Raw genomic sequence first — 57,671 nt, forward strand, 5'->3', positions numbered from 1 at the left:
TTGACGCGGGTGGATCGCCGCGCGTCCCCGGAACCCGAGGCTGCGTCCCCGCGCGCAGGACTCCGCCAGCCCGAGGGGGTCGTCGACGTGCGGATAGACCGACATGATCGGCGGCACCAAGCCGGCGGCCCGTGCCGCGACGACGATCCGGGAGCGGATCCAGACGAGCCCGTCGTCGTCGGCGCCGAGCTCCGAGCGGAGGTCGGCCTCCCCCAGCCCGAGGCTCGCCACCTGGGGGTGCGCCCGGGCGAGGTCGAACGCGCGCTCCACCCCGAGCGCCGACTCGACGAGGAGGTGCAGCGCGCGGCCGGGAACGGCCGCGGCGAGCTCGTGGACCGCGCTCGGGTCCTCCACCTTGGGCACGCGCACCCCGACCGCCGCCGGGAGCTCGCGGACCGCCGCCAGGTCGCTGGCCGCCCACGCGCTCGCGAGGTCGTTGATGCGCACCTGCGCCCGCCGCTCGACGCCCGCGAGCACGCTCACGAGCGCGGCGCGGGCCTCGTCCTTGCGCTCCGGCGCGACCGCGTCCTCGAGGTCGCACAGCACGACGTCGGCGTCGGACCCGAGGGCCTTGCGCACCCGGTCCGGGCGGTCCCCGGGGACGTAGAGGTAGGTCAGGGCGAGGCGGGCGGTCATATCGCTCCTTGCTCCCGCAGCACCGCGATCGCTGCGGCGTCGAAGCCCAGCTCCCCCAGCACGTCGTCGGTGTCGGCGCCGTGCGGGCGTCCCGTGTGCTGGATGACGCCGTCGTGGCCGGACAGGCGGAACAGCGGCCCCTGCATCTGCACGGGGCCGAGCTCGGGGTCCTCGATCTCGTGGATCGTCCCGATCGCCTGGAACTGCGGGTCGGCGACGATGTCGGCCGCCGTGTAGATCGGGGCGACGGCCGCCTGGGCGCGCTCGAACTCCGCGACGACCTCGTCGCGGTCGCGGGCCGCGATCCACGAGCCCACCGCGTCGTCGAGCACGTCGGCGTGCGCGGCGCGGCCCCGGCCGGAGGCGAACCACGGCTCGGCGATCAGGTCGGGGCGCCCGACCAGCACCATGACGCGCTCGGCGATCGACTGGGCCGACGTCGACACCGCGACCCAGCTCCCGTCGCGCGTCAGGTAGGTGTTGCGTGGGGCGTTGTTCGACGACCGGTTGCCGGTGCGTTCCTGCACGGTGCGGGTCTGGTCCCATCGGGTGATCTGCGGGCCGAGCATCGCGAGGATCGGCTCGATGATCGCGACGTCGATCTCCTCGCCGTGGCCGCGCTCGCGCCGGGCGTGCAGCGCGACCATCACGGCGTACGCGGTCGCCAGCGACGCGACGCCGTCGGCGAGCCCGAACGGCGGGAGCGTCGGCGGGCCGTCCGGCTCCCCGGTCATGGCGGCGAACCCGCTCATGGCCTCGGCGAGGGTGCCGAAGCCGGGGCGTGTTCGGTAGGGCCCGGACTGCCCGAAGCCGCTCACCCGGGCGAGCACCAGGCCGGGGTTCTCGGCCGACAGCACGTCGTAGCCGAGGTCCCACCGCTCAAGGGTCCCGGGGCGGAAGTTCTCGATCACGACGTCGGCCGTGGCCGCGAGCGCGAGGAAGGCGCGGCGCCCGCCGGGGCTGGAGAGGTTCATCGTGACCGTGCGCTTGTTGCGGCCGAGGGTCTTCCACCACAGGTTCACCCCGTCCTTGGCCGCCCCGTGCCCGCGGGAAGGGTCCGGACGGTCGGGGTGCTCGACCTTGACGACGTCGGCGCCCATGTCGCCCAGGTGCATGGCGGCCATCGGCCCGGCGAAGAGGGTCGAGACGTCGAGGACGCGCAGGCCGGAGAGCGCCCCGGTGCGCGGGTCGCGGGAGACGGTCATGCGCCGGCCTCCGTCAGTGTCCAGCAGCAGCGGAAGCCGACGGCGGCGCTGCGCGCGGTGCCGAGCCCGGGGAGCAGGAGCTTGGCGGTGACGTCGGGTGGCTGGATGCCGTGGTCGAAGTACCAGTCCGACCCGGTCGCACCCCGGCGGGAGCCGCCCTTGAGCATGACGAAGCGGGTGCGGCCGTCGCTGTGCTCGCTCTCGGTCCAGCTCCATACCCCGTCGGTCTCGTAGCGGCGGGCCGCGGCGAGCTGCCACTCGTCCTCGGTGGGCAGCCGCCCGCCCGCCCAGGCGCAGTAGGCCCGCGCGTCGTCGAGGTCGACGTGCGTGACGGGCTCGTCCGCCGTGCCGGGAGCGGGCGCTCCGTCCTCCCAGTGCGCGACGTGGCGGTGCCCCATGGCGGGCGTGTAGCCGGTCTCGGACAGGAAAACGGCGTACTCCGCGTTGGTGACGGCGCGGGCCGCGACGGCGACGGCGGCGTCGAGGCGGACGTGCCGCTCGAGGGTGCGGGCGTCGTGCAGGCGCGGGGGCAGCGGCTTCCACTCGTCGACGTACGGGGCGCCGTCGTACATGCCGGTCTCCCGGGCGCGGTAGCGGACGGTGAGGACGTGCTCGCCGGCGGGGACGACGACGGCGTCCCGCGGCGCGCGCGGGACCGGCCCGACGCTCGGGGCCGGCACCCGCCGGGCCACGCGGTGAGCGAAGGAGGAGTCGGGGTCGTGCGCGAGGTCGCCTACGGCGTCGCGCACGTGCGCCACCCACGTCGGCACCGCCGCTCCGTCCGCGAGCCGCAGCACCGCAGCCACGCCCCGGGCCGGCACGAGCACCTGCCGGGCGCCGGGCTCCTCGACCTCTGCGTCAGGGGCCAGCAGGTCGAGGCACCGACCCGCCAGGTCCAGCGTCAGGTCGCGCTCGCCGGGGTTCGCGATCGTCAGGAGCGTGACGCCGTCGGCGCTGAAGCTCGAGGCGACCGCGCCGCTCGTGGGCGCGACCGCGTCGTCGAGCGGGGTCCACTCCCCCGTGGTGAGCAGGCCGTGGGCGGCGCGCTGCACGGCGAGCATGCGCCGCAGGGTCGCGGCGTCCCGCTGGTTCCAGCCGACCCAGACGCCGAACACGACCTCCCACACCATCATCCCGGCGCCGTTGAGCCAGGCGGACAGCAGCTCGCCGCTGTGGTCGCGGTGCCAGCGGCGCACGTGGTGCTGCATGTGGCGGCGCTCGTACCAGTGCGCGCGCAGGACCCCGGGCACCTCGGAATCCGCGAACCACTGCGCCCACGAGGAGGCGTGGTCGGCGATCCGCTCGGTCGCGAGCTTGGACTCGCCCTCGAGCACGATGCCGGGCCGGGCGCGCTCGAGCGTCTCGACGAGGTGGGGGTCGGCCTTGCGCAGCGTGTCGAGGAAGACCCCGTCGGCGTCGAGCTCGGTGATCACCGCGGCGAGCTCCGTGACGTCGTCGTCGCCCCGGCGCGTGCCGGTGTCCCACGGGTTGTAGTCCAGGAAGACGCGCAGACCGGCAGCGTGCAGCGCGTCGACCAGCGCACGCAGGCCCGGGACGTCGCGGTAGAAGTCCCACTGGTTGCGGTCGTCGATGCCGATCACGGGATAGGCGTGCCAGAGCACGACGGCGTCGAGGCCGGCGAACCGCTGCTCGGCGTCGGCGAGGAAGCGCTCGGGGGTGAACCGCTGCTCGTCGAACGAGTACAGCAGCTCGTCCCACAGCCACACCTGGGCCACCGTCCGGCAGCCTGCCGCCCAGGTGCGCTCGGGGGTGACGTAGAGGTCGTCGACGTAACCGAGCCGCTCACGCGCCTGCGTGCGCCACCGGGTCAGCTGCTCGCGCCACCGGGGCCACTGCGCGGGGTCGGGCGGGACGGCGAAGATCTTGGCGTCGTCGAGCACCGAGAGGTCGGCGCCGGCGTCGAGCGGGACGGTGGTCGGGAGGTCGATCTCCCGCGGCACCAGGGGGTCGAAGGCGTAGGTCATGGCACCGGCTCCGCGGGCCTCGGCGCGCTCGTCCAGAGCGCGGAGACCTCGTCGTGGGTGGGCACGGCGCTCTGGGCGCCAGGACGGGTGACGGCGAGGGCGCCGGCCGCGCTCGCACGGCCGGCGGCCGCCACGAGGTCGTCGCCGGTCGCGAGCGCGGCGGCGAGGACCCCGCAGAAGGTGTCCCCGGCGCCGGTCGTGTCGACGGGACGGACGGCGTGGGCGGGCACGAGCACCGGCTGCGCCCCGCGCGCGGCGACGATCGCGCCCTCGCCGCCCAGGGTGACGACGACGGCGGGCACGTGGGTGAGCAGCGCGGCCGCGAGCGCACCGGGGTCCTGGGCTCCCGCACCGTAGGTGCCGACCGTGCCACCGTCCGCGCCATCCACCAGGTCGCGCGCCTCGTGCTCGTTGACGACGAGGACGTCGACCTCCTCCAGCAGCCCAGGGACGAGGGTCGCCGACGGCGCGGCGTTCAGCACGAACCGGGCGCCGGGCCGCCGGGCCCGTGCGGCGGCGAGCACGACCTCCTGCGGCACCTCGAGCTGGGCGAGCAGCACGTGGCACGCGGCGATCCGCTCGGCGACCTCGCCGTCGACCCGGACCTCGCCGTTGGCTCCCGGCGCGACGACGATCGCGTTCTCGCCGTCGGGGCTCACCGAGATCATCGCGATGCCGGTGGGCACGTCGACCCGGCGTAGGAGGTCGGTCCGGACCCCGGCGTCGGCGAGGGACGAGGCGAGGAGCACAGCGCCGTCGTCGTCGCCAACCGACCCGACGAACGTGGTCGACGCACCGCCGGCCCGGGCGCTCGCGACCGCCTGGTTCGCGCCCTTGCCGCCCGCGTTGCGCGCGAGCAGGCCGCCGAGGATGGTCTCGCCTGCGCCGGCGTGCCGCGGCACGGGCACCACGAGGTCGAGGTTCGCGCTTCCGACGACGACGACGGCCGGCTCCGGCGGATCCCCGACGCTCAGCAGCCCGCTCACGACGCGATCCGGCTCGCGAGGGCCAGCGTGCGCGCGGCGAGGTCGGACAGCCGGTGCTCGCTCGGTCCGGGCAGCGAGGTGGCGACAACCCCGCGCAGCGGCGCGCTCCAGCGGTCCTCGATCACCGCAGGTCCGCCGACGGCGCCCACGACTCCCCCGACGGTCGCGCCCGCGGAGTCGGTGTCCCAGCCGGCCATGACGGCCAGACCGATGCTCGCGGTCAGGTCGCCCCGGCCGCGCTCGAGGGCGCAGGCCACGACGGCGGCGTTGTTGAGCACGTGCACCCAGTGCAGGTGGCCGTAGGCCTCGTGCAGGAGGTCGAGGGCGGCGGCGTCGTCGGGCGCCTCGCGGCCCGCGCGCCGCCCGAGCGCGATTGCCTCGGCCAGGCGGGAGCCCGGGGGCACGACGGCGCTCGCGGCGTCGAGCGCCTCGGTCACGGATCCGGCCACCAGCGCCGCGGACCCGAGGGCAGCGGCCCACATCGCGCCGTACACGCCGTTGCGCGTGTGGCTCAGGCGCGCGTCCACCCACGCCAGGCGCGCGGCGCCGCGCAGGTCGCCGGGGCGGGTCCAGCCGTACACGTCGGTGCGGATGAGCGCGCCGATCCACTCCCGGAACGGATTCTGGTGAATCGCGGTGCGCGGGGCGTCATGGCCGGCGAGGAGGTTGCGGTACGCCACGCGCTCCGCGGTGAAGACGCGGCCGGCGGGGAGGTTGTCGAGCCAGGCCTTCGCGACGTCGTCCGTCGTGAGTCCCTCGCCGTGCTGCTCGAGGAGGGTCAGGGCGAGCAGGGGGTAGTTGAGGTCGTCGTCCTCGGGCATCCCGTCGATGTTCTCGGCGAGCGAGGTGGGCGCGCTGCGCCGGTTCCACGGCCAGCGGGCTGCCACGTCGTCGGGCAGGCCGCGGGCGGTGAAGTAGCCGGTGACCGGCCAGGTCCCGGTGGCCCGGGCGATCTCCTCGATGCCGGCACGCGGGATCTTCTCGACCGGCTTGCCGAGCAGGCAGCCGACCGCCCGGCCCGTCCAAGCAGCCTCGATCCGGGCCGCCAGGTCCTCGCCGGGGGCCGCGAGCGCGGGGGCGTCGGGGAGCAGGGCGAGGATCTCGTCCCAGCCGTCCGGCTCGTCCGGGTGGGGCGGGGCCTCGAGCGCGTCGAGCTCGTCCATCAGGGCGCGGGCGACCGCGCGGGTCGCGTCGTCGGCGGGCACGCCGCTCGCGCCGCTCACCGCCGGCTCCAGGGACCCGCCGGCCTCCTGCCACCGCCGCGCCTGGGCGCGCACGTCGGTGCCCTCGGCCGCGGCCTGGACGAGCTCGTGGGCGAGCAGGTCCTCGGGCTGCACCCAGGTGAGCCTCATCGGCCGGCGCCCAGCGTCGCGAGCTGGTCGAGGCGCGCCTGGGCGCGGTCGCGGTCGCGCGTCAGGATGTCGCGCGCCGCCGCGGCCATGAGCTCGCCCGTGGCCGTCACGTCCGTGCGGGAGGCGCGCTCGATCTCCTCGATCCACTCGCGCGGCACGACGGCGGTGCCGCCCAGGCCCCCGGCGATCGCCCCGGCCATCACCGCGATCGAGTCCGCGTCGCGGCCGTAGTTCACGGCCCCGAGGACCGCGCCACGGAAGTCGCCGTCGTGCGCGAGCAGGAACCCCACCGCGGCGGGCAGCTCCTCGATCGCCTTGGTGCGCGAGGGGCGGCGGGCGTCGCGGGACATCTGGCGGTACTCGGGGCCGACCGAGTCGAACGGCGCGACGGCGTCGCGGATCTGCCGGGCCAGCTCACGCTCCGCTTCGTCGCCCTCGGGCGGTCCGCTCCGGGTCGCCATGGCCTCGATGACCGCCGCCAGGGCGTCCGCGGTGCCGTCGTGCGCGACGGCGACCATGGCGTCCACCGCGTCCTGCACGGTGGCCCCGGGCGTCACGGCGGCGGCGACGCCGGCGGCGAACACGCCGGCGGCCTCGCGCCCGTAGCTGGACTGGTGGGCGCCGGCCACGTCGATCGCCTCCGCGTAGGCGGCCCGGGGGTCGCCCGCGTTGGCCAGGCCCACGGGTGCCATGTACATCGCGGCGCCACAGTTCACGATGTTCCCGACGCCGGCCTCGCGCGGGTCGACGTGCCCGTAGTGCAGCCGCGCGACGATCCACTTCTCCGCGAGGAACACCCGCTGCAGGATCAGCGCGCTCGTCTCCAGCTCGGGGATCCAGCGTGGCTCGCCGATCATGAGCGGCACGAGGTCCTCGGCGACCGCGTACGCGTCGAGGTGGTCGCGCCGCTTGGCGTAGACCTCCACGAGCGCCTGCGTCATGAGGGTGTCGTCCGTGATGTGCCCGTCGCCCTTGTGGTACGGCGCGATGGGGCGGGCGTCGCGCCAGTTCTCGTAGTACGGCCCGACGATCCCGGTGACGCGGCCTGCGTGGCGCTCCTCGATCTGCTCCGGGGTCCAGCCCTCGGTCGCACCTCCCAGGGCGTCGCCGACCGCTGCCCCCGTGATCACCGCGACCGATCGGTCCTTGAGCCAGTCCACCTTGTCCTCCGTTCATCGGGTCACGCCGTCGGGCGTGCTGTGGCCGGCGTGTGCCGGCGGTGCTGCGGGGCGCCGCGCGCCCGTCGGTCCGGGCGCCCGCCGCAGCGGGCGCCCGGCTGCGGTCAGCCGGTGATCTCGTCCCAGCCGGCGGTGAGCTCGTCGCCCAGCGCCGCGCTGTCGGTCTCGCCGGCGAGGAAGCGCTGGAACGCCGGCGTCGCGACGGTGTCCTTCCACTGCGCGTACGCGTCCACGAACAGGTACGGCGCCGAGGTGAAGTGCTGACCGGACGACAGCACCGTCTCCCAGCCCGGCTCACCGGCGAGGTTCTCGGCCATGAGCTCCTGGGCCGACGTCGTCGCGGGGATGAGCGCGTCGGCCTCGTTCAGCGCCGCCAGGTTCTCCGCCTTCGTGAAGAACTCGAGGAACTCGGCCGACTCCTCGACGTGCTCGGAGTCGACGTTCACGCTGAGCGTCTGCGGGTTGGCCGCCTGCCCGGCGCCGTCGGGCCCCTCGAGGGGCGGCAGGACCGTCCACTCGAATCCCTCGGGCGCGTCGTTGGCGATGTTGGCCGCCTGGAACGAGCCCTGGATGGTCATCGCGATGTCGCCCGCGTAGAACGAGGCGAGCACCTCCGAGCCGGACTGCGTGAGGCTCACGGGGAGGATGGTGCCCTCCTCCTTCATCTCGCCCACCAGCGTGGGGATGGCCAGCTCGCCCTCGCCGACCGTCAGGGTCGCGTCGGCCCCGCTGCCCTCGAAGTAGGTGCCGCCGAAGTTCGGCCCCATGGTCATGAACGCGGCGGTCGGGCTCTTGAGGCCCCAACCCAGGCCGTGCACGCCGTCGCCGGTGGCCTTGGTCGCGATCTCCTGCAGCTGGTCCCACGTCATCGTCTCGCCCGTGGGGATCTCGACACCCGCCTCCTCGAGGAGCGTCGTGTTGGCGAACACCATGTAGGACTGCAGCTCGGTCGGGTAGGCGATCACCTTCTCGTCCACGGTCACCGTGTCGAGGATGCCCTCGGGGATGTCGGCGATGCGCTCGTCGGACATGAGCTCGGTGAGGTCGGCGAGGTAGCCGTCCACCGCGAAGGGCACGATGCTCGCGGCCTCGTAGTGGATGATGTCCGGCGCCGCGCCCCCGTTGAACTGGGTGATGAGCTTGTCGTAGATGCCGTCCCACCCGGCGGGGACGATCTCGACCTGGACGTCGGCGTTGGCCTTGTTCCAGTCCGCGACGATGGCCTCGGTCGCGGCGATCGCGGCAGGCTGGTCGGACAGCGACTGGAAGCTGAGGGTGACGGGACCGTCGCCCTCCGCCGGGTCGTCGGAGCCGCCGCAGGCGGACAGCAGGAGGACGCCGGCGGTGAGGCTTGCGACAGTGAAAGCTCCACGCTTGTGCATGTCTCGTTCCTTTCGAGGTGGGACTGGTTAACCTTTGACGGCTCCGGCGAGGAGCCCGCCGGTGAGCCTCTTCTGCATGATCGAGAAGAAGACGATGCTGGGGATCGCCGCGAGCACAGAGCCCGCCGCGAGCGGCCCCAGGGCGACCTTGCCTTCGCCGCCGATGAACATCTTCAGCGTGATGGGCAACGTGTAGTTGTCCGGTGACTGGAGCAGCACGAGGGCGAAGAAGAACTCGTTCCAGGACGAGACGAACGAGAACATCGCGGTCGCGACGATCCCGGGGCGCAGCAGCGGGAAGACGATCTGGCGCAGCACCGTGCCGCGGCTCGCGCCGTCCATCGAGCCGGCCTCCTCGAGGTCGACCGGGATGGAGGAGACGTACCCCTGCAGCATCCACAGGGCGAACGGCAGCGTGTACGTCGTGTGCACGAGCGTGAGGCCGACGAGCGAGTCGTTCAGCCCGATGGTCCGCAGGATGAGGAACAGCGGGAGGATCACCAGGATGACCGGGAACACCTGGCTCACGAGGATCCAGCCCGTTCCGACGGTGCGCGCCCAGCCCTTGAACCGGGCCAGCACGTAGGCGCCCGGCAGGGCGATCACGATCACCAGCACGGTCGAGACGAGCGCGACGACGAGCGAGTTGCCCGCCGAGCGCACGAGGCCCTGGCGGTCGAGGGCCTGGGAGAAGTTGCCCCACTCGAGCTGCTGCGGGATCAGGCTGACGGTGAGCGAGTTGAGCTCGCCCGACGACTTGAGCGACGCGGAGATCAGCCACAGCAGGGGGAAGCCGAGGAAGATGATGTAGAAGAGGAGGCCCAGGTACTGCGCGGGGCGGACGAGGGATCGCACGGTCAGGACTCCTTCTCGTCGCGGAACTGGGACCACAGGTAGACGGACAGCAGCAGCACGACGACGACGACGAGCACGACGCCCATCGCGGCGGCGTAGCCGATGTTGCGGTTCTTGAACGCCTCGAGGTACGTGAACAGCATCGGGAGCATGGTCTTGCCGCCGGGGCCACCCTCGGTGAGGACGTAGACGAGGCTGAACGAGTTGAAGTTCCAGATGAAGTTCAGCGAGGTGATCGACGTGACGATCGGGCGCAGGCTCGGCCACGTCACGGCGGTGAAGCGGCGCCACGCGGACGCACCGTCGACGCTCGCGGCCTCGTGCAGCTCGCCGGGGATCTGCTGCAGGCCGGCCAGCAGGGTCACGGTGGTCTGCGGCATGCCGACCCAGACGCCGACGACGATCACCGCGGGCAGGGCGGTGGTGAAGTTCGCGAGCCAGTTCGTGTCGTCGGGCAGCCCGAGCTTGCCGAGGAACGCGTTGAGCGGCCCGGCGTTGGGCGAGTAGATCATCCGCCACATGATCGACACGACGACCGGCGGCATGGCCCACGGTATGAGTGCGAGCACGCGCGTCAGGCCCTGGAACCGCAGGTTCGAGTTGAGCAGCAGGGCGAGGCCGAGGCCGGCGAGCAGCTGCAGCAGCGTCACGGAGACGGCCCAGATCATGCCGATCCGGAACGAGTCCCAGAAGAACCCGTTGTCGAGGAGGCGCTCGAAGTTCTCGAGCCCGATGACCTGGTACTCGGGGTTGCGCACGAGCCGCGCGTCCGTGAACGCGAGCGCGATGCCCATGACCAGCGGCGCGACCGAGAGCACGAGTACCGGCAGCAGAGACGGCAGGACGAGCCCGATCGCCTCGCGACGCCGCGCCTTGGCGAGCCCGCCGGTGGGCTGGCGCGCGACGTCGTCGGGCTTGCGCCGGGTGGCCGTGTCGGTCATCGGGCGACCTCCTCGTCGGTGAGGGTGGATGAGGACTCGCGGCTGATCAGCGTGGGAGCGACGGTCACGGTGGTGGCGGCGCGGCCGGGGTCGGCGAGCCGCTCGAGCAGCAGGGTCGCGGCGGCGCGGCCACGCTCGCTCGAGCGCAGGGACACGCTGGTGAGGCTGGGCTGGAAGACGCCCGCGAGCTCGGTGTCGTCCATGCCGGTCACGGCGAGGTCGCCGGGGACGGACAGACCGCGCTCGACGGCCGCCTTGATGGCACCCACGGCGAGCAGGTCGTTGGCGGCGACGAGGGCGTCGATCCGCCCGGGGTGCTCGTCGAGCAGCGCGCGCGCCGCCTCGAGCCCCGCGGCGACGGTGAAGTCGGCCGCGACGCGGCACTCGACGGCCTGGGCGCCCACGGCTGCCATCGCCGGGGCTGCCGCGTCGAAGCCGCGTTGACGCGCCTCGCCCGGCGTCGTGTCCAGCGGGCCGTTGAGGAAGGCGATGCGGCGGTGGCCCAGCGCCAGCAGGTGGTCGACCGCCTGGCCGATGCCCCCGGCCGAGTCGGTCGTGACGGTGTCGAGGGTCGACTCCCCCGTGCGTCCGATCACGACCACGGGCATGCCCGACGACGTCAGCTGCTGCCCGAGCTCGGGGCTCGTCCGCAGGGGGCTGAGGATGAGGCCGTCGACGAGACCTGCCGCGAGGCCCGCCACGAGCTCGGCCGTCGACTGCGGCGAGCCGCCCGTGCTGGCGACGACGAGGCGGTAGCCGCGCTCGGCGACGACGGACTGGATGGCGGTCATCATCTCGACGTAGACCGGATTGCCGATGTCCGCGACGGCGAAGGCGATCTGGAAGGTCTTGCGCATGCGCAGCGAGCGTCCGGTGGCGTCGGGCTGGTATCCGAGCTCGGCGGCAGCGGCGCGGACGCGCTCGACCATCGCGGGGCTGGCGCCGGTGCCGTGTAGGGCGCGGGAGGCGGAGCCGAGGGACACGCCGGCGCGGGCGGCGACGTCGGGCAGGGTCACGCGGGTGCCGGCCATGGCGGGCCTCCTCTCGTCGTCGAGCGGGATGGACGTCAGTGTCACGGGCCATCTGGAATGTTGTTGGAAACGTTTCCAGTGGGCTGCGTCACACACTTCCACGCGGACGTCGGAGGTGTCAAGCGCTCGCGTTGGCCTGCGGCTGTCCCCGGCTCCTGCCAGACTCAGGACCATGAACTTCGCCTCTGCCTACGACCACGGGTTCGTCCGCATCGCCGCGGCCACCGTCCCGGTCACGATCGCCGATCCCGCCGCGAACGCCCGCGCCGTCGTCGCCGAGGCTCGCGCGTGCCACGAGGACGGGGTCGGCGTCGTCGTCTTCCCGGAGCTCTGCCTGTCCGGCTACTCGATCGACGACCTCTTCCTCCAGGACGTGCTGCTCGACGCCGTCGAGCACGGGCTGGCCGAGGTCGTCGCGGCGTCCACCGAGCTGCTCCCCGTGCTCGTCGTCGGCGCGCCGCTGCGGATGCGCAACCGCCTGTTCAACTGCGCGGTGGTCGTGCACCGGGGCCAGATCCTCGGGGTGGTGCCCAAGTCCATGATCCCGACCTATCGGGAGTTCTACGAGCGCCGCCACTTCGCCGCGGGCGACGACATGCGCGGCCAGGAGATCCGGGTCGCCGGCCGCACCGTGCCCTTCGGCCCGGACCTGCTGTTCGACGCGACCGACGTCCCCGGCCTGGTGCTGCACGTCGAGGTCTGCGAGGACATGTGGGTGCCGGTCCCCCCGAGCGCGGAGGCCGCCCTCGCGGGCGCGACCGTGCTCGCCAACCTGTCCGGCAGCCCCATCACGGTGGGCCGCGCCGAGGACCGGCATCTGCTGTGCCGCTCGGCGTCGTCGCGCTGCCTCGCCGCGTACGTGTACGCCGCCGCGGGCGCGGGCGAGTCCTCGAACGACCTGTCCTGGGACGGCCAGACCATGCTCTACGAGAACGGCGTGCTGCTGGCCGAGACCGAACGTTTCCCCGAGGGCTCGCGCCGTTCGGTGGCCGACGTGCACGTCGAGCGGCTCGTGACCGAACGCCTGCGGCAGGGCACGTTCGACGACAACCGCCGCACCCACGCGGCCCGCACCGAGGCGTTCCGCACCGTGGCGTTCGAGCTCGAGCCGCCGCGCACGGACATCGGCCTGCGCCGCCGGATCGACCGCTTCCCCTTCGTGCCCGACGACGCCGCGCGCCTCGAGCAGGACTGCTACGAGGCGTTCAACATCCAGGTCTCGGCCCTGCAGCAGCGGATGCGCTCGATCGGCGAGCCGAAGCTCGTCATCGGCGTCTCCGGCGGACTCGACTCGACCCACGCGCTGCTCGTCGCCGCCCAGGCGATGGACCGCCTCGGCCGCCCGCGCACCGACATCCTCGGCTACACACTGCCGGGCTTCGCCACGAGCGACCACACCAAGAACAACGCGCACGCGCTCGGCAAGGCGCTCGGGATCTCCTTCGAGGAGATCGACATCCGTCCCGCCGCGCAGGAGATGCTCACGCAGATCGGCCACCCGTTCGGCCGCGGCGAGAAGGTCTACGACGTCACCTTCGAGAACGTCCAGGCCGGGCTGCGCACCGACTACCTGTTCCGGCTCGCCAACGACCGCGGCGGCATCGTCGTCGGGACCGGGGACCTGTCGGAGATGGCGCTCGGCTGGTGCACCTACGGCGTCGGCGACCAGATGTCCCACTACGCCGTGAACACGGGCGTGCCGAAGACGCTCATCCAGCACCTCGTGCGCTGGGTGATCTCCTCGGGCCAGTTCGCCGACGACGTCTCGAGCGTCCTGCAGTCGGTCCTGGACACCAAGATCACGCCCGAGCTCGTGCCGGCCGGCGAGGACGAGGAGGTGCAGAGCACCGAGGGGACCATCGGCCCGTACTCGCTGCACGACTTCACGCTCTTCTACGTGCTTCGCTACGGCCTGCGGCCCTCGACCATCGCGTTCCTCGCGCACCACGCCTGGAAGGACGCTGAGGCCGGGCAGTGGCCCCCCGGCTTCCCCGAGGACGCGCACTACGCGTACACCCTCGCCGACGTCCGGCAGTGGCTCGAGGTCTTCCTCAAGCGCTTCTTCGGGTTCAGCCAGTTCAAGCGGTCAGCGCTCCCGAACGGCCCCAAGGTCATGGCCGGCGGCGCCCTCTCTCCGCGGGGCGAGTGGCGGGCGCCGTCGGACGGCAACGCGAACGCGTGGCTCGCCGAGCTGGAGAACGTGCCGACGTCCTGAGCGGACCGTCAGTCGCGCGGGGCGGTGATCCGGCGTGCGAGGGCGACCAGCGCCACGAGCGCGACGAGGCCCGCGACCGCGGCGGCGGCCGTCGCCGTCGTCGTCGACTCCGGCTGTCCCTGGAGCCTGGCCACGGCGATCCATGCGACGCCCCACGTGATGGCCGCGGCGGCCGCTGTCGCCACGAGGCTCCCGCGGCCCACGACGGCGAGCGCGACGCCGACCAGGCCCGCGACGGCCAGCACCACGACGGACCACGGCACCGGGTTCCCGCCGGCGTCGACGCCCGAGCTCGCGAGCGCCGCCGCGACGTTCGCGACGGTCGCGACGCACACCCAGCCCAGGTAGACGCCGAGCGTGCCGTCGGCCACGGCCGCGCCGATCGGGTTCCGGGTCGGCGTCGCGCGCAGCCGCAGGAACAGGGCGACAAGGACGCCGAGCAGGACCACGATCACGACGACGCTCAGCCACACCTGGCCGGCCTGGACCACGAGGATCCACGCGGCGTTGAGCAGCTGGCTGGCGACCACGAGCCACGCGATGCGCCGGCGGTCGTCGAAGTCCCACCACTGCCACAGCGTGTACGCACCGAGGCCCACGTAGATCAGCGTCCAGATGGAGAACGCGCCCGACGCCGGCGCGAGGTGCGTCGAGTCGCTCGCGAGCACACCTCCGGCGGCCTCGGCGATGGGCGTCCCGCCAAACACGCCGACGCCGATCATCGAGCCGACGAGACACGTACGCGACGGTGACGGAGATCTGCCGCGCGAGCGGCCGGTCAGCGCTGGTGCGGGAGGTCGTTACCATGCTCGACGGTAGCCGTATCCCGACATTCGGCGCATCCGCACGCAACCAAGGCGGGGAGCATCACGAGCAGACGCGGGCTCGACAGGATCCGGAAGTGCCCCGTGGACGGCAGCTCGACGTTGTGCGCGCCGTCGAGCCGCGAGCCGTCAGGGATGTGCGGGTCGAACTGGCCGTAGACCGAGGTGATGCGCGCGTTCACGGCGAGGTTCGCGGCTAGCGTGCGCAGGCCGGCGTGGGACGGCGAGAACATGCGCAGGTTGGGGATCGGTACGAGCCGGGCGTACGGGGACCCGGAGAACGGCGTCGAGATCGCGACCATGCAGCGCACCCGAGCATCCTCGCCGCGGGCGGCGTCCTCCACCATGAGGTGCTTGCCGATCAGGCCGCCCTTGGAGTGCGCGACGACGACGACGTCGCGCAGGTCGTGGTCGTCGAGGTACTGGGAGGCGAGCTGGGCCGACTCCGGGATCGGCGCGGTGTTGCGGCGCAGGTCGGACAACACGTGCACCTCGTGACCGTGGTCGCGCAGCAGGCGGGCGACGGGCCGCAGGAACTGCCAGGTCTCGTAGACGCCGGGGATGAGCAGGACCTGGCGGGCGGTCTCCGACGCCGTGGGGACGCCCCGGTACGCGTCGGGCGCGGTCCGGTCGACCGCCGCGCGGGCCTGCCAGGCGGCGGCGTAGGCGTAGTCCGCGGCCCACGCCGGCCCGAACCGCACGGCGCGGGCCAGGTGGCGCCCCCAGCGCGCCGCTCCCCTCACGGCGTGGGCGTGCCTCGGCGGCACAGCTCGGCGACGGTGACGGGGTGGGTGATCTGCGTCAGGTGCGGGGCGCCCGGGACCTCGGCCCAGGAGCCGCGCGGCAGCGTGTGCGCCATGCGCTGCACCCAGTCGTCGCGCGCGATCATGTCCTTCGCGCCGCGCACGACGAGCGTGGGGACGCGCACCCGGGACAGCTTGTGCTCGATCTTGTCCGCGAACATGAACGCGGCCGTCACGAGGTAGCGTCGGACGCCGGCGCGGGCGTACTCGCGCAGGACGACCTTGTTGGCGCGCCAGGGCTCGCGCGTGCCGTCGACCCCGAGCCGGGCGGCGTGGCCCAGGAGGCTGCGGCGGCGCGGGTCCGTCGTCGGGCCGATCAGCACGGCGCGGTCCGCGGCGTGCGGGTACCGGGCAAGGGCGTCGACGACGATCTGGCAGCCCATCGACTGCCCGACGAGGACCGTCTCCCGCGCGTCGCTCTCGGGTGCGCGTCGCGGGATCCCGCGCAGCGCGTCGACGAGCGCGTCGGCGTGCTCGGGGATGTCTAGGTCGCCCTGCTCGTGGCTGCGGGTGCCGAAGCCGTGCAGATCGACCCGCAGCACGCGGCTGTCGCGGCCGAGCTCGTCCGCGAGGTCGGTGAAGTAGCGCATCGACATGCCCAGGCCGTGGACCAGCACGTACGTCGTCGGCGCCGTCAGCACGCCGGTCTCCAGGATCCCCACCCGAGCGTCCCCGACAGCGATCAGGTGCCGGGCCTTCCGCAGCGGGGCGGCGGCGAGGTCCGCGGCGGAGCGAGCGGAGGGGGCGGGGGTCAGCATCCCCCCAGTCTGCGGGCCAGCACCTGTTCGCGCCCGCCGTCCCCTCACCCAACATTCCCGCCCACCCAACATCCCCGCCCACCCAACATCCCCGCGAGATCGTCACTTTGCCCCCGACTTCGCGACATAGAACTCACGAAGTCGGGGGCAAAGTCACGAAGTCGGCGCGCTGGGAACGCCGAGCGCGCGCGGGGAACCGCCGAGCGGGCACGCCGGGCACACCGCGGGCGCGCGCAGCAGCCATGCACAGGGCGGCGACGACCAGCCCGAGAGCCGCGTATTTCCGCGGGATAGGGCCGCCTTTCCTTGCTTGCGGGCCACCGGACACCCGCCTAGCGTCGAGGTATGAGCATCGTGTCGAACGCCGTCAGCGCGGTCACCGGGGACCCCGGCGGCATCATCGCGCGAGGTGGCGGCATGGAGCGTCGGCTCAACGCCCTGCGTGCCGGTGTGCTCGGCGCGAACGACGGGATCGTGTCGATCGCCGCGGTCGTCGTCGGCGTCGCGGGTGCGACCACGGACACCGCGCCGATCCTGCTCGCGGGCCTGGCGGCGTCGATCGGTGGCGCGGTGTCCATGGCGCTGGGCGAGTACGTCTCGGTGAGCAGCCAGCGCGACACCGAGGAGGAGATCATCGACCACACGCGCCAGGCGCTGGCGACCGATCCCGCCGCGGAGCTCGCCGCCCTGGCCCGGCTCTACGAGGAGCGCGGCGTCAGCGCGCCCACGGCTGCGGCCCTCGCCCGCGAGCTGTCCGACGTCGACGCCTTGGACGCCCACCTGCACGAGCGGCACAACCTGGACCGGCACGACGTCGCGAGCCCGTGGCACGCGGCGGGCGCGAGCTTCGTGGCGTTCGCGCTCGGCGCGGTGCTGCCGATGCTCGCGATCCTCCTGCCGCCCGCGAGCGCACGCGTCCCGGTGGCCTTCGCGGCGACGCTGCTGGCGCTCGCGCTGACCGGCATGGTCGCGGCGGGCATCGGCGGCAGCTCGAAGGTCCGCGCGGCTGCGCGAGTCGTCGTCGGCGGCACGCTCGCCCTGGGCGCCACGTACCTCACCGGGGTGCTCCTGGGCACCGCGGGCGTCGTCTAGCCCGGGATCGGCCGGTCTAGTCGAGGACCTTGAGCCCGACGACGCAGCCGACGATCCCGAGCAGCAGCAGGATCTTCACGAGCGACACGGCTTCTGCGCCGGTCGCCATCGCGTAGCCGACGGTCAGGCTCGCGCCGATCGCGACCCACACGGCGTACGCGGTCCCGGTGGGCAGCTCGCGCATCGCGTAGGCGAGCCCGGCCATGCTGCCGAGCAGCGCGACGCCGAACACGACCGCGGGGCCGAGCTTGGTGAGGCCGTCCGAGCGGCCGAGCGCGGTGGCCCAGACGGCTTCGAGGCCACCGGACAGGATGAGGACGATCCACGACATGGCAGTTCTCCCTGGGCCGTCTTGTCGCTCGCCGGGTACGGCACCCCTCGTCCGGGAGCCCGCCAGGGCTCTGCCCTCAGGTTCTCACACGCCCCGCGCGGGGTCACTGCCTCGCACGGTGCCCTTACTCACCACCGGACTGCTGCTCGGCGACGGCGCGGTCGGTGTCCTCGCGCACGAGGTCCGCGTTGATCGCGACAGCCGCGCGCAGGCCCATCGCTGCCGAGGTGACGACCTGCGCCTCGACCTGGGCCACGTTGCCGGCGACCCAGATCCCGGGCACGTCGGTGGCCCCGTCGCCCGCGCCGATGAGCCGCCACGCGAGGGGTTCGTCGTCGTGCGCCTCGGTCCGGGCCTCGGGGCTCAGGACGTCGAGGAACTCCGCGCGCGCCACGATGATCGGTGTCACCACGAGCGCCTCGCACGGCTCGACGTGCTCGGTGTCCCCCGCGAGGCGCACTCCGCTCAGCCTTCCGTCCGCGCCGGTGACGACGCCGGTCACCTCGCCCTCGACGATGCGCACCCCGCGGGCCTGGAGGCGGGCGCGCTGGGCGTCGTCGGGCAGCGGGGTGTCATGGGTGTAGAGGGTGACGTCGTCGCTCCACTGGCGCAGGAGCAGCGCCTCGTCGACCGACGTCGGCGCGGTGACGAGCACGCCGATCTTCTTGTCGCGCGCCTCCCAGCCGTGGCAGTACGGGCAGTGCAGGACGTCGCGTCCCCACAGCTCGGCGAGGCCGGGGATGTCGGGGAGCCCGTCGCGGGTGCCGGTCGCCACGAGCAGCCGCCGCGCCTCGACGCTGCGCCCGTCGGCCAGCCGCACGGTGAACGGCCCGGCGTCGCTCGCCTCGGCAGGGCCGACGACGTCGGTCACCTCCCCGGCGAGGACCTCCCCGCCGTAGCGAGTCACCTCGTCCCGGCCGCGCGCGAGCAGCTCCGACGGCGCGATGCCCTCGAGCCCCAGGTAGCCGTGCACGTGCTCGGCGGCGGTGTTGCGCGGCGCGCCCGAGTCGATCACGAGGACGGAGCGCCGCGCGCGCGCCAGCGCCACGGCTCCGCTCAGACCCGCGGGTCCTCCGCCGATGACGACCACGTCGTAGGTCTGGTTCACCCGACCCATCCTGACCGTGCGTGGCGACGGCGGCGACTCGAACAGCCCCGTCCGGACCGTGACCTGTGTCAGCCCGGCCGCGGCGCGACGAGGACCTCCCGCAGCGGTGCGCCGACGAACCGCGCGTACCGCGATGCCTCCCGAGCAAGTCCCCGCTCGACGCCGCGTGGTACGTCCCCGAACGTGTCCGCGACGACGCGCACGCCCGCGGCCGCCTCCACAGCGCGCCACGTGCCGATCACGCGACCGCGGTGCACGAGGGTGCGGCGGAAGACGCCGTTCCCACCGGGCACGATCAACCCCGCGTGCTCCCGGGCGAGGGTCGCGGTCCGATCTGCGTAGCCGAGCAGGAGCTCGTCGAACCCGGGCAGCGCGAGGACCGGCCGAGCCGATTCCGTGCGGGAGCCGACCCGCACATTCCCGGAGGCGCTGCGCCTGCCAGCCGCGCCCACGTCGAGCAGCGGCGCCCACGCCAGGTGCTCGACTCCTCCGACCTGCACGGCTTCGACCTCGTCGCCGAGCTCCGCGACTGCCCCGCGCAGAGCCCGCACGGGCAACCCTGACCACCAAGAGATGTCGGCCGCCGTCGCAACCCCGCGTCCGCGCAGGTACCGGCGGACGATCGCGCGCATCCCCTCCTCGTCGTCGAGGCGGCGCGGGTTCGGCACGTGGTCGGCGACGAGCACGAGCTGCTGCTCGGCGCCGTCGAAGGGCCCGAACGCGATCAGTCCTTCGATCGCCAGGTGGCTGATCAGGTGGTAGCCGCGCTGGCCAGCGGTGGGGACGCCGGCCTCGTCGAGCGCCTCCTTGAACCGCGTCCGCGACACGCGCGCGCCGCCGGCCAGCTCACGGGCGGCGACCTCGCGGGCGACCTCCAGCACACCCTCGTCGATCTCGAGCTCCCTGCGCCGGCGCGCGGCCGCCGCGATCATCCGCGGGCCGGTCAGCGCGAGCACCCACCCAACGTCGGTCGCGGCGAGGACGTGCAGCGTCCCGCGGAACGGCCACGTGCGCACGAGGACGCCCGCGTCGAACGCCGCACGCACCGCCTCGCGGTCCGCACCGTCCGTCCGGAGCCCCAGGGACCAGAGCACACCGGGCAGGTCCTGCCCCTGGAGGGCGAACAGCTCGTCGACAACACCGACGACGCCCTCGGCACCGCCCGCGCCGGGCTCGCCGCTCAGGCCCTGCGCGCGGAGCCGAAGCCCACGGACCTCGGACGGCGTCAGTCTCACGGTCATACCGCCATCATGACCCCGCGCACCGACGTGCCTCGCCCCACGCCCCTCCACGCGCCACCGGGCGCCTACCCCCGCACTCTCCTACCGTGGACGGATGAACCGCCTCGCCACGAGCAGCAGCCCGTACCTGCGCCAGCACGCCGACAACCCTGTCGACTGGCACGAGTGGACCGACGACGCCTTCGTCGAAGCCCGCGAGCGCGACGTCCCCGTCCTGCTGTCGGTGGGCTACGCGGCGTGCCACTGGTGCCACGTGATGGCGCACGAGTCGTTCGAGGACGAGGCCACGGCCGCGCAGCTGAACCGCGAGTTCGTGAGCATCAAGGTGGACCGCGAGGAGCGCCCCGACGTCGACGCCGTGCACATGCAGGCGCTCCTGGCCCTCACCGGTCAGGGCGGCTGGCCCATGACCGTGTTCCTCACGCCCGACGGCGCTCCCTTCCACGCGGGCACCTACTACCCGCCGACTCCCGTAAGCGGCATGCCGTCGTTCCGCCAAGTGCTCGACGCCGTCACCGCCGCGTGGCGGGAGCGTCGCGGCGCGCTCGAGGACCAGTCGCAGGCGATCGTCGCGCACCTGCGCACGACCACCGAGGCCACCGACGACGACGCCCGCAGCCTCACCCCCGCGGACCTGGCGGCGGCCGTCGAGGTGCTGGGCCGCGAGCGCGATCCCCGCTACGGCGGGTTCGGCGGCGCCCCGAAGTTCCCGCCGTCGATGACGCTCGAGCACCTGCTGCGCCACCACGCCCGCACGGGGAACGCGGCGGCGCTGACGATGGCGCGCGACACCGCGCACGCGATGGCGTCGGGCGGCATGTACGACCAGCTGGCCGGCGGCTTCGCCCGCTACTCGGTCGACGCGACGTGGACGGTGCCGCACTTCGAGAAGATGCTCTACGACAACGCCCAGCTCGTCGGCGGGTACGCCCGGCTGTGGCGCGCGACCGGCGATGCCTGGGCCCGCCGGGTCGCTCTCGAGACCGCCGCGTTCCTCGAACGCGACCTGCTCGACGGCGGCTTCACCTCCTCGCTCGACGCCGACACCGAGGGCGTCGAGGGCCGCTTCTACGTGTGGACCCCGGCGCAGCTGGAGGAGGCACTCGGGGCCGACGACGCCGCCTGGGCCGCGCAGGTCTGCTTCGTCACCGAGGAGGGCTCGTTCGAGCACGGGTCATCGGTGCTGCGCTTGGATTCGTCGGTCGTCGCGGTCGCCCCCGCGCCGGGCGAGGCCGCTGCGGACGACGACGGCGCTCGCTGGGCGCGCGTGCGGACACGCCTCTTGGAGGCTCGGGCCGAGCGCACCGCGCCCGCGCGGGACGACAAGGTCGTGACCGCGTGGAACGGCCTCGCCATCGGCAGTCTCGCCGAGGCAGGACGCATCCTCGGTGAGCCCCACCTCGTGGATCTCGCGGCACAGGTGGCGCGCTACGTCGTCGGGCTGCACCTGGTCGACGGTCGGCTGCGGCGCGCGTCGCTGGGCGGGACGCTCGCCGCGGCCGAGGGCGTGCTCGAGGACTACGCGCTGCTCGCGGACGGGTTGCTGTCCCTGTTCTCCGCGACCGGCGACGTCACCTGGTTCGACACGGCCCGCACGCTCGTCGACACGGCGCTGGAAGTGTTCGTCGACGGCGACCGGGTGTTCGACGCCCCGGCTGACACGGCGGGCCCCGCCCTGTTCCTGCGCCCTGCGGACCCGGGCGACAACGCGAGCCCGTCCGGTCGCTCGGCGCTCTCCGGCGCGCTCGTCCGGCTGGGGGCGCTCACCGGGGAGCTGCGCTACCGCACGGCGGCGGACACCGCCCTCGCGAGCTACCGGACCTACGCCCACCGTGCACCGCGGTTCGCCGGCTGGGCGCTTGCCGTCGCCGAGGCCCAGGCGGACGGCCCGGTCGAGATCGTCATCGTGGGCCCCGCGGACGCCGACGTCGCCGCCCTCGCCACGGGCGACCTCGCGCGCGCGGCGTGGGCAGCCACGACCCCGGGCGCGGTAATCGCGGTGGGTGTCGAGGGCAGCGCGATCCCCGCGCTGACGGATCGCCCCGCGCACGACGGCGTGCCCACGGCCTACGTCTGCCGCGGCACCACCTGCTCACTGCCGATCTGCGACCCCGCCGCCCTGACCCTGAGCCTCACCTCCTGAGCAGCCCCCTCGGTGGCGTCACAGTCCGCTCAGCAGCGCGGCCTTGGCGCTCGAGAACTCCTCATCCGACAGGATCCCTTCCCGGTGGAGGGTGGCGAGTTCGCGCAGACGGTCCGCCAGGCTTGGAGCGGCGGGCTGAGCCGCGCTCGCTGCCTCGTGATGCACCCCAGGCTGAGGCGCACCCACTACCGCCTCCGCGCTCGAGACGTCCCCATTGCCGAGAACTGCGTTGCCCGCGGCCACGAGTGCGAGCCCAACTTCAACGTGGCCCTTCTTGGCAGTCTTGAGACCGACACTATTCGGGACCTGGTTGGAGAGCGTATAGACCTGACGATCGGTAGCGATCGTCAGGTATGAGGTGCGAGAACCCTGGCTTGCGACGTGGGCGATTCCGGCAGCCGCCAAGCCGGGGGCCGAGGCCTTTACCAGGTGCTTCGTGCCCTTCAGCAAGTTCGCGACGGCGGGCCCGATAGCACTCTCGAGGCCGGAACCGCCCTGCGAGGCCCTGTCCGAATCGGAGTGCGTGAACGTGATCGACCGCAACTTCTCGTACGGCGTCTTCGGGTGAACCCCGCCACCACTCGGACTCGCTGTCATCTGCGACCGCACACTCGCGGCGCTCGGGCGCTCGGGCTGCTCCCCCGACGCGACCCGGACGTAGCCACCCTCGTAGACCTCGACGGTCGCGAGACCGAAGGTTCCTTTGGTAACGAGCGCCCCAGCTGCAGCTACGTCCTCGGCCCACTTTCTCTCCTGGGCTTCCTTCGCTTCTCGCTTCTCGGCTGTCCAATCACCAGCGGCCTTCTTGAGCCGAGCGAACTTTCCGTCCCTTTTGTCGGCTGCTGGTGCGGCACTACTCTCATCCTGGTCGCGTGTCCGCTCCGTCCATGTCGCGCCATCCCAATAACGAACGGTCCCCTGATTGTCCGGGTACCACCCGGCGGGAGTCTCTTGGCTCATAACGACATATTGGCATAGGGATCTGACAGCACCGCGCACTAGAGTTCACGCGCTGGGAGCGCACGGTCGCGGAGGCGCAAGCGGGCTAGCCGCTCGGGATTGTCGCGCGCTCAGCCGAGCCGCGCCTCGACCGCCCCGCCGTCGGGCGCCAGCGCGACCGACGCAGCGCCCGCGGCACCCGTCACGGCGTAGTCCCCCAGGAAGCCCTCAAGCGTGAAGCGACCCTCGGCGTCGGTGCGCACGACCGTCTCCGGCGTCCACCACTCCTCCTTGACCAGGCGGCGCAGCGCGTCGTAGGCGGGCTTGGGCGTGCCGTCCGCCCGGACGAGCCCGCCCGGGGCGCCGAGCCACGCGCCGTCGTCGGTCAGTCCCCAGTACGTGCTCGCCTGGACGGCCGGGTGGCCGAACAGCGTGCGGTAGTGGCGTTCGACCTCGTCGGCCTGGCGCGCCTCGCCCTCGGGCGTCGAGGGCCATTCGGGGATCTGGTAGTCGTTGAGGTCGACGATCTCGGGCGGCATGAGGTGCCCGGAGAGCAGCGTGGTCTCCGTCAGGTGCAGCGGGAGGCCGAACCGCGAGAACCGCTCGAGGGCGTCGAGGGTCTTCTCCTCGCCCCAGTAGCCCTGGTGCATGTGGCTCTGCAGGCCAAGCGCATCGATCTGTACCCCGGCCTCGAGGCACTCCTCGATCAGGCGCTCGTACGCGGGCGACATGTTGAAGTCGTTGAGCAGCAGGGTCGCGTTCGGGTTGGCCTCGCGCGCGGTCTCGAACGCGAGCTTCACCATGGCGATCTGTCCCTCGCGCGCGGCGAGCCGCGTCACCGCGTTGGGCTCGGCCTCGAACACCGGCATGATCACGACCTCGTTGATCGCGTCCCAGGTGTCGATGACGCCCGCGAAGTCGGTGACCTCGCGCACGATCCGGCTGCGGATGACGCTGGCGAGCTTGTCGAGGGGGACGTCGTCGAGCCACGACGGCGTCAAGGTGTGCCACACGAGCGGGTGGCCCTTGACGGTGACGCCGCGCTCGGCGAGCCACCGCGCGGTCTGCAGCAGGCGCGCGGTGTCCGGAGCGCCTCGCTCGGGTTCGAAGGTGCGCCAGTAGAACGGCAGCGTCCCGATGTTGAAGACGTCGAGCCAGAGGTCCGCGAGACGCTCGAGGTGGGCGCTGGCCCCGCCGAACCCGACGTCGCGCACCTCGCCCTCGCCGTTGGCCAGCGGGATGAGGTCGAACGCGATGTTGCCGAACTCGAAGGCGTGGCGGCTCTGGGCGACCGCGACCTCGGCGTCGGGCACCGGGCGGCCGCCGGCGTCGGTGACGGTCACGACCGTCCGAGCCACGCGATGCGCGGGAGCGGCAGACAGGTGGGGGGCGGCGACAGCGTGCACAGGGCGCTCCTTTGCGCGGGGTGGGACGGGAACGTCAGAGACGGTTTACACGCGGCGCGTGGTGCCTCGGACGACGAGCGAGGTGGGCAGGCGCACGTGGCTGGACTCGACGGCGCGTCCTTCGATCAGCCGGACGAGCATCTCGATGCCCGCGGCGCCCATCCGCTTGATCGGCTGGTGAACGGTCGTCAGCGGCGGCGTGGTCGCGGAGGCCTCGGGGATGTCGTCGAAGCCGACGATCGACACGTCCGCGGGGACGTCGAGGCCCATCTCCCGCGCGGTCTCCATGGCGGCGATCGCGGAGATGTCGTTCGCGGCGAAAATCGCGGTCGGCCGGTCGGCCAGGGACAGCAGCTCGTGGGCCGACCCGCGTGAGGAGTCGAGCTCGTAGTCACCGGTGCTCATGAGCGCGGGGTCGACCTCGATGCCGGCGTCGGCGAGCGCCTGGCGGTAGCCGGCCTCACGCAGCGCCGACGACGCGAGGTCCGCGCGTCCGCCGATGAACCCGATGCGCCGGTGGCCGAGCTCGACCAGGTGGCGCGTGGCCAGGAGGCCGCCGGTGAGGTTGTCGGAGTCGACGGTCGGTGGCCCGAGCGGACCCTCGTGCGGGTCGATCGCGACCACGGGCACGCCCGCGTTGGCGTCGACGACCGTGGGCGTGACGATCAGCGCGCCGTCGATCAACGTGCCGCTGAGCCGGGAGAGGTAGCGCCGCTCCCAGCCCGCTCCCCCGCTGTGCCGCGCGCCGGTGTAGGCCAGGAGCTCGTAGTCGGTGTCCGCGAGCGCGGTCGCCGCGCCCTTGAGGATCTCGGTGCTGAACGGCTCGAACTCCGCGACGAGGATCCCGATGACGTGGGTCTTGTGCGAGCGCATGCTGCGCGCCACGAGGCTCGACTCGTAGCCGAGCTGGTCGATCACCGCCTGCACCCGCTGAGAGGTGGACTTCGCGACGCCGTAGCGGGCGTTGATCACCTTGGAGACGGTGGCCACGGACACGCCCGCAGCATCGGCGACGTCGTGGATCGTGACCCGGGGGCTCATGGGTCACATCGTAACCGTATGTAAACCGTTATCGATAACGATTGACATGACCCAGATCACGTCGGCATAGTTCTCGACGTACCGATCTCGACGACGAGGAGGAGCCCTCAAGGATGAGTGCCGACGCGCGACGCCGCGTCACCCATGTACCGACACCGATGTCGGGCCGTGGCTGGTCAGCCCCCCGGGGCTGCCTCCCCATCTGTTTCGCTCAAGAAAGAGGACAGATCTGATGAAGGCCAAGAAGTTCCTGGCGGTCTCGACCGTCATGGTCATGAGCACCCTGGGTCTCGCCGCCTGCGGCGGCGACGACAACCCCGGAGGCGGCGGGTCGACCAACGCCAACGGCGACGTCGAGATGACGTTCTGGCACAACTCGACCACCGGCCCGGGCAAGGAGTACTGGGACAAGATGGTCGCCGACTTCGAGGCGGCCAACGAGGGCGTCACCATCAAGGTCCAGTCCATCCAGAACGAGGACATGGACGGCAAGCTGCAGACCGCCCTCAACTCCGGCGACGCGCCGGACATCTTCATGGCGCGCGGCGGCGGCAAGCTCGCCGACATCGTCGAGGCCGGCCAGGTGCTCGACCTCACGGAGCACGTGACCGCCGAGGCCAAGGAGGCCGTGGGCGGCACCGTCGGCGCCTTCAGCATCGACGGCAAGATCTACGGCGTGCCGACCTCGGTCCTCCCGGGTGGCATCTACTACAGCAAGGACCTGTTCGAGCAGGCCGGCATCGAGGGCACGCCGACGACGTTCGCCGAGCTCAACGACGCGGTGGACAAGCTCAAGGCGATCGACGTCGCGCCGTTCGCGCTCGGCGGCAAGGCAGCATGGCCGGCGGCGCACTGGTACTACTTCTTCGCGCTGCGGACCTGCTCGCAGGAGGTCATGGACACGCTCCCCCAGACCAAGGACTTCAGCGACCCGTGCTGGCAGCAGGCCGCCACGGAGCTGAACAACTTCGCGCAGACGGAGCCGTTCAACGAGGGCTTCCTCACCACCGAGGCCCAGGGCAGCGCCGGCTCGTCGGCCGGCATGCTGGCCAACCACCTCGCCGGCATGGAGCTCATGGGCGCCTGGAACCCGGGCGTCATCGCGGACCTGACCCCGGACAAGAAGCCGCTCGAGGACCTGGGCTGGTTCCCGTTCCCGGCGGTCGAGGGTGGTGCCGGTGACCCCACCGCCATGATGGGCGGCGTCGACGGCTACAGCTGCTCCGCCAACGCTCCGGCCGAGGCCTGTGGCGCGTTCCTGAGCTTCGTGCTCTCGAAGGAGAACCAGGAGGCGTACGCCGAGGCGTTCGTCACCCTCCCGGCGAACCAGGAGTCGCAGGGCGTCATCACCGACCCTGCTCTGCAGGACGTGCTCGCCGCGTACAACGACGCCGCCTACGTGACGGTGTGGCTGGACACGCTGCTCGGTCAGAACGTCGGCAACGCGCTCAACGGCGGCGTGGTCGAGATGCTCGCGGGCAGCGGTACCCCCGAGGGCGTCATCACCTCCGTGAACGACGCGCTGGCCAAGGAGTAATCAACAACCATGAGTGACACCTTGGGCGACAAGACGCTCACCACAACACCGCCCGAGGGTCGCTCGGCGGGCGGGGACGGTGCCTCCGTGGCACCGTCCCCGGTCCCCCGCAAGCGGCGGGCCGGAGGTGCGGACTGGACCAAGCGGCTCGAGATCGCACTGCTGGCCGGACCCGCCATCGTGATGTTCCTAGCGTTCGTCATCTTCCCCGTGGTGATGGCGGCCTACTACGGGTTCTTCAAGTGGAAGGGCTTCGGCCCGCCGACGGAGTTCGTCGGCCTCGACAACTACCTCATCATCTTCAAGGACAGCGCCTTCCAGGATGCGCTGATGCACAACGGGTTCATCGTCGTGATGTCCCTCGTGCTCCAGGGACCTGCGGCCATCGCGCTCGCGCTCCTGCTCAACCAGCGCATGCGCGGCCGCTCCCTGGTCCGCGTCCTGATCTTCGTGCCGTACGTGATCTCCGAGGTCATCGTCGGCACCGGCTGGGCGCTGATGCTTCAGACGACGGGCGCCGTCAACGACTTCCTGGAGAAGGTCGGGCTGCCCGACTGGACGGTCGACTGGTTGTCCGACCCGGACGTCGCGATCTGGTCGCTGATGATCATCATCTCGTGGAAGTACATCGGCTTCGCCGTGATCCTCTTCCTCGCCGGCCTGCAGTCCATCCCCGAGGAGCTGTACGAGGCCGCGGCCATCGACGGCGCCAGCTACTGGCAGATGCAGCGCAGCATCACGCTGCCGCTGCTCGGCCCGACGATCCGCATCTGGGCGTTCCTGTCGATCATCGGATCGCTGCAGCTGTTCGACCTCGTCTACATCATCTGGGGCCAGTACGTGGCCACCACCGCAGGCACGTCCACCATGGCGACCTACATGGTCGGTGAGGGCCGCAACGCCGGGAACTACGGCTACGGAAACGCCGTCGCCGTCGTCCTGTTCGTCATCTCGCTCGTGATCGCCCTGATCTACCAGCGCTTCGTGCTCCGCCGTGACACTGCGGGTGCGCTCACGGAAGGGAAGAAGTGATGTCCGCCAGCGCCGTCTCCGCGCCTCCGCTCCCCGCGACGCGGCCCACCCGCACCAAGAAGGCCAAGGCCATGCGCCTGCACCGCAGCGGGCCGATGACCTACGTGGTCGCGTTCTTCTTCGTCGGGCTCTGCATCGCCCCGGTCCTCTACATCATCATCGGCGGGTTCCGGTCGAACTCCGAGATCACGACCGACCCGTCCGGGTTCCCCTCGGAGTGGCGCCTGGAGAACTACGTCAGCGTCCTCCAGAACGAGATCTTCTGGCGGCAGATGGGCAACTCGGCCATCTCCGCGATCTCGACCACGATTGGCGTCGTCATCCTGGGCGTCATGGCGAGCTACGTGATCGCCCGCTACACCTTCAAGGGCAGCAACGGGATGTACTCGCTGTTCGCGGCGGGCCTGATGTTCCCCATGACGGTGGCCATCACGCCGCTCTACATCCTGGTGCGCCAGCTCGGCCTGATGGACAGCCTCGCCGGCATCATCCTGCCGCAGATCGCGTTCGCCCTACCGACGACGATCATCATCCTCGTGCCGTTCCTGCGGGCCATCCCCAAGGAGCTCGAGGAAGCCGCGGCGATCGACGGCGCGGGCCGGCTCGGGTTCTTCTTCCGGATGGTCGTCCCGCTGTCCCTGCCCGGTGTCATCACGGTCGGGATCCTCGCGTTCATCGCGGCCTGGAACAGCTACATGCTGCCCCTGTTCATCCTCAGCAACGAGAACTCCTACACGCTCCCGCTCGGGGTGCAGTCGTTCGCGTCGCAGTACTCGGTCGACACCGCGATGGTGCTCGCGTTCACCTCCCTGTCGATGATCCCCGCGCTGATCTTCTTCTCCCTGTTCGAGCGCCGGATCGTCGGCGGCCTCACCGGAGCGGTCAAGGGCTGACGCCCGCACCGCTCCCTGCGCGGGTGGTCCCGTCGCGCGCTCGTCCGCGCGACGGGACCACCACCCCCACACATCAAGCCCCAACGAAGGAGATGGGTCACGTGCCCAACCCCGGCTCCGCGGTCCCCGCCATGCCCCAGGTGTCCGAGCGCGTCCGCGCGCTGCACGCCCAGATGACGCTCGAGGAGAAGCTCGCGCAGATCGTGGGCTACTGGCTCGACCAGAACGGCACGGTCGCGCCGATGCAGTCCGAGATGGCCTCGGGCCAGAAGGACGCCGGCCTGCTCACCGAGATCACCCAGCACGGGATCGGCCACTACACCCGCGTGTACGGCACCCGTCCGGTGGACCCGGCCGAGCGCGCCGCGTGGCTGTGGGCGGAGCAGCGTCGCCTCAAGCGCGAGACCCGCCTGGGCATCCCGGCGCTGGTGCACGAGGAGGTGCTCACGGGCCTGGCCGCATGGCAGGCCGCCACGTATCCGACGCCGCTCGCCTGGGGTGCCGCGTTCGACCCGGCGCTCGTCGAGGAGGCCGGCCACGCGATCGGCGAGTCGATGCGCGAGCTCGGCATCCACCAGGGCCTCGCGCCCGTGCTCGACGTGATCCGCGACCCCCGCTGGGGCCGGGTCGACGAGTGCATCGGCGAGGACCCGTATCTCGTCGGGACCGTCGGCACCGCGTACGTGCGCGGCATGCAGAGCGCCGGGGCGCACGCCACCCTCAAGCACTTCGTCGGGTACTCCGGCTCGATCGCCGGCCGCAACCACGCCCCGGTGAGCGCCGGCCCACGCGAGATCGCCGACGTCTACCTCCCGCCGTTCGAGATGGCCGTCCTCGACGGCAACGTCCGCTCGGTGATGAACTCCTACGCGGACATCGACGGCATCCCCGTCGTGTCCAACCCCGACCTGCTCACGGGCGTGCTGCGCGAGCGCTGGGGCTTCACCGGGACGGTCGTCGCGGACTACTTCGCGGTCGCGTTCCTCGAGGTCATGCACGCGATCGCCGCGGACCGCGGCGAGGCCGCCTCGCTCGCCCTCCAGGCGGGGCTCGACATTGAGCTCCCCACCGGCGACGCCTATCTCGAGCCGCTCGCCGAGCGCGTCCGCAGCGGCGCCCTCGACGAGGCCTACGTGGACCGCGCCGTGCTGCGCGCCCTGGCGCAGAAGGAGGAGCTCGGCCTGCTCGAGCCCGAGGCCTTCGAGGACGAGCCCCCCGCCAACCCCCAGCTCGACTCCCCGCGCCACCAGGACATCGCGCGTCGGTTGGCCGCGAAGTCGGTCGTGCTGCTCACCAACGAGGGCATCCTCCCGCTGGGCGCCGGTGGCAGTGCGCCGGCGCGCGTCGCCGTCGTCGGCCCCAACGCCGCCCGGCCCGAGGCGCTCATGGGCTGCTACTCGTTCGTCAACCACGTGCTCGCCCACCACCCGGGCTACGAGATGGGTTTCGACATCCCGAGCGTCGCGGAGGCGCTGGGCACCGCGTTCGCCGACGCCGGGCTGACCCAGCCCGAGCTCGTGCTCGCCGAGGGCTGCACGCCCGAGGGCGAGGACCACGACGGCTTCGCCGAGGCCGTCGCCGCTGCTCAGGGCGCGGACGTCGCGGTCGTCGTCGTCGGTGACCAGGCGGGCCTGTTCGGGCGCGGCACCGTGGGCGAGGGCAACGACGTCGAGTCCCTCGACCTGCCGGGCGTGCAGCGCGAGCTGGTCGGGGCGCTCGTGGCGACCGGCACACCGGTGGTCATGGTGCTGCTCACGGGTCGTCCGTACGCGATCGACTGGGCGCTCGACGGCTCGGGCCCCCGCCCGGCCGCGGTGCTGCAGGCGTTCTTCCCGGGTGAGGGCGGCGGTCTCGCGATCGCCGACGTGCTCACCGGCCGCGTGAACCCCTCGGGGCGCATGCCGGTGTCGATGCCGCGCTCGAGCGGGTCGCTCCCCTACTCCTACCTGCACCCGATCCTCGGCGGCCCGTCGGACGTCACCGCGACCGACTCCACGCCGCTGCGTCCGTTTGGGTTCGGGCTGTCGTACACGTCGTTCGCGTACAGCGACCTCGTGGTGACGCCGTCGGTCGCAGCCGGTGGCACGTTCACCGCGGAGGTCACGGTCACCAACACCGGGGACGTCGCCGGCGAGCACGTGGTGCAGCTCTTCGGGCACGACATCGTCGGTTCGGTCGCGCGCCCCGTGGTGCAGCTGCTCGGCTACGGCCGCGTGGCGCTCGAGCCGGGTGCGGCGACGCGCGTGACCTTTACGGTCCCGACGGCGCGCTTCGCGTTCTCGGACCGCCGCATGGTGCGCGTGGTCGAGCCGGGCGACGTCGAGGTGTGGGTCGGTTCGCACGCCGAGGCGTCCGCCGCCGACGCGAGCGCCCAGGAGACCACGGGCGGGGCAATCACGAGCCACAAGGAGATCAAGCGCCGCGTGATCCCCGGGGTCGCGACGCCGCGCACGATCATGGCGATCACCGGTGCCGCGCACGAGGTCACGACGGCGGACGCTCGCCTGGTCGGCGTCGTGGCCCAGCCGCTGGTCGACGCATGAGCCTCGTCCAGAACCCGATCCTGCCGGGCTGCTACCCGGACCCGACGATCTGCCGCGTGGGCGAGGACTACTACCTGGTCACCTCGACGTTCGAGTACTTCCCCGGCCTGCCGGTGCTGCACTCGACGGACCTGGTGCACTGGGAGCAGATCGGGCACGTGATCGACCGCCCGGAGCAGCTGAACTTCGACGGGATCGCGAGCTCGGGCGGCCTGTACGCGCCGACGCTGCGCCACCACGACGGCGTGTTCTGGCTGATCTGCACGCTCGTGGACCAGGCCGACGACGCCCGCGGCGGGAACTTCCTGATGACGGCGACGGACCCGGCCGGGCCGTGGTCCGATCCGGTGTGGCTCGACGCCGGCGGGATCGACCCGTCGATCCTGTTCGACGACGACGGCCGCGCCTGGGTGCACGGCACGCGCCTGGCCACGGACCCGGAGTGGTTCGACCAGACCGAGGTGTGGCTGCGCGAGCTCGACCTGCGCACCAAGACGCTCGTCGGCCCCGAGCACGTGCTGTGGACCGGGGCGGTGCGCGGCGCCGTCTGGGCCGAGGGCCCGCACCTGTACAAGGTCGACGGTGCGTACTACCTCCTGGCCGCCGAGGGCGGGACGGAGTTCCACCACGCGATCTCGGTCGCGCGCGCGGACCACGTGACCGGCCCGTACGTCGGCAACAAGGGCAACCCGATCCTCACGCATCGGCACCTGGGGCGCGGCATGGACGTCGTCGGCGTGGGGCACGCGGACCTCGTCGAGGGTCCGGACGGCTCGTGGTGGGCCGTGCTGCTGGGCATGCGCCCGTACGGCGGCTACCACTACAACCTGGGCCGCGAGACGTTCCTGGTGCCCGTGGTGTGGGAGGACGGCTGGCCGGTGTTCGCACCGGGCGTGGGCCGCGTCCCCATGCAGGTCGAGGTGCCGTTCGCCGACGACGCTCCCCTGGGTCTGGTCCAGGGCGTCACCTCGGGCGTGGTCGGGCCCGACGACGTCCGGTGGACGTCCCTGCGCCGTCCTGCCTCGAGCTTCGCGACGCCGCGTGGTGACGGCTGGGAGCTGCGGATGAGCCAGGAGACTCTCGCCGACGCCGGAACGCCCGCGTTCCTGGGCGTGCGACAGCAGCACATGGACGTCGCGGTCACCGCGACCGTGTCCGCGGACCTGCAGCCGGGCGAGGAGGTCGGGCTGATCATCCGCCAGTCGGAGCACGACCACGTGCGGTTCTCCCTGACGGCGGGCCCGCTCGCCGGTGAGTCCGGTGCGGTGCGGGCCGAGCTGGACCGGAGGATCGTCGCGATCGCGCGGCAGCGCGGGGTCGAGACGGTGCTGGGCGAGGTGTCCGTGAGCGTGGACGGACCGGTGCGGCTGAGCATCACGGCGCGCGGCCAGGAGTACAAGCTGTGCGCGGCGCTGAACGGCAGCCCGTTCACGGTGGCCGTGGCCGACGGGCGGACCCTGGACAGCGTCACGACCGGCGGGTTCCTCGGGCTGTGGCTGGGTGCGTACGCGACGAGCAACGGGCGTCCGACGGCGACCGTCGCGCGGGTGGAGGGGTTCGAGTACAACCCGGCGTGAGTCCTGGGGACCGGTCGGTCAGGAAGAAGGACCGAGCAGGCCCGCCGGGATCTGGTCCTCGCAACGGGTGTAGGCGCCCGCGAGGTCCGTCACCTGCTCACGCGCCGCGCGCGGAGGGTGAGGACGATCAGCACCGTGGCGGCGGCGAGGTAGGCGAGAGCGGTCACGAGCGACATGTGCATCTCGTCGAGGTGGTCCACGAACCAGGCCCACGTGCCGGCGTCGTCGAACTCGCCCGTCCGGGGGCGCATGGCGTGCTCGATGTTCCACCACTGGGTGCCCCACTGGAAGAACCCGACGGCGGCCCGCCACAGGAAGACGCCGGCGAAGACGGCGGTCCAGAACGCGACACGCTCGCGGGTCTTGGACAGCGTGGGCTTGGGCTCCACGGTCTCGACGGCGTGGACGTCGGTGGTCTCCATCGCGTTCTTCCCCCTGTCAGCGGCCGCACCTGGCCGCACCCTCCATGTCTAGCGCACGGCGTCGGCGCTGACCAGGGGTCCGCGCGGGCGTTCTCGGCTCAGCTCCCCTGCACGGCATAGACCAGCCGTGCGAACTGCCCGACCGCCGTCGCCGACACCAGGCGCAGCCGGTCCGACTCCACGCGTCGCGGGAACAGCGTCGCTCCGCCGGTCAGCGCTACGGGCGCGACGGACAGCGCGATCTCGTCGAGCGCCCCGGCGTCGAGGAACTGCCCCGCGAGGTCTCCCCCGCCGACCACCCAGATATCGCCGTCACCCGCAGCCTCCCGGATCGCAGGCAGTGCGTCAGCGACGGATCCGGACACGAACCGCACGTCCGCGCCGTCGGGCACCGGCAGGTCCCGGGTGGTGAAGACGAAGGTGGGCTTGTCGCCGTGGAAGTCGTGCCACTTCTCGGGGTTCGCCAGGAGGTCCTGCTCGGCGAGGATCCACTCGTACGTCGTCGAGCCCTCGACGAGGACGCTGGCGCCGGACGGGAAGAGGCCCTCGTCCGGATGGTCGCCGCCATCGACGGCGAACAGCCAGGCGAGCGAGTTGTCCTCGTCCGCGATCCAGCCGTTGATGGAGGTGGCGGTGTCGAACACGATGCGTCCCATGTGGCTGACGCTAGACGCCGGCGCTGACACGGGCCTCCGGGCGACGTTTGGGAGCTCGCCGGCGGACGGCGTCAGCCACGATCATTCCGAAGGGCCGGCCTTGATCAAGTGCACGATCGCTTCCGCTCGATCGGCGGCTCTCCCCTCGGTCGAATAGCGCTCGCAGACCCGTCCGGGGCCTCAACGTCCCGCTGTGGGATCGCCAAGAAAGAGATCACGAGAGATCACGCTCTCAATCCTGGGACTCGACCTCATCGTCGCCACCGCGCCTCCGTGACACCCGCTCGGCAAGCCCGCTCGTCAGCCTTCCGCGTGCCGCCTTCGCACGCCCGAGCGTCTCGGACCCCAACGTCCGCGCGGCGTCGATGCCTTCGGAGCCCAGGGCACGAGCGGCGTCGACACCCTCAGCCCCCGTCCGCAGCACCTTGTCACGAGCCTCGGAGGCAGCCACACCCCAGGCTCGGGCCTCGAGCGCTTGCCTCTCATCATCGATTCCGAGTCGGCTCTGGAACTCACTGACGGCACCTGCGACCTCGTTGCTAGCCCTGACGATGGCTGGTGCCGTCGTGGGATGGAGCAGGACCTTGCTGTTCGCGTCCGTCGCGGCGGCGTCCATGCGACGCAGGAGGCGCTGACTGCTCTTTGCGATCAGCTCGCGCCGGTTCTGCCGAGCGACTGCCAAGCCGCGACGGTGATCGCTCAGTTCATCCGGGGCCGCGTCGAGCACCCGATCGAGCTCGAGGATCGCAATCGCATCCTGTAGCTGGAAACAGCGGGCAAGGATCGCCAGCCACTCGCGTACGGCGCGCTCCGCCTCGCTCGTGGTTTTGGCGAGATCCCCCAACTTCGTGGTGCGCTCCATCTTCTCCGCCAGCGCGTCGAGCTGCCGCAGGGTGTAGCCCTGGGTTCGGGCAATCGCCATGCTTGTGCCTTGGACCTTGGACCAGGTCACCTCGGAGACCTTCCCCACTGCCTCGCGGATCGTCATCGCTTCCTCGACGACGAAGTCCACGCCAATCATCTCAGCGACCACGGAGTCCTTCTGCGCCCGGAGGAGATCATCGACCTTCTGGTCGATCGTCGCGAGGTAGTCAGTGATCTCGTCCATCGTCTGCTGCATCGCGAGCTGGGCCATGAGGCCTGCAGCGCCCGCGAGCATCGCGGGATTGACCTTCGCGCCTGGAACGATCTCCAGAATGCCCTTGATCTTGCCCTTGTCGGTGACGACGGCGCGGGCAAGATCACTCTGGGACCCCGCCATCAGCGAGTACTTGCCTTTCAGAGCCGCCGACTCCCGTGTCAGCTTGACCCACCGCCCCGAAGACTCGGAGATCTGCGAAGCAGCCTGAAGCGCAGCGGATCCGCCCATGAGGGCGGGCCCTAGACGATGGAGACCGAGATCTCGCGACGGCAGCTGCTCTGCGGCCAGGAAGCGCTCGACGGCCGCGCTGTCGCCGATGACGGCCAAACCGTCACCGTCCTGGATCAGCTCGATCTCCTGGGTCACAACGCCGCTCCTCATCCATCTCGCGGTAGCGACTCGGCTGCGAGCGCCACGCTCTCTCTATCGGTCTCCTGGGCCAATTCCTGGAGTCGACCGGGGGCTCAGAATCCTCGGCCAAAGTCGAGTTCGAGCGCCGAGTCCTTCCAGCCATTGCTGGCATCGTGACCGGGTTCTGATCAACTGGCTGCCGCGCCGCTCGGCTCGACGACCGCCCCCTCAGCGGGTACCCCCACCGCGACGTCGCGTGGACTCCTACGACCGCGGCGGGCGCGCTCGCAATACCGCGCGAACGCCACCGGCATCCCGCGCGCCAGGGTGAGATCGGCGCTGTCCATGACCTGCAGGTGTACGTGCGGCTGCGTCGAGTTGCCGGAGTTCCCGCAGTCGGCCAACGCTGCGCCGACCCGTACCCGGTCACCGACGCGGACCCGCTGGGACCCCCTGCGCAGGTGCGCCAGCGCCACGAACATCCCGGAGACGTCGTCGCGGATGACCAAGTAGTTGCCCGCGATGGCGGCCGGGCCCTGCCGACGACGCCCGGCCTGACCCACGGCATATGGCACGAGCGCCAGCTGGGAGCGCCGCGCCTCGTGGTCGGGTTCGCCGTCGTGCGCAGCGACCACCACGCCGTCGACGGGCGCGAGCAGGGGCCGCCCAAAGGCGACGAACCGCTCTGGCGGCTCGCTGGCCAGGACGGTGCGCCAGTCACGCAGCGGGGAGGTCCGACCACGCTCATCGACGCCGACGAAGTCGGTCGCATACCGCTGACCCAGCATGTCCACGCCGTGGCTGGGCACGCGGCGCGCCGGGCTGTTCTGGACCAGCGAACGGCCCGTGAAGGGGAGCGCCAGCACGACCGGCTGCGCCATGAGCGACCTCCGTCCGTGCGTGCTCAGAACTGACTCGACGCTATCGTCCCGGACCTCGGTGTCCACAGCGCGGATGCGCATCTCGCGCTGTTCAGGGCATTCACGGTAGTTTGCCGGGCGTGACCTGGTTCAGGAGTGCCGATCGCCGCCCATACGGACTCGTCCTCGCGTTGACTTCGACGGTCGTGCTCGCCGGATGTACGGGCGGTGGAGACACGCCATCGAGCCCGGCAGCCCAGCCGAGCCAGCCATCCGTGAGCGCGACACCGACGGCCACGCCGACGCCGACGCCCGCACCTGTCGTTAGTCGACCGCCGGTTCCTGAGGCGCCCGAGCCGCCAGCGGAGATGAAGGGCACGGACGCCCTCGCGGCGATCGAGACAGCTGAGTACTTCGTCGAAGCCCTCAATCACGCACTTGCCTCCGGTGAGACAACGACTATTGAGAGCCTCGCGGCCGACGAGTGCGGCCCGTGCACGATGTTGATCACCGACATCGACAACCTCTACGAGACTGGCGCCTGGCAGGAAGGCGGGCAGATCTCCGTGAAGGACGCGACGGTGCCCGACGACTACGCGGAGTTGCAGCAGTTGCCCGTGCAGTTCTACGCGGAACAGTCCGAGTCGGCCTCCGTCACCGCGGATGGCGAGCGGCGCGCTGGCGCGGCCGGGAGGAAATACGTGTTGCAGGTAGTTGTCGAGCAGCAGCAAGAACGGTGGATGGTCGTCGACCTGCGAGACGCGAAGTGAGGACGTTGGGGACTTCGCTGAGGGTGATCAGCGCCGTCGTTACTGCCGTCGTATACAGCGCCGCTGCGGCATCTGGCCTGCTGATCCATGAACCGTCTGATGACCCTGTGCCAGTGATCAACGTGGGGACCAGGCTCGCTGACGGCGAAATCGAGACATCGGGACTACGACGAGAGACCGTCAGGGAAGTCACCAACACCCCCGACGCCCCACCCCCGACGCGCGAGTACGAGTTCGCGAACTGCGGCGACGTCGATGTCAGCGCGGGCCAGTCCCACTACTTGTGCGGCTTGCCTCCGGACGAGCAGCACGAGGCTCTCGAGTGCACCGACGACCAGACCGTCTCCACCCCGCAGTACTCGCGCAGTCGCACCATCAACGCCGACGGCTCACGCGGCCCGTGGGGCCCGTGGCAGTGGAACGACACCTTCCGTTGCGTCGACCCGGAAGGCCCCACCACCACCGACATCCGCACGATCCTCGAGCGCGACCTTGCGACGCTCCCCATCCCGCCGTCGCCGCTCAACGTGCAACCTGACCAGGACTGGACCTACGTCAACCTCGACACGATCGTCTTCACCGACCCCGAACCAACGGTCCTCACCACGACCGTCCTGGGCACCTCGGTCGAGGTCCGCGTCACCCCGGTCAGCTTCGCGTGGAACTTCGGCGACGGCTCCGATCCCCTGGTCACCAGCGACCCGGGCAAGCCCTACCCCGACCACACAGTCGCCTACGCCTACCCCACGACCGGCGACTACACGATCACCCTCACCACGACCTGGGAGGGAGCATTCCGCCTCACCAGCGGCGCAACCTGGGAACCGATCGCGGGCTCCACCACGACCACGACCACCCGCGACCCGATGAGCCTGGTCGAACGCCGCACCCGGCTCGTCACCAACCCATAGCGGCCCCGCGAGGTCAGCGCGCCCGGCGGATCTTCACGGTGTTGCCCGCGCCCCGGACCTTCGCCTTGGTCGTGCCCTTCGACACCTTCACGTAGTTGCTCGCCCCGACGACCGTGAGCTTGCGCAGCTTCGTCACCCGCACGTCGTTCGCGCTGCCCTTGATCGTGACCGTCTTGGTCGCACCCGCGCGCAACTTCACGCCGCTGCCGGCGATCCGCGCGGTCCCGAGCTTCTTCTTGACGACGACCTTGCTGCGGCTCGCCTTGGTACTCAGGCCCGTGACGGACCCGCCGACGCGCACCGTCGCGCCCGTGCCGGACAACGACACGGACTTCGCGTTCCGGGCGACCTTCACGGTGACGTTCGAGCCCTTGACGACGAGCCGCTTCGCGGACGTCATGGAGACGGAGATGCCGGCGCCGTCGACGACGACCTTCCCGCACGCGCCCCTGAGGCGGTAGCTCGTGCCGACGCCGTCGAGAGTCACGGTCTGCGCGCCGCAGGTCACGGTCTGCACGGACGGAGCAGGGGCGGCGCTGGCAGGCGCGGCCCCGAGGAAGGAGGCCGAGACGGCGGTCGCGATGGCGAGCGGGGCGAGACGACGACGAATCACGGGAGCTCCTGGGAGAGAAGTCGGGATAGCACCTGAAAGGTAGCGCCTCATCCGCTATGTCCGCTCGGGCACGCCACAACGTTCGCCCAGATTTCGAGATGGCTTCACCCGAGGGATCGGTAAGGCTATCCTCACCTACGTGAGGACACCCTTAGCGGCCGACGCCGCACCCGCCCCCTGCCTCGAGGGCACCGACCTCGTGCTCGGCTATGCCAAGCGCACCGTGGTGCACGGCGCATCGCTGCACCTCGAGGCCGGGCGCGTGACCGCGCTGATCGGCCCCAACGGCTCGGGCAAGTCCACGCTGCTGCGCTCGCTCGCCCGGCTGCACCGCCCGACGTCGGGCGGCGTGAGCCTGACGGGCGAGCCGGACGCCCTCGCGTTGCACGCCAAGGACTTCGCACGCCGCGTCACCCTGCTGTCCCAGACGCGGCCGACGCCCACCGGCGTGACGGTGCGCGACGTCGTCGGCTACGGGCGCCACCCCCACCAGGGGCGCTTCCGCAAGGGCGACCCCGACGGTGCCCGCGCCGTCGCGCACGCGATGGATGTCACCGGCGTCGAGCACATGGCCGACCGCGGCGTCGACGAGCTGTCCGGCGGCGAGCTGCAGCGGGTGTGGCTCGCGACCTGCCTCGCGCAGGACACCGGGGTGCTGCTCCTCGACGAGCCGACGACGTACCTCGACCTGCGCTATCAGGTGGAGATCCTCGACCTGGTGCGCGACCTCGCGGACGACCACCAGGTCGCCGTCGGCGTCGTGCTGCACGACCTCAACCAGGCCGCGGCCGTCGCCGACCACGTGGTGCTGCTGCGCGACGGCGTCGTGCAGGCTTCCGGAACGCCCGTCGACGTGCTGCGCGCCGACCTGCTCAGCGAGACCTACGGGCTGCGCATCGACGTGGCCGTGGACCCGCTCACCGGGCTCGTGCGCACCGAGCCGATCGGGCGGCACACGGTCCGCTCCGCCGTCCCGGTCTAGCCCGAACCTCTCCCCCAGACTTCTCGCCCCGTGCGGCCACCAGGCCGGACGCCACCGCCGCCATGCCGCGGCACCTCACCACCCGAAGGACACTTCATGCGCCTCTCCCGCTCCACGGCCGGCCCCGCCGCGCTGCTCGTCGCCACGCTCGCCCTCGCGGCGTGCGGCAGCACCGAGGCCCCCACCACCGCCTCCTCGACGACGCCGGCGCCCACCTCGGCCGAGGCCGCCGGCCCCGTCACGTACACCGACGAGCGCGGCGAGCACACGCTCGAGGAGCCGGCCGACGCCGTCGTCTCCCTCGAGTGGGGCCTGACGGAGAACCTGCTCGCGCTGGGCGCGAACATCGTGGGCCAGGCCGACGTGGAGGGCTACAACACGTGGGCGCAGGCCATGCCGCTCGACGCCGAGACGCCCGACGTCGGCACGCGCGGCGAGGCCAGCCTCGAGGCGATCAACGCGCTCGAGCCGGACCTCATCGCCGTCACGACGGACACCGCAGAGACGGTGATCGGCCAGCTCGAGGACATCGCGCCGGTGGTCGTGCTGCGCGGGTCGGACGGTTCGGACCCGATCGGCTACATGCGCTCGACCGTCGAGACCCTGGCGACCGTCACGGGCACGACCGACAAGGGCGCCGAACTCCTCGCCGGCTTCGACGCGAAGGTCACCGAGGCGAAGGCCGCGCTCGCCGAGGCGGGCGCCGAGGGCGCGAGCTTCACCATGGCGGACGGCTGGATCGCGAACGGCACCACGTCGATCCGCATGTACACGTCGGGCTCGTTCTTCGGTGCGCTGGGTGACGAGCTCGGCCTGGTCAACGCCTGGCCGGGCGAGGGCGACCCGAACTACGGCCTCGAGACCATCGACGTCGAGGGCCTGACGGTCCTGGCCGACACCGAGAACCTCCACTTCGTCTACGCCAGCAACGGGGGCGCCGAGGCGGACCCGTTCGCCACGGGCCTCAAGGACAACGCGATCTGGGAGCAGCTCCCGTTCGTCGTCGCCGGTGACGTGCACCGCCTGCCCGACGGCATCTGGATGTTCGGTGGCCCGGCCTCGGCCGGGAAGTACATCGACGCGCTCGTCGCCGCGCTGACCGCGTGAGCACCGCGCAGGAGCGGGTGGGCGTCGCGCCCTCCCCCACGGTTGGCGGCGCGGTTCCGGGTTCGCCCGCATCCGATGACGCTCGCCCGCTCCTGCGCGCCACCACGGTGTTCGTCGGCGCGGGGCTGGTGATGGCCGTCCTCGCCGCCGTGCACCTCACGCAGGGCACCGCGGACCTGGGCGTCAGCGACGTCCTGCGTGCCCTGTTCCGGGCCGACGACGGCGACCCGGCCTCCGCGGTCCTGGTCGCCTCGCGCATGCCTCGCCTCGTGGCCGCGATCCTCGTGGGGGCGGCCCTGGGCGCGGCGGGTGCGGCTCTGCAGTCGATCGCCCGCAACCCGCTCGCCTCCCCCGACACCCTCGCCGTCAACGCCGGCGGCTACCTGGCTGTGGTCGCGGCGGCGGTGCTGGGAATCTCGTTGCCGTTCTACCTCTCGGGGCTGCTGGCGTTCGCCGGCGGGCTCCTCGCCGCAGGCCTGGTGCTCGCCCTCGCCCAAGGCGGGCGCTCGGGGCCGACGCGGCTGATCCTCGCGGGCGCGGCGACGACGCTCGCGCTGAGCTCGGCGACCAACGTGCTGCTCCTGGTGTTCCAGCAGGAGACGACGGGGCTGTTCGCGTGGGGCAGCGGGTCGGTGGTGCAGTCGGGCACGCGCGTGGTGACGCTCGCGGCGCCCGTGATCGGCGTGGGTCTGCTGTGCCTAGGTCTGCTGACGCGGCGCCTGGACCTCCTGGCTCTGGGCGACGACGCCGCGCAGGTGCTGGGCATCGACGTGCGGTCCACGCGGGTGCTGACCGTCGGGGTGTCGGTGCTCCTGGCCGCGGCCGCGGTGACGGTGGCGGGGCCGATCGGGTTCGTCGGGCTGTGCGCGCCGGTGCTCGCGCGGCTGGTCGCGGGGCGTGTGGGCGGGATGAGCCGGCACGCCGTGCTTGTGCCGCTCGCCGCGGTGCTGGGCGTGACGATCGTGCTCGCGGCCGACGTCCTGCTGCGGGCCGTGCTGCCCGGCGAGTACGGGGTGGCGGTGCCGACGGGGATCGTCACGAGCGTGTTCGGGGCCGTGGTGCTCGTGGCGTTGGCGCGGCGGTTGCGGGACTCGGGGGCGGGCGCAGGGGGCTCGGCCGCGAGGGTCCGACCGCGCAGCGCGCGGCGCGCGGGTGTGGTGGTCGGTCTGCTCACCGTGCTGCTGGGCGGGGCGTTCGTGGCTGCGATGCTGCTGGGCGACCGGCTGCTGCTGCTGGGTGACGTGCTGCACTGGGCCGAGGGCGTCGCGGGGCGGCAGGTGGGCTTCACGCTCGACCAGCGCATGCCGCGCGTGCTCGCGGCGCTGCTGGCTGGGGCGGCGCTCGGGCTGGCGGGGTCGATGGTGCAGTCGGCGTGCCGGAACCCGCTGGCTGAGCCGAGCCTGCTGGGTGTGACGGCCGGCGCCGGGCTGGGTGCGGTGTGCGTGATCATCTTCGTGCCCGGCGTGCCGGTGTGGGCGCTGTCCGCCGCTGCTGGGGCGGGGGCGTTCGTGGCGTTCGGGGCCGTCTATGCGCTCGCGTGGCGCGGGGGGCTGAGCTCGGACCGGTTGGTGCTGATCGGTGTCGGGATGAGCGCGGGTGCCGCGGCGCTCACGACGCTCGTGATCGTGGTCGCCGAGCCGTGGAACCTGAACCTCGCGCTGACGTGGCTGTCGGGGTCGACGTACGGGCGGACGTTCGAGCACCTGGTGCCCGTGATCGTCGCGCTCGTCGTGGTGACGCCGGTGGCGGTGTGGCGGCGGCGGGACATGGACGTGCTGGCCCTCGACGAGGACACCCCGCGAACGCTCGGGGTGCCGGTGGAGCGCACGCGGCTGGTGCTGCTGGGCTCGACCGTGCTCGTGACCGCGGCGGCGGTGTGCGCGGTGGGCGTGGTCGGGTTCGTCGGGCTCGTGGCGCCGCACGCCGCGCGGGCGCTGGTGGGGTCGCGGAACTCGCGGGTGGTGCCCGTGGCGATGCTGCTCGGGGCGGTCCTGGTGAGCGTGGCGGACACGCTCGGGCGGACCGTGGTCGCGCCGGCGCAGATCCCGGCAGGGCTCACGACGGCGCTGATCGGGGCGCCGTACTTCGTGTGGCTGCTGTGGCGGGGACGGGCGCGGAGCTGATCCCCAGCCCATAGACGCCGTTGCCACACCGTCGCCATACTTGCGCGATGACCTCCTTGCGCGCGTCGCTCGCCGCTCTGATGGTGATCGTCCTGACGGCAACGGCGTGCGGCTCCGGCGTTCGCGAGGAGAGCCCGAGCCTCGATGAGGCGTCTGCGGTGCTGGCCGACATCGTGGGAGCCGCACAGTCCGATCCTGCAGGGCTGTGCGCGTATGCCGCTTCGGAGAACATGTGTCAGACCGCGCTCAAGGACGCTGGACCTCCCCCACCCGACGAGCCAGTTGTCCGCTGTGAAGGCACAGTTGCCGCGACGGAGACGAGCAGCGCGGGCCGCATCCTGCAGGTCGAAGGCGCCACCGCCGACGGCGGCAGCTACAGCACGTCGATGCTCACGTTCTACGACGGCAAGGGTGCCGTCGTAGTGATCAACCCGGTGTACTGGAAGTCGACCGGCATCGGCCTTGGCACCGAGCAGATGGCCGACGGCGGGCCGGTCAAGAAGTTCTGCTGACGCTCGCCGTGCCCGACGTCTCAGGGGTCGGGTTCATCCTCCACGGCGGCTACGCTCGGGGGTGTGGCAACCTTCTCCTCTGTAACCCGGCAGCACATCCTCCAGGCGATCGCTGAGTATGACGATCGCGGGGTCGAGAGCTTCCTGGGCGTCTACGGCTTCACCCCCTCCCGCGGCGACACGCTGGTCCACGAGGGCAAAACGTACGACTCGAGGGCGATCCTCGGGGTCGCACACCGGTACGCGACCGGGCGGGTCGCGACGGCGGAGGAGTTCGGCGGCGGGAAGTTCGGCGTGGCCGATCTGCTGCGCAAGCGTGGGTTCGAAATCGCCGAGCTGGTCAGGACCGGTGGCGCCGCAACGCCGGCGAAGGCTCCACGGAAGGCTGCCGCGCCGCGCAAGCCCGCGGTGCCCGAGCGCGTGGCGCCGATCTGCCCGACGTGCTTCATGACGCTGCCGGGGACTGGGGTCTGCGACAACTGCGGGTAGGCGGTATGGAATCAGGCGCCCGGTCCAGGTATCGACAACGTCGCCGGAGGACCGACTGGTCTCGGTCAGTCGGACGCGCTCGTATGGCGAGCGCCGCCACCACCCGCGCGGCAGCACAATGTGCCAGGTCGACCCGACGGGGCCTCGACGGCCCGTTGCGGGATCGCTATGAAGGAGATCCCGACCGCTTGCTATCGCTCGGGGTCATTGCAGTTGAGCCACATAGGATTCGAGCACTCCTCAAGTCGCAACCTCAGCCACCCGATGCACTGATTGGCAGCGCGCCAGCGCTGGATGCACGCTCTCTGTCGACCTCAATCGAAGGAACCAGTCGTGTTCGACACCGTGGTCCACGTCGCCAAGACTGGCGCCTTCACGACGGCCGAGCCGGTAGGCATCTGGCGAGAAGACGGTGCGTTCTACCCCCCAGAGCACGAGCACCGCGGCCCGGCAGGCCACAAGGCGATATATTCGCGACCGCCGTCGATTTCGTGGCGCGAGTGGGCAGAGTGGAAGGTCAAGACGAGCCCGTCCTGGAGAACTCCCGGCGACTTCGGTGTTGGGGCGCCCCCGGACGCCCCGCTTGACAAGGTCTACGAGGCCGTCCGACAGAGCTTCTTGTCGAGTGCGCAGGCGAAGACAGTGGAGAAGCACGAAGGGCCCGACATCGCCATACCACCAGTTCCACCGCACTGGCGGCTGGTGAACGTCGAGTCGTGGTGGATCGCCTCCGAGCTTGTGAGGCGCCATCCAGAACTCGTCGTCTACGAGATGCATCCGGGCGGCGGACAGTACGACGTCCTCTCGGTCCGCCGAGCGGACACTGTCGGCGAGGGTTCCATGCGGGAGGCGCACGTGATGCTGAACCGCCAGGGCACGATCCAGGTTCACGCGGGGGCCGAGTTCGACACCACGCCGGTAGCGACATGGATGGTAGTCCTGGGCGAAGAGAGCCCACATCATTGGGTGAAGAAGCTCGAGACAGTCGCCGGATTCGGATCACCGCCCTCCGCGCCTGCCACCACTCGTCGCTCCCTCGCGTTCCGCATCATCGCGCAACTGCTCACCACCACGATGCATGACCGTGACCGTTGGGATGCTCGCAACGAGTTCTACGACTCGTCGGGGTCATGGGGATCGAGTCTGCATGGATGGATCGACACGTTCCCCCTCGCCGCTGAGGACGCTCGGCAGGCCGCTCAGACCTCTTTGCCACACGAGGTCGCCACGAGATTCTGGGGCATCCTCCGGGACGACACAGTTGTCGCGATGCTCTCCACCGACGGGTGGGGCTACGTCAACGACCGCCGGATCGATCTCATGGCTGCGTACAAAGCAAGCGGGCGTCGGCTCCTCCCAGTGGTCTCTGAGTTGCTCGCAGCAGTGCCACCAAGCAACAGCGGCCTGCCCTAGAGTCGCTGGATCACCGATATGGCAGCGATCGAGCGAGACGACGTCGTTCAGGCAGTGTTCGAGTACGACCGTCTGGGCACCCCCGTCGTCCTGCGGCAGTACGGATTCAGGACATCGCAGGGCTACGACGTAGTGCACGAGGCGAGCGACTACCCCTCGAAGGCAGTCGTTGGTGTCGCTCACCGGTATGCGACCGGAGAACTCGCCTCGTCGAGGTCCTTCGACGGAGGCAAGCGCGGGGCCGCGCGGATCCTTCGGGACCTCGGGTTCACCGTGACCGACCCCACCAACGACGCCATGGCACTTACGGAGAACTAGCAAGCCCCTGGGCATCGCTCGCGTGCGATCGCCAAGTTCAGCCGCACTCCCCGTACGACCGTCGCTTGACCTCAAGAACGCCGCGGATTCGACCGATATCGCCATGACAGTACTGCACGCATCGCTGGCTGGGCTCTCCTGTACGCCCCCCGCTCGTGCGCACAGGCTTGCGGCGCCCTCGGGGTGCCCATCACGAACGTTGGAGGCATCACGGTGGACGACGGCAGTCTTGGCGGTGTGTGGGAGCTCCTGCTTCCTCGCTTCGGCGAAATCACGGGCGGTACCGTCGAGGCGCTGACGCCGATCCTCGTGCTCATCATCTGGGTCGCGGCTGGCTGTGCCATCGGCTTCGCGAGCGTGCAGTATCACCGCGGAGTTGGGGCGATACGCGAAATCAAGTCACTCGTCGACGGGCGACGAGTCGAGGATCTCCTGGCACACCGGAACGAAGTCCTCCAGGAAGCAAGCACCAAATCAGACGTCGCCGCGAACGCGTGGCGCGAGTTCGACGAGACACTCGTGCTCGAAGGCGGGCGCCTCTACAACACCCTCGCCGCGGAAGAGTTCTTCCATGAGCAGGTGTTCGCGCCCCGTCTCGTGGGCAACCGGTTCCTCCACGCCATCCCGACCGTCCTCACCACTCTCGGACTCCTGGGCACTTTCGCCGGACTGACCATCGGGCTGCGCGGGATCGAGCTCGGCAGCAGCGGCGACGAGCTCCGCAGCGGCATTCAGGTGCTCGTCGAAGGCGCAGCACTCGGATTCACCGCGTCCCTCTGGGGCGTGTTCATGAGCCTCGTGGTCAACGTGACCGAGCGGCTGCTCGAGCGCGGCGTAGTCACGAGGACGCGCGCCTTGCAGACCACGATCGACAAGTTCTTCCAGCTTCGCTCCCCCGAGCAGTCTCTGTCGGACATCGCCACCCACACGGGTGAATCAGAGAAGGCGTTGCAAGTCCTCCACGAGAAGATCGGCAGCGCACTGCAGGAGTCGGTCGCCAGGGTCGGCGCACAGACGGAGCGGGCGATCAGCGACGCGATCACGAGCACGCTGGCGCCCGTCATGGAGAACCTTGCCGAGCGCGCCGCCAACCAGTCTGCCGACGTCTTTCAAGCCGTCTCTGCCCAGCTCACCGGCACGTTCGAGAAGATGGGCTTGTCCCTTGCGGAAGAGCTCAGCCGGTCGGCAGGCCAGATGCGGGCGACCCTCGACTACATGGGCGAGCAACTCGCGCGCCAGGCCGATCAGCACCTCACGCAGATGACTGCCATGCAAGAGGCGTCGGTCCAGCAGCTGGCCGATCTGCGCGCGGCGACGGCCGAGCAGATGACGATGCTCCAGGACGCGCTTCCGCGCGTGATCACAGGTCTCGACAGCGCTGCCAGCCGCATCGGTAGCGCGACGGAAGGCTTCGCCGGTGTCGCCGGCGCGCTCGCTGGCGCGACGGACGAACTGCGCAATACAAGTACGTCTCTGGGCACGATGTTGACCTCGGCAGTCGGGTCGATGGACGAGCTGGCATCGAAGACCTCCGCTGCCGCCATGACCCTGACCACTCAGCACCAGGCGGTCGAACAGCTTCTGACGACCACACTCTCGGCGAGCCAGAGTCTGACGGCGGTCTCCGAGTCGCTGCGTGGGGGCTTCACCGGGATGAGCGCCGCCCAGCAAGCATTCCTCGCGGACCTGGAGAAGACCCTGCACCGTCAGTCCGCGGAGATGGCCGCGTGGCTCGCCGCGTACTCGGACGAGGTCAGCAAGCACACGACCCGCCGCATGGACGAGTGGAACACGCAGACGTCGCGATTTACGTCTGAGATGGTCAGCGCGACGAAGGCGATGTCAGACGCGATCGACGAGATGGGCAGTCGCTCGCAGCCTGCCGGGGTGATCCAACCTTGAGTCGCCGGCTTCTTAACCGCCGCCGGGCAGTCGAGTCGAGCGAGGAGACCGTGTGGATCTCGTTCTCCGACCTCATGACGGCGCTGCTCGCGGTGTTCATGCTCGCAGCCGTCGCCCTCGTGTTCACTCTCACTCAGGAACAGGATGCGCTCGCCGAGGTTCGAATCGAGGCCGAGGCAGCAAAGGCCCGCGGGGACCGCTTCGATGACCTCCTGGGCACGTTGGGCACGTCGGAGCGAGTGCGCTCCGAGATGGTTCTCGAGGTCCAACGCGCTCTGGCCGAGCGCGGGATTGAGGTAGAGGTCGACCCAGCTTCATCGGTGATCCGTGTCCCGGTCGACCTGCTCGGTTTCGAGAGCGGCTCCTCGGACATCCAGCCGCGGTACCGCTCCAGTGCTCTGGAAATCGGAGAAGTGATCGCCGAGGTGCTCACCACTGACGAGCGGTACAAGCAGCTCGACACTGTCTTCGTCGAAGGTCACACCGACGACGTACCGATGGAAGGCTTGCACGGCGGCAACTGGGGACTGTCTGCCAACAGAGCTATCTCGCTGTGGCGCCTGTGGGAGGACGACCTTCGGGTAGACCTCGGCGAGCTAGCCGGGCCAACCGGAGAACGCCTGTTTTCCGTCTCCGGGTACGCCGATACTAGGCCCGTGAGCACCGGGAAAAAGTCTGAGTCTTCACGCGCGGCCAACCGGCGCATCGACATCCGCTTCACTGAGCACAAGCTCTCCCAGGAAGACCTGAGTGAGTTGCGTGACGGCACGGATGAGGCGCCGTAGCCGTGAAGATCGTCGAACTCCCTCCCATTCCCACGCCCGCTTTCCAGCCCTGGGCGTCTGAGGTTGTGGACGGTTGGAAGGCACGCACCAGCGCCACCGTCGACCTTGGGCGTCGCGCCGGAATGGGACGGAACTACGAAGCGCTGGTCGCCGAAGTTCGCGCCCTTCTGCTCGGCGGCCAATGGCAGATCGTCGACGTTCGACTCTCCGAACGTCGCTTTGCTCGGGCACTGATCTCCGCCTGGTCCGAGGACGAGCCACTCGCCCGGAAGACGATGACCGTCGAGGCCGTTACGCGCGTCCGGACTGGTGCTCAGTTGTCGCGGTTGGCGACCATCCAGGCTGCCACCTTGTACGCCGAGCACTTCGACCGGTTGGACGACTGGGCGCCGGGGCTCTTCGCAGCGGTTCGGGACCTTGTCTGGCATGCAGTCCAATGCCAGCCCACGCGGCAGCGCGCGGACGTCGTCGAGGCGCTCCGAGCCAACGCTCCCTACTTCGCGGACAAGGGCGCGCCCAGTGCCCTGGCGCGTGACCTCGTCGCCGCGGACGCCGACCTGTACGCATGGTTCAAGCGCCACCACATCGGCTGGTGGCTCGACCTACGCCTGGGCAGGATCGCGCGGGACCACTTCTACCTAGCCCAGATCGCGGCCGCCGACGCCGAGCAACGCGAACACGCGTTCTTGGAGGTGGTCACGCAGGAAGTCATGGCTCGCCAGCAGACAGAGGACACCGACGAGAACGGCTTGTACTTCGGCCACTACGTACTCGGCGCCCTCACCGCGAAGACGACGAAGCGGCCGAGCGAGGCATGGCTCGCTGCCACGATGTCCTTCGCCGGCGACCCACGCATGCGCAACACGGCCCAGTGGCAAACGTGGTGGGCCCCCATACCGGATGAGAGCCGCCAGCGCGCCGTGCGCTGGCTGCAAGGACTCGACCTACGCGCCTTCTTGAACGGCGTGCAGAACTACGCTGACCGAACCGGCAACGACGACATGAAGCGGATGCTGGAGCGACGCGCCAGGCTGCTGCTCGGCCTGTACGAACAGGACCGGATCGAAGATGTTCGGCTGGTCCTCGGAGACGAGATCCGTCGTTACATTGAGTCGAGCACGACGATCCCCGTGCACGACGTCGCACGCCTGTCGGACTCTGCCAAGCGTGATACGGCAGTGATCTATGTCAATTGCGGCGACTTCTCGCTTGTTGAAGGTTCACATTCCTTCCAGCTCCACACCTACGTCGGCGACGACGGTGTCCCCGAAATCGCTGACCGGCGTCGCCGCTCGTTCACTCTCGACGATCTTCGCGACCTCTACCCCGCCCGCCACCAGCGGCGACACGGCATCGATTCACACGAGGCCGTTCGCCATCAGGGCTTCGCATGGGTCGTCACCACGCTCGCCTTCCTGTACGCGCACGGCATCCGGCTGGACGAGCGGGCACTCCTCAGTCAATACGACTATGCAGACCTCTGCCGCCGACGAGGATGGTACTGACCATGGGCTTCATCGACCGACTCCGTCGCCGCACGCTCGTGCCCGACGACGAGTTCTCGCCCATGCCGGGCTTCCGCATCGAGTTCGGTGACGTCACCCGCTTCATCACCGATTCGCAGACGCTCGCCCTGATGCGCGAGGGGCAGGCTCAGCGCAGCGCACAGGAGCAGTTCCTCGTGCTCGACATGCTCACTGAGCAGGGGCGGGCCGAGCACACCGACGATGGCTTCGCGGCTCCTGCACCCGAAGTCGCACGTTTGGACGATGCCGACGCCGCAGCACTCGGCCTGCCACCCCGATTCAGCGGTGACGTTCTCGCGTCCGTCCATCGTTGGACGGCGGCTCCGGACTTCCGGGTCGACGTGCTGCTCAAGGGTGATGGCCACCCCGAGGCTCCGCAACGTCGCGGTCCCGTCGTTCGGGTTGACGGCGCGACCTATCGCACCAGCCTGCCTCTGCTCCGCACCCTCAACGCCCTGGAGGAGCACGCTCGTGAAGTCGAAGCGGGATGGTCGGAGATCGCGAATGTCCGTCTCGTCGCGCACCTCCAGGAAGCACGCGAGCTCGCAGAGCACGCTGACGACCCCGCTGACCGCGACCCGAAGCTGAGGTTCACGCTCGGGTCGCTTGACCGCTTCACCACGATCCGACCAACGAGCGTCAGCATCACGGCGACTCCCCAGCCAGACGGCTCGCTCACGATCGAGCCGGACCTCGGACCGAGCGTGGACCGCGATCAGGTCGCCAGTCGCTGGCACCACCTCAACAAGCCCGACGGTCAACCAGGATCGCCTCAAGACCGGTCAGAAACCGGAGGCGGGATTCTCCGTGCCGACGAGACGCTCGTGCTTCTCGATCCTAGGCAAGTCACGGCGATCCGAGAGGTGCAACGACGCCCTCGCATCGCCGCCGAGGACGTCGCGACATTCCTCAAGGCTCCTGGGGACTTCTATGACCCCGCGCTCGTCGACGTCGATATTCGTTTCAGCGTGCGCGTCGCAGGGCTCGGTGTCATCGCTCCCCTCAGCTTCAACGAAGCTGCCACCTCCGGCCTGGACTGGTTCTCCGAGCTCGGAACCGTGTCGCCGCCCGAGGTTCTCGCCGGCGTAGGTGCATCACCCGTCGAGGTCGAGGACATCGAGCGAACCGTGACCGAGGCGTGGAGTCGCGGGGACTCGCACGTGGCCGTGGAAGAACAGCTCGTCGATGTCGCCGACCACAGCCGCGTCGAGCGCGCACTCGCTGCTTCCCGCGAACGAGTGGCATCGCTGGCAGCCGCACACGACCTCGACGCTGTTGGCTCCACGCCCGACGACGACGCCGTCGACCCGCCTGAAGGCGACGGTCCGCAAGTCACGGTCGGCATGCATATCCGGGATGCAAGCCACATGGCCACAGCTCTGCGTGATCGTGCGGAACAGGCGGTGGCAGCTGTTCCTGTCGATTACGAGAACCTCGCGCTCACGCCGTTCCTCCACCAGCGCGAGGGTATCGAGTGGATGACGGGCCTCATGAGTTCAGCGCTGACGGCTGCCCCCGCGGATCCCACCCGCGTCCAAGGCGCGCTGCTCGCGGATGACATGGGTCTGGGAAAGACCTTCATGACGCTCGTGGCGCTCGCAGAGGTCGATCGGCTCCAGCGATCGACGGGAGCGACCCGCCTGCCTACGCTCGCGGTCATGCCCGCAGCTCTGCTGGAGAACTGGCTCAAAGAAATCGAGAAGACGTTCGGCACCCCCGAGGGACCATTCGACGACATCGTCCCCCTCCGAGGAACCGGGGTCACCGACTACCGGGTTCGGGGCGCACGCAGGGAGACAGCCGCGGCCGTCGACGACCTCGACGTGCACGGCATGGTGCGCCCAGATCGGATCAAGGCGAGCCTGCGGATCGGCGAAGCTTGGAAGGACGCACGGCTCGACCGTCCTGGCGTTCTCGTCCTCACCACGTACGAAACTCTGCGTCGTTACCAGGTGTCACTCGGCGCCGTCGAGTGGGGCGTCGTCGTCTTCGACGAAGCCCAGAACATCAAGAATCCCGAGACGCTCGCCAGCCGCGCAGCCAAGGGCCTCCAAGCCCGATTCAAGCTGCTCGCGACCGGGACTCCGGTTGAGAACTCGCTACGCGACTTCTGGTCGCTGCTCGACACCGCCCAGCCCGGCCTGCTGGGAACCTGGAAGCAGTTCCAGGAGACGTGGGACTCCCCCATGAAGGCCGCTGGAGGCGACGAGCACCAGCGCTTGGGGCGCGCCCTCCGAGACGCCGTAGGCAACTTCATGCTGCGCCGCGTCAAGGAGGACCACCTCGTCGATCTTCCAGCGAAGCACCTCCACGAGTACCGGACACTCATGCCGTCTGTGCAGCAGGACGCCTACGACGCCGTCATGGCGGAGCACCATGGGCGCAAGGGTGAGAAGGGCGCAGCGCTCGCGACTCTGCATGGCCTGGCGACGGTGTCACTGCACCCAGGGCTCCTCACCCGGCTCGACGGGGACCCATCCCGCATCGCTGACTCGGCTCGCACCCTCGTCACGGTCGAGACCATCCTCGATGGGATCCGAAGCCGCGGTGAGAAGGCCATCGTCTTTGCGAAGCGCAAGGAGCTTCAACGCGTCCTCGCACTATGGCTTGGCGAGCGCTACGGGCTGCGCGTGAACGTCGTCAATGGCGACACGGCAGCGAGTGGGACTGGACGCGAGTCGCGCATGGGAAGAATCCGAGCATTCGAGGACCGGCCAGGATTCAACGTGATCATCATGTCGCCCCTCGCTGCGGGCGTGGGACTGACCGTGGTCGGCGCGAACCATGCGATCCACCTCGAGCGTCATTGGAACCCCGCCAAGGAGGCGCAGGCGACCGACCGCATCTATCGAATCGGCCAGACGCGCGAGGTGCACGTGCACTACCCAATAGCGCTGCACCCGAGCGTCGACTCGTTCGACGTGAACCTCGAGCGGCTCCTTGGTGCCAAGGTGGCGCTCAAGGACGCGGTCGTCGTGCCGCAGGAGGTTGAACAAGCTGAGCTCGAGAGGGCGCTGGGGTTGGTGTAGCCATGCCCCCCTCGCCCGGGTTGGCCTCATCGTGGTCGGCGTAAACCATGCCCCCACCTCGAGCGTGCTGAGCCCTAAACGACCGACAGCCCAACGACGCCGGCCGCTCCTGGGCAACTCGCCCGCCAAGATGCACCGGCAGGGCCCAAACACCACTATGCTCATGCGGATTGCGAGGACTGGGGGATAAATGGATGTCTTCAGCATCCGCGATCGCTTGATCGCCGACTACCGCGCGTTCACGTCGGGGGCCGTCGAGATCCGCGACCGGCGGATCGCTGAGCATGTCTCCTCCCTCCTCGACGGCGGTGCGCAGTGGCCGGACCCGTGGCTCAGTTTGAACCCCAGCTTCGAGACGGGCGGCACGGTCAGCGACCTCGTGTCCGACGGCGTGCTGCACCCGGAGAACGGGCGGATATTCCGGGTCAAGAAACACTCTGATGACCCGGGGTCGTCGACATTGACGCTGCACCGCCACCAGCGCGAGGCCATCGACGCGGCACGGACGGGTGGGTCGTACGCCCTGACGACGGGCACAGGATCGGGCAAGTCCCTGGCCTACATCGTGCCGATCGTCGACGCGGTGCTGCGCGAGCGAGAGACCGCCGGCGCCCGGATCCCGGGTGTCAAGGCAATCGTCGTCTACCCGATGAACGCGCTGGCGAACTCCCAGACGCTCGAGCTCGAGAAGTTCCTGCGTTACGGGTACCCCGCGGGGCAGGAGCCGGTCACTTTCGCGCGCTACACCGGCCAGGAGCGGGAGGACCGCCGCCGCGAGATCCTCGCGAACCCGCCCGACATCCTGCTGACCAACTACGTGATGCTCGAGCTCGTGCTCACGCGCCCGGACGAGCGGACCCACCTGATCCGCGCGGCCCGCGGCCTACGCTTCCTGGTCCTCGACGAGCTGCACACCTACCGCGGACGCCAGGGGGCCGACGTCGCACTGCTCGTGCGCAGGCTGCGCGACGCCTGCGCGTCGAGCGACCTCCAGGTGATCGGCACGTCGGCGACGATGGCGTCCGGCGGGTCCGTCGCCGAGCAGAAGGCGACGGTGGCGGACGTCGCGACGCGGTTGTTCGGGTCGGAGGTCACGCCCGAGCGCGTGATCGGGGAGTCCCTGACGCGCGCGACGTCGGACGGCCCTGTCGACGCGGCCGCCCTCCTGCGCTCGGTGCGCATGGCTGGAATGTTGGCCGGCCGCACGTACGAGGAGCTTGCGGTGGATCCCCTGTCCCGGTGGGTCGAGACGACGTTCGGTCTGGACACCGAGCCGGAGAGCGGTCGTTTGGTGCGCCGGACGCCTACTACGGTAAGTGCTGCCGCGCGCGAGCTCGCAGAGCTGACGGGCGCCGATGAACCGGCCGCAGCGGAGGCCATCCGTTCCGTCCTGCTCATCGGCTCGAACACCCGCCACCCGGTCACCGACCGCCCGCTCTTCGCGTTCCGCCTGCACCAATTCCTGTCCAAGGGCGACACGGTCTACGTCTCGCTCGAGCCGGAGGACTCGCGGTACATCACCAGCAGCTACCAGCTCCGGGTGCCGGGCGACGCGAGCAAGGCCCTGCTGCCGCTGGGGTTCTGCCGCGAGTGCGGGCAGGAGTATCTCGTCGTCGCCAAGACCGCAGGCGGTCGCGAGGCGTTCGTCCCGCGCCAGGACGCTGACGCGTCGGGCGGCGACGCGGTGACGGGGTATCTGTACGTATCGTCAGACCTGCCCTGGCCAGTGAACCCGGTGGTCGAGAACCGGCTGCCCGACCACTGGCTCACGACGGACCCGTCGGGAAGCACCGAGGTACTCGCGACGAAGGAGAAGTACCTGCCGACGGAGGTGTGGATCGCCCCGGACGGCAGCGTCGCCGCACCGCAGAGTGGGCTGCGCGCGTGGTTCGTCTCGACCCCCTTCGCGTTCTGCATGCGGTGCCGCGTGTCTTACGAACAGGTGCGTGGCAACGACTACGCGAAGCTCGCGACGCTGGACCGCGAGGGCCGGTCGTCGGCGGTCACCGTGGTGAGCGCAAGCATCGTCCGATCGCTCAAGCAGCTGCCTGCGTCTGAGCTGCCGGCGGATGCTCGCAAGCTGCTGACATTCGTCGACAACCGCCAGGACGCGTCGTTGCAGGCTGGCCACTTCAACGACTTCGTCCAGATCTCGCAGCTGCGCGGTGCCCTGTTCCGGGCACTCGCGCACGAACCGGCCGGTCTGACGCACGAGGTCGTGGCGCAGCGGGTGGCGGACGCCCTGCGCCTGGAGATGCCGGACTTCGCCGCGAACCCGCAAGCGCGGTTCTCCGCGAAGGAGTCGGCGCTGCGCGCGCTTCGTTCGGTGATCGAGTACCGCATCTACGCCGACCTGCAGCGCGGGTGGCGCATCACGATGCCAAACCTCGAGCAGACCGGCTTGCTGCGCGTCGACTATGTCGACCTACCGGAGATCGCGGCGACGGACGACGTGTGGGCGGACGTGCATCCGCGGCTGCGTGACGCCCCGGGGGACCTGCGCAAGGAGCTGTGCTCGATCCTGCTGGACGAGATGCGGCGCGTCCTCGCGGTGGACGTCGACTGTCTGACGCACCTGGGATTCGAGCAGATCCAGCGGGACTCGCGCCAGCACCTGACCGGTCCGTGGGCGCTGCCGGACGACGAGAAGGTCGTCGCCGCGGGAGTCGTGTACCCCCGCGGGACCACCAAGCGGAAGGGCTGGAACGACCTGTTCGTCTCCGGGCGCTCCGCGTTCGGGCGGTACCTGCGGCGCGCGGCGGCGCTGGGGTCCGACCTCAGTACGGACGACGCCGAGCTGGTCATCCGCGACATGTTCCGGGTGCTCTGCGAGCAGGGCGGGCTGCTGACAGAAGCGGACGAGGTCGAGGGCGTCGCGGGGTACCGCCTCAAGGCGGCCGCGATCCGGTGGCGGGCGGGCGACGGGGAGAAGGGCGCGGAGGACCCCCTGCGCAAGAGCACCAACAGCGAGGCGGTCATCCGGGTCAACCCGTTCTTCACGAACCTGTACCGCGAGGTGGCCGACGGGCTCCGGGCGCTGCACGCCAAGGAGCACACGGCGCAGGTTCCCGGCCCGCAGCGCGAGGAGCGCGAGCACGACTTCCGCGACGGGACGCTGCCGCTGCTGTTCTGCTCGCCGACCATGGAGCTCGGTGTCGACATCGCGAGCCTCAACGCGGTCGGGCTGCGCAACGTGCCGCCCACCCCGGCCAACTACGCGCAGCGTTCGGGTCGCGCGGGGCGCAGCGGCCAGCCGGCACTGGTCGTCACCTACTGCGCGACGGGCAACGCCCACGACACCTACTACTTCCGCAACTCCCGCGAGATGGTCGCTGGCTCGGTCGCCGCACCGCGCCTCGACCTGGCGAACGAGGACCTCGTCCGGTCGCACGTGCACGCGGTGTGGCTGGCCGAAACGGGGCAGTCGCTGAAGTCGCGGATCACCGACATCGTCGACGCGGCGGGCGAGGACCCCTCGCTGAACGTGCTCCCCGAGGTGTGGCGCGCGTTGACCGAGTCGGACGTGCAGCGGCGCGCGACCGTACGGGCCGAGGCGGTGATCGACGCGCTTCGCACTGCCTGGGACGACCCTGACCAGGTGATGTGGTGGTACGACGGCTGGGTCGGCGACCAGGTGCGTTCTGCCCCGACTGCGTTCGATGCTGCGCTGGAACGGTGGCGTCTTCTCTACCGGACCGCCGCGACGGAGTACCACGCGCAGTCGAAGCTGGCGGTGGACCCGCGGGCGCCCAAGTTCGAGAAGGAGGCGGCTTCTCGACGACAGTGGGAGGCCCGGAATCAGCTCGCACTCCTCCGCAATGACGACTCCGAGCACGGGCAGACCGACTTCTACTCCTACCGCTACTTCGCGTCCGAGGGTTTCCTGCCGGGCTACTCGTTCCCGCGGCTCCCCCTCGCGGCTTACATCCCGGGCGGACGCGGCAAGCGCGACGGCGACTACCTGCAGCGGCCCCGGTTCCTAGCGATCAGCGAGTTCGGCCCGGGGGCGCTGATCTACCACGAGGGCGCGCGCTACGAGGTCGAGCGGGTGCAGCTCCCCCGGTCGGCCGAGCAGGCCGGCGTAGCGGAGACCGAGGAGGCGCGCCGCTGCGAGACGTGCGGCTACCACCACCCGGTGGCGGCGGGCGCGGACGTGTGCGACTCCTGCGGGGCGCAGCTCGGGCTCAAGACGTACAACCTGCTGCGGCTCCAGACCGTCTTCACGCGGCGCCGCGAGCGCATCAGCAGTGACGAGGAGGAGCGCCGCCGGGCGGGCTTCGAGCTCGAGATCTCGTACCGATTCCACGACCACGGTGACCGTCCGGGACGCGTCGACGCGGAAGCGACGACCGACGGGCAGGCGGTGGGCTTGCTGACGTACGGCGACAGCGCGACGATCCGTGTTGCCAACGTGGGAAGGCGCCGCCGCAAGGACCCCCACGACCGTGGCTTCTTCCTCGACGCGGCGACGGGCCGCTGGGCGCAGAAGAAGGACGCGACGGACGCGACCGTCGACGCAGACTCGCTCCTCTCCCTTGAGGACGCGAAGACCGTCCTCAAGGTCATCCCGTACGTCGAGGACCGTCGCAACATCCTGCTGTTCCGCCTCGCCCACGCGGTCGACGACGCGGCAGCCACGACGCTGCGGTACGCCCTGGAGCGCGGCGCCGAGGCGGTCTTCCAGCTCGAGGATTCCGAGCTGGAGTCGCAGCACCTCCCTGACCTGG

46 protein-coding genes and 1 riboswitch (2 of these 47 running past the window's edge) are annotated in these 57,671 nt (G+C 70.8%); of the genes, 22 read left to right on the forward strand and 24 right to left on the reverse strand.

Translation table 11 applies throughout. The features are described 5' to 3' along the window. The 10 genes from BMZ30_RS07915 to BMZ30_RS07960 all read right to left on the reverse strand — a co-directional run. A protein-coding gene (locus tag BMZ30_RS07915; protein WP_093376949.1) for an HpcH/HpaI aldolase/citrate lyase family protein crosses the window boundary here: on the reverse strand, positions 1–636 show its 5' portion. 183 nt of this gene lie to the left of the window's left edge; 636 of the gene's 819 nt are visible here — the first part of the coding sequence; its start codon is at positions 634–636; the stop codon falls past the left edge of the window. Continuing rightward, the gene (locus BMZ30_RS07920; protein WP_093376952.1) at positions 633–1,841 is read right to left on the reverse strand and encodes a CaiB/BaiF CoA transferase family protein; all 1,209 of its coding nucleotides are present in this window, start codon (positions 1,839–1,841) and stop codon (positions 633–635) included. Before BMZ30_RS07920 ends, BMZ30_RS07915 begins: the two co-directional genes overlap by 4 nt. Further along, positions 1,838–3,826: an SUMF1/EgtB/PvdO family nonheme iron enzyme gene (locus tag BMZ30_RS07925; RefSeq protein WP_093376954.1), complete on the reverse strand. Its 1,989-nt coding sequence runs from the start codon at positions 3,824–3,826 to the stop codon at positions 1,838–1,840. Before BMZ30_RS07925 ends, BMZ30_RS07920 begins: the two co-directional genes overlap by 4 nt. Then, positions 3,823–4,812 carry a ribokinase gene (locus BMZ30_RS07930; RefSeq protein ID WP_229828511.1) on the reverse strand — a complete coding sequence of 330 codons (990 nt, stop codon included), beginning with the start codon at positions 4,810–4,812 and terminating at the stop codon, positions 3,823–3,825. Before BMZ30_RS07930 ends, BMZ30_RS07925 begins: the two co-directional genes overlap by 4 nt. Continuing rightward, on the reverse strand, positions 4,809–6,164 hold the full coding sequence (locus tag BMZ30_RS07935; protein WP_093376957.1) for an ADP-ribosylglycohydrolase family protein: 1,356 nt from the start codon (positions 6,162–6,164) through the stop codon (positions 4,809–4,811). Before BMZ30_RS07935 ends, BMZ30_RS07930 begins: the two co-directional genes overlap by 4 nt. Then, the gene (locus tag BMZ30_RS07940; protein ID WP_093376961.1) at positions 6,161–7,324 is read right to left on the reverse strand and encodes an ADP-ribosylglycohydrolase family protein; all 1,164 of its coding nucleotides are present in this window, start codon (positions 7,322–7,324) and stop codon (positions 6,161–6,163) included. The genes BMZ30_RS07935 and BMZ30_RS07940 overlap by 4 nt, the downstream gene beginning before the upstream one ends. 122 nt (positions 7,325–7,446) lie before the next feature. Then, entirely contained in the window at positions 7,447–8,724 is a 1,278-nt protein-coding gene (locus tag BMZ30_RS07945; RefSeq protein ID WP_093376963.1) for an ABC transporter substrate-binding protein, read from the reverse strand. 27 nt (positions 8,725–8,751) lie between these two features. After that, on the reverse strand, positions 8,752–9,579 hold the full coding sequence (locus BMZ30_RS07950; protein WP_093376966.1) for a carbohydrate ABC transporter permease: 828 nt from the start codon (positions 9,577–9,579) through the stop codon (positions 8,752–8,754). 2 nt (positions 9,580–9,581) lie between these two features. Next, positions 9,582–10,520, reverse strand: coding sequence for a carbohydrate ABC transporter permease (locus BMZ30_RS07955; RefSeq protein ID WP_093376968.1), 939 nt, complete (start codon positions 10,518–10,520; stop codon positions 9,582–9,584). Continuing rightward, complete coding sequence (locus BMZ30_RS07960) at positions 10,517–11,596, reverse strand: LacI family DNA-binding transcriptional regulator (protein WP_280513584.1); 1,080 nt, start codon at positions 11,594–11,596, stop codon at positions 10,517–10,519. The genes BMZ30_RS07955 and BMZ30_RS07960 overlap by 4 nt, the downstream gene beginning before the upstream one ends. 127 nt (positions 11,597–11,723) lie before the next feature. Here BMZ30_RS07960 and BMZ30_RS07965 point away from each other — a divergent pair, with 127 nt between their 5' ends. Beyond that, a complete protein-coding gene (locus tag BMZ30_RS07965; protein ID WP_093376973.1) occupies positions 11,724–13,766 on the forward strand; it encodes an NAD(+) synthase in 2,043 nt (680 codons plus the stop codon). A gap of 8 nt (positions 13,767–13,774) precedes the next feature. On the opposite strand, the gene BMZ30_RS07970 is transcribed toward BMZ30_RS07965, so the two are convergent. From BMZ30_RS07970 to BMZ30_RS07980, 3 genes are read right to left on the reverse strand one after another with little or no spacing between them, the layout of a single operon-like run. Beyond that, positions 13,775–14,488 carry a tryptophan-rich sensory protein gene (locus BMZ30_RS07970; protein WP_143073152.1) on the reverse strand — a complete coding sequence of 238 codons (714 nt, stop codon included), beginning with the start codon at positions 14,486–14,488 and terminating at the stop codon, positions 13,775–13,777. A gap of 56 nt (positions 14,489–14,544) precedes the next feature. Then, positions 14,545–15,333, reverse strand: coding sequence for an esterase/lipase family protein (locus tag BMZ30_RS07975; RefSeq protein WP_229828510.1), 789 nt, complete (start codon positions 15,331–15,333; stop codon positions 14,545–14,547). After that, positions 15,330–16,151, reverse strand: a complete 822-nt coding sequence (locus BMZ30_RS07980; RefSeq protein WP_143073153.1) for an alpha/beta fold hydrolase — start codon at positions 16,149–16,151, stop codon at positions 15,330–15,332. The genes BMZ30_RS07975 and BMZ30_RS07980 overlap by 4 nt, the downstream gene beginning before the upstream one ends. A 417-nt stretch (positions 16,152–16,568) precedes the next feature. On the opposite strand from BMZ30_RS07980, the gene BMZ30_RS07985 reads away from it, so the two are divergent. Further along, positions 16,569–17,243 (forward strand): VIT1/CCC1 transporter family protein, encoded by a 675-nt coding sequence (locus tag BMZ30_RS07985; RefSeq protein WP_229828639.1) that lies wholly within the window; start codon positions 16,569–16,571, stop codon positions 17,241–17,243. A 16-nt stretch (positions 17,244–17,259) separates the two neighbouring features. On the opposite strand, the gene BMZ30_RS07990 is transcribed toward BMZ30_RS07985, so the two are convergent. The 3 genes from BMZ30_RS07990 to BMZ30_RS08000 all read right to left on the reverse strand — a co-directional run bounded on the left by BMZ30_RS07990 (position 17,260) and on the right by BMZ30_RS08000 (position 19,923). After that, positions 17,260–17,574: a DMT family transporter gene (locus BMZ30_RS07990; RefSeq protein WP_093376981.1), complete on the reverse strand. Its 315-nt coding sequence runs from the start codon at positions 17,572–17,574 to the stop codon at positions 17,260–17,262. 10 nt (positions 17,575–17,584) lie between these two features. Further along, a riboswitch (guanidine-III (ykkC-III) riboswitch) is annotated at positions 17,585–17,648 on the reverse strand. A gap of 50 nt (positions 17,649–17,698) precedes the next feature. Further along, a complete protein-coding gene (locus BMZ30_RS07995; RefSeq protein ID WP_093376983.1) occupies positions 17,699–18,691 on the reverse strand; it encodes an NAD(P)/FAD-dependent oxidoreductase in 993 nt (330 codons plus the stop codon). Between the two features lie 59 nt (positions 18,692–18,750). Continuing rightward, positions 18,751–19,923, reverse strand: coding sequence for a winged helix DNA-binding domain-containing protein (locus BMZ30_RS08000; RefSeq protein WP_093376986.1), 1,173 nt, complete (start codon positions 19,921–19,923; stop codon positions 18,751–18,753). Between the two features lie 94 nt (positions 19,924–20,017). On the opposite strand from BMZ30_RS08000, the gene BMZ30_RS08005 reads away from it, so the two are divergent. Then, positions 20,018–22,066, forward strand: coding sequence for a thioredoxin domain-containing protein (locus BMZ30_RS08005; protein ID WP_093376989.1), 2,049 nt, complete (start codon positions 20,018–20,020; stop codon positions 22,064–22,066). An 18-nt stretch (positions 22,067–22,084) separates the two neighbouring features. On the opposite strand, the gene BMZ30_RS13855 is transcribed toward BMZ30_RS08005, so the two are convergent. The 3 genes from BMZ30_RS13855 to BMZ30_RS08020 form a co-directional block, all read right to left on the reverse strand. Next, complete coding sequence (locus BMZ30_RS13855; protein ID WP_093376992.1) at positions 22,085–23,026, reverse strand: DUF2510 domain-containing protein; 942 nt, start codon at positions 23,024–23,026, stop codon at positions 22,085–22,087. Positions 23,027–23,136: 110 nt separating this feature from the next. Continuing rightward, complete coding sequence (locus BMZ30_RS08015; RefSeq protein ID WP_229828509.1) at positions 23,137–24,411, reverse strand: endo-1,4-beta-xylanase; 1,275 nt, start codon at positions 24,409–24,411, stop codon at positions 23,137–23,139. A 45-nt stretch (positions 24,412–24,456) separates the two neighbouring features. Beyond that, the gene (locus BMZ30_RS08020; RefSeq protein WP_093376993.1) at positions 24,457–25,452 is read right to left on the reverse strand and encodes a LacI family DNA-binding transcriptional regulator; all 996 of its coding nucleotides are present in this window, start codon (positions 25,450–25,452) and stop codon (positions 24,457–24,459) included. A gap of 232 nt (positions 25,453–25,684) precedes the next feature. Here BMZ30_RS08020 and BMZ30_RS08025 point away from each other — a divergent pair, with 232 nt between their 5' ends. From BMZ30_RS08025 to BMZ30_RS08045, 5 genes are all read left to right on the forward strand, one after another. After that, complete coding sequence (locus tag BMZ30_RS08025; protein WP_093376996.1) at positions 25,685–26,989, forward strand: extracellular solute-binding protein; 1,305 nt, start codon at positions 25,685–25,687, stop codon at positions 26,987–26,989. Between the two features lie 9 nt (positions 26,990–26,998). Continuing rightward, entirely contained in the window at positions 26,999–28,021 is a 1,023-nt protein-coding gene (locus BMZ30_RS08030; protein WP_093376998.1) for a carbohydrate ABC transporter permease, read from the forward strand. After that, positions 28,021–28,914 (forward strand): carbohydrate ABC transporter permease, encoded by an 894-nt coding sequence (locus BMZ30_RS08035; RefSeq protein ID WP_093377001.1) that lies wholly within the window; start codon positions 28,021–28,023, stop codon positions 28,912–28,914. The genes BMZ30_RS08030 and BMZ30_RS08035 overlap by 1 nt, the downstream gene beginning before the upstream one ends. Positions 28,915–29,006: 92 nt before the next feature. After that, positions 29,007–31,457, forward strand: a complete 2,451-nt coding sequence (locus BMZ30_RS08040; RefSeq protein ID WP_093377003.1) for a beta-xylosidase/alpha-l-arabinosidase — start codon at positions 29,007–29,009, stop codon at positions 31,455–31,457. After that, complete coding sequence (locus tag BMZ30_RS08045) at positions 31,454–33,034, forward strand: glycoside hydrolase family 43 protein (protein WP_093377006.1); 1,581 nt, start codon at positions 31,454–31,456, stop codon at positions 33,032–33,034. Before BMZ30_RS08040 ends, BMZ30_RS08045 begins: the two co-directional genes overlap by 4 nt. Positions 33,035–33,123: 89 nt before the next feature. Here the strand turns inward: BMZ30_RS08045 and BMZ30_RS08050 are convergent, their stop codons facing one another. The 4 genes from BMZ30_RS08050 to BMZ30_RS08065 form a co-directional block, all read right to left on the reverse strand. Then, positions 33,124–33,456, reverse strand: coding sequence for a hypothetical protein (locus BMZ30_RS08050; RefSeq protein WP_093377008.1), 333 nt, complete (start codon positions 33,454–33,456; stop codon positions 33,124–33,126). Between the two features lie 98 nt (positions 33,457–33,554). Then, the gene (locus tag BMZ30_RS08055; RefSeq protein ID WP_093377011.1) at positions 33,555–34,112 is read right to left on the reverse strand and encodes a dihydrofolate reductase family protein; all 558 of its coding nucleotides are present in this window, start codon (positions 34,110–34,112) and stop codon (positions 33,555–33,557) included. 232 nt (positions 34,113–34,344) lie between these two features. After that, the gene (locus BMZ30_RS08060) at positions 34,345–35,619 is read right to left on the reverse strand and encodes a hypothetical protein (protein ID WP_093377013.1); all 1,275 of its coding nucleotides are present in this window, start codon (positions 35,617–35,619) and stop codon (positions 34,345–34,347) included. Positions 35,620–35,792: 173 nt separating this feature from the next. Then, complete coding sequence (locus BMZ30_RS08065; protein ID WP_093377457.1) at positions 35,793–36,485, reverse strand: peptidoglycan DD-metalloendopeptidase family protein; 693 nt, start codon at positions 36,483–36,485, stop codon at positions 35,793–35,795. 254 nt (positions 36,486–36,739) lie between these two features. On the opposite strand from BMZ30_RS08065, the gene BMZ30_RS13720 reads away from it, so the two are divergent. Then, positions 36,740–37,234: a DUF6318 family protein gene (locus tag BMZ30_RS13720; RefSeq protein WP_177191308.1), complete on the forward strand. Its 495-nt coding sequence runs from the start codon at positions 36,740–36,742 to the stop codon at positions 37,232–37,234. A gap of 107 nt (positions 37,235–37,341) precedes the next feature. Then, positions 37,342–38,145: a PKD domain-containing protein gene (locus BMZ30_RS13725; protein ID WP_189691894.1), complete on the forward strand. Its 804-nt coding sequence runs from the start codon at positions 37,342–37,344 to the stop codon at positions 38,143–38,145. 13 nt (positions 38,146–38,158) lie between these two features. On the opposite strand, the gene BMZ30_RS08080 is transcribed toward BMZ30_RS13725, so the two are convergent. Then, entirely contained in the window at positions 38,159–38,758 is a 600-nt protein-coding gene (locus tag BMZ30_RS08080; RefSeq protein WP_177191309.1) for a DUF3060 domain-containing protein, read from the reverse strand. 139 nt (positions 38,759–38,897) lie between these two features. Here BMZ30_RS08080 and BMZ30_RS08085 point away from each other — a divergent pair, with 139 nt between their 5' ends. From BMZ30_RS08085 to BMZ30_RS08140, 12 genes are all read left to right on the forward strand, one after another. Then, a complete protein-coding gene (locus BMZ30_RS08085; RefSeq protein ID WP_093377023.1) occupies positions 38,898–39,740 on the forward strand; it encodes an ABC transporter ATP-binding protein in 843 nt (280 codons plus the stop codon). 96 nt (positions 39,741–39,836) lie between these two features. Further along, entirely contained in the window at positions 39,837–40,847 is a 1,011-nt protein-coding gene (locus BMZ30_RS08090) for an ABC transporter substrate-binding protein (RefSeq protein WP_093377026.1), read from the forward strand. After that, a complete protein-coding gene (locus BMZ30_RS08095; RefSeq protein WP_219810201.1) occupies positions 40,844–42,970 on the forward strand; it encodes an iron ABC transporter permease in 2,127 nt (708 codons plus the stop codon). Before BMZ30_RS08090 ends, BMZ30_RS08095 begins: the two co-directional genes overlap by 4 nt. A 47-nt stretch (positions 42,971–43,017) precedes the next feature. Further along, complete coding sequence (locus tag BMZ30_RS08100; RefSeq protein WP_093377028.1) at positions 43,018–43,482, forward strand: hypothetical protein; 465 nt, start codon at positions 43,018–43,020, stop codon at positions 43,480–43,482. Positions 43,483–43,545: 63 nt separating this feature from the next. Continuing rightward, positions 43,546–43,971, forward strand: a complete 426-nt coding sequence (locus BMZ30_RS08105) for a ScoMcrA-related endonuclease (protein WP_093377031.1) — start codon at positions 43,546–43,548, stop codon at positions 43,969–43,971. Between the two features lie 333 nt (positions 43,972–44,304). Then, entirely contained in the window at positions 44,305–45,384 is a 1,080-nt protein-coding gene (locus BMZ30_RS08110) for a TY-Chap2 family putative peptide chaperone (RefSeq protein ID WP_093377033.1), read from the forward strand. Positions 45,385–45,402: 18 nt separating this feature from the next. Continuing rightward, complete coding sequence (locus tag BMZ30_RS08115) at positions 45,403–45,702, forward strand: ScoMcrA-related endonuclease (protein WP_093377036.1); 300 nt, start codon at positions 45,403–45,405, stop codon at positions 45,700–45,702. A gap of 183 nt (positions 45,703–45,885) precedes the next feature. Beyond that, entirely contained in the window at positions 45,886–47,604 is a 1,719-nt protein-coding gene (gene zorA / locus BMZ30_RS08120) for an anti-phage ZorAB system protein ZorA (protein ID WP_143073155.1), read from the forward strand. A 50-nt stretch (positions 47,605–47,654) separates the two neighbouring features. After that, positions 47,655–48,389, forward strand: coding sequence for an OmpA/MotB family protein (locus BMZ30_RS08125; RefSeq protein WP_229828508.1), 735 nt, complete (start codon positions 47,655–47,657; stop codon positions 48,387–48,389). Positions 48,390–48,391: 2 nt separating this feature from the next. Beyond that, positions 48,392–49,894, forward strand: a complete 1,503-nt coding sequence (locus BMZ30_RS08130) for an EH signature domain-containing protein (RefSeq protein WP_093377041.1) — start codon at positions 48,392–48,394, stop codon at positions 49,892–49,894. A gap of 2 nt (positions 49,895–49,896) precedes the next feature. Next, entirely contained in the window at positions 49,897–52,944 is a 3,048-nt protein-coding gene (locus BMZ30_RS08135; RefSeq protein ID WP_177191310.1) for a DEAD/DEAH box helicase, read from the forward strand. A gap of 190 nt (positions 52,945–53,134) precedes the next feature. Then, positions 53,135–57,671, forward strand: the 5' portion of a protein-coding gene (locus BMZ30_RS08140) for a DEAD/DEAH box helicase (RefSeq protein ID WP_093377045.1). 668 nt of this gene lie beyond the right edge of the window; 4,537 of the gene's 5,205 nt are visible here — the first part of the coding sequence; the start codon lies at positions 53,135–53,137; the stop codon falls past the right edge of the window.

Source organism: Flavimobilis marinus (assembly GCF_900113055.1).
In the GTDB taxonomy this organism is placed as follows: domain Bacteria; phylum Actinomycetota; class Actinomycetes; order Actinomycetales; family Cellulomonadaceae; genus Flavimobilis; species Flavimobilis marinus.

What these genes read in the sequence shown, in the direction of transcription:
- BMZ30_RS07920 (WP_093376952.1), bottom strand. Translation starts at nt 1,841, where the DNA reads ATGACCGTCTCCCGCGACCCGCGCACCGGGGCGCTCTCCGGCCTGCGC.
- BMZ30_RS07925 (WP_093376954.1), bottom strand. Translation starts at nt 3,826, where the DNA reads ATGACCTACGCCTTCGACCCCCTGGTGCCGCGGGAGATCGACCTCCCG.
- BMZ30_RS07935 (WP_093376957.1), bottom strand. Translation starts at nt 6,164, where the DNA reads ATGAGGCTCACCTGGGTGCAGCCCGAGGACCTGCTCGCCCACGAGCTC.
- BMZ30_RS07945 (WP_093376963.1), bottom strand. Translation starts at nt 8,724, where the DNA reads ATGCACAAGCGTGGAGCTTTCACTGTCGCAAGCCTCACCGCCGGCGTC.
- BMZ30_RS07955 (WP_093376968.1), bottom strand. Translation starts at nt 10,520, where the DNA reads ATGACCGACACGGCCACCCGGCGCAAGCCCGACGACGTCGCGCGCCAG.
- BMZ30_RS07965 (WP_093376973.1), top strand. Translation starts at nt 11,724, where the DNA reads ATGAACTTCGCCTCTGCCTACGACCACGGGTTCGTCCGCATCGCCGCG.
- BMZ30_RS07970 (WP_143073152.1), bottom strand. Translation starts at nt 14,488, where the DNA reads ATGATCGGCGTCGGCGTGTTTGGCGGGACGCCCATCGCCGAGGCCGCC.
- BMZ30_RS07980 (WP_143073153.1), bottom strand. Translation starts at nt 16,151, where the DNA reads ATGCTGACCCCCGCCCCCTCCGCTCGCTCCGCCGCGGACCTCGCCGCC.
- BMZ30_RS07985 (WP_229828639.1), top strand. Translation starts at nt 16,569, where the DNA reads ATGGAGCGTCGGCTCAACGCCCTGCGTGCCGGTGTGCTCGGCGCGAAC.
- BMZ30_RS07990 (WP_093376981.1), bottom strand. Translation starts at nt 17,574, where the DNA reads ATGTCGTGGATCGTCCTCATCCTGTCCGGTGGCCTCGAAGCCGTCTGG.
- BMZ30_RS07995 (WP_093376983.1), bottom strand. Translation starts at nt 18,691, where the DNA reads ATGGGTCGGGTGAACCAGACCTACGACGTGGTCGTCATCGGCGGAGGA.
- BMZ30_RS08000 (WP_093376986.1), bottom strand. Translation starts at nt 19,923, where the DNA reads ATGACCGTGAGACTGACGCCGTCCGAGGTCCGTGGGCTTCGGCTCCGC.
- BMZ30_RS08005 (WP_093376989.1), top strand. Translation starts at nt 20,018, where the DNA reads ATGAACCGCCTCGCCACGAGCAGCAGCCCGTACCTGCGCCAGCACGCC.
- BMZ30_RS13855 (WP_093376992.1), bottom strand. Translation starts at nt 23,026, where the DNA reads ATGAGCCAAGAGACTCCCGCCGGGTGGTACCCGGACAATCAGGGGACC.
- BMZ30_RS08020 (WP_093376993.1), bottom strand. Translation starts at nt 25,452, where the DNA reads ATGAGCCCCCGGGTCACGATCCACGACGTCGCCGATGCTGCGGGCGTG.
- BMZ30_RS08025 (WP_093376996.1), top strand. Translation starts at nt 25,685, where the DNA reads ATGAAGGCCAAGAAGTTCCTGGCGGTCTCGACCGTCATGGTCATGAGC.
- BMZ30_RS08030 (WP_093376998.1), top strand. Translation starts at nt 26,999, where the DNA reads ATGAGTGACACCTTGGGCGACAAGACGCTCACCACAACACCGCCCGAG.
- BMZ30_RS08035 (WP_093377001.1), top strand. Translation starts at nt 28,021, where the DNA reads ATGTCCGCCAGCGCCGTCTCCGCGCCTCCGCTCCCCGCGACGCGGCCC.
- BMZ30_RS08040 (WP_093377003.1), top strand. Translation starts at nt 29,007, where the DNA reads ATGGGTCACGTGCCCAACCCCGGCTCCGCGGTCCCCGCCATGCCCCAG.
- BMZ30_RS08045 (WP_093377006.1), top strand. Translation starts at nt 31,454, where the DNA reads ATGAGCCTCGTCCAGAACCCGATCCTGCCGGGCTGCTACCCGGACCCG.
- BMZ30_RS08050 (WP_093377008.1), bottom strand. Translation starts at nt 33,456, where the DNA reads ATGGAGACCACCGACGTCCACGCCGTCGAGACCGTGGAGCCCAAGCCC.
- BMZ30_RS08055 (WP_093377011.1), bottom strand. Translation starts at nt 34,112, where the DNA reads ATGGGACGCATCGTGTTCGACACCGCCACCTCCATCAACGGCTGGATC.
- BMZ30_RS08065 (WP_093377457.1), bottom strand. Translation starts at nt 36,485, where the DNA reads ATGGCGCAGCCGGTCGTGCTGGCGCTCCCCTTCACGGGCCGTTCGCTG.
- BMZ30_RS08090 (WP_093377026.1), top strand. Translation starts at nt 39,837, where the DNA reads ATGCGCCTCTCCCGCTCCACGGCCGGCCCCGCCGCGCTGCTCGTCGCC.
- BMZ30_RS08100 (WP_093377028.1), top strand. Translation starts at nt 43,018, where the DNA reads ATGACCTCCTTGCGCGCGTCGCTCGCCGCTCTGATGGTGATCGTCCTG.
- BMZ30_RS08115 (WP_093377036.1), top strand. Translation starts at nt 45,403, where the DNA reads ATGGCAGCGATCGAGCGAGACGACGTCGTTCAGGCAGTGTTCGAGTAC.
- BMZ30_RS08135 (WP_177191310.1), top strand. Translation starts at nt 49,897, where the DNA reads ATGGGCTTCATCGACCGACTCCGTCGCCGCACGCTCGTGCCCGACGAC.